This is a genomic window from Limnohabitans sp. (assembly GCF_046052825.1).
Classification (GTDB): Bacteria; Pseudomonadota; Gammaproteobacteria; order Burkholderiales; family Burkholderiaceae_C; genus Limnohabitans.
This window is the reverse complement of record NZ_JAVLFP010000098.1, coordinates 1-54,157: the sequence shown is the minus strand read 5'-3', so window position 1 is coordinate 54,157 and position 54,157 is coordinate 1. Positions and strand designations below refer to the sequence as shown.

Sequence of the window (54,157 nt, the reverse complement as noted above, 5' to 3'; positions counted from 1 at the left end):
CGTCGGCCGCAGCGTCGTCGGCCAGGTTGTGGCCATAGCAACCGGCACCTTGCATGTGTTGGCAGCGCACCTTGGCGGGCTCCATGCCGAGCATCTTGGCAATCGCCACGCTGGTTTCAAACACCGACTGGCTGTGGGTTTGAATCAACATCACCCCGTCTGCACCCAAGGTGGCAATGGCCGCCGAGGTGCCGATGGAGGCGTGCATGTGGTACGGGCGCTGGTAGGTGGCCTGCATGGTTTTCACCACGGGCTCGCCACCGGCACGCACCTGCGTTTTGGTGTCGATGCGTTTGTTGGGCTTGGTTTTGCGCAGCCATTCAAAGATGCCGTCGTGGCCTGGCAACACTTTGTCGACCTGCCACTTGGCCGAAGCAGCCATGGCTTTGGCGGCGGCCAGCGCTTGTTCTTCGCGCTTGGCGACCACACCCAAGAAGCTGCCGTTGCGCACGGCCTTGACCACGCCCGGCATTTTTTGTACGGCGGCCAAATTGACCGACAGCAACTTGGCTTGGTAGGTGGGTGGGCGCACGATGTGGCCAAACAGCATGCCTGCCGGACGGTGCTCTTGCACAAACATGGCTTGGCCCACCATCTTGGGCGTCAGGTCTACCCGGTTCACGGAGTGGCCGATGTAGCGGTGGCGGTGCGCGGGCTTGGGTTTGACTTGGCCCGTGGCTTCGCGGTTGAGCGCCTCGCCCGAGACCAGGTCCCAATAGGCCACTTGATCACCGCTGATGGCGCTGACCATGCCGTCGTGCACGCTCAAGGTGTCAAGGGGTTGCTTGAGTTTTTCTGCCGCCAAGCCGAGCAGGATGGCACGCACCTCTGCCGAGGCGTATTGCACGGCCGTGGCGCAATACGGCATCGAGAACGAGCCGGCGGTCACGCCCTCGTTGGGCACCAAGGCGGTGTCGCCCGAGATGACTTGCACACGCGACAAGTCGATGTCGAGTTCGTCCGCGCAAATTTGCGTGACGGCGGTCAAGATGCCTTGCCCCAACTCCACCTTGCCCACGAGCAGGGTGACGGTCTGGTTGGCGTTGACGCGCAGCCACGCGTTGAGTTTGCGGTGGGTGTTCAAGTCGCCGGGCAAGCGCGGTTTGTCAGTGACAGCTGCCGTCTGCGACAAGGCCGCATCCAACGGAATGCCAAAGGCCAACGAGACATAGCCCGTGGTTTTCAAGAAGCCACGGCGGGTGGCGGTGAGTGTGTGGTTCATGATCAAGCTCCCTTCGCCGCACGCAGGACGGCAAGCACGATGCGGTTGTGGGCGCCGCAGCGGCACAAGTTGCCATCCAGGGCCGAGCGCACTTCGGCGTCGGTGGGCTTGGGGTTGCGGTCGAGCAAGGCTTGGGCTTGCACGATCATGCCGGCGGTGCAGTAGCCGCACTGTGCGGCTTGTTCGTCGATGAAGGCTTGTTGCAGGCGGCTCGGTTGCTTGCCATCTGTCATGCCTTCCAAGGTGATCACCGCGCGACCTGCGACTGACGAAAGGGGCGTCACACAGCTGCGCACCGGGTTGCCGTCGACCATGACGGCGCAAGCGCCGCATTGGGCTTTGCCACAACCGTACTTGCTGCCATTGATTTGAAAATCATTGGCCAGCACGGTCAGCAAAGGCGTGGCCTCTGCCGCCGGGCTGCGCACCGGTTTGCCATTGAGTTTGAAGCTGATCACGGGTGTCTCCTTGTGGGTTATGGATTCAGGGTGGCGCCAAAGCGCCGCGCTTTACTGCTCGTCGATGATCGGGTTGGACAGGGTGCCAATGCCCTCGATCTCGATCTCGCACACATCGCCGGGCGCCATCCACACGGGCGGGTTGCGGGCATAGCCCACACCCGCAGGGGTGCCGGTGATGATGACGTCGCCAGGCTCTAGCGTCATGCACTCGGTGATGATGCGCAGCGACTCGACCACGTCCCACAAAAAGTCTTGGGTGTTGGCGTCTTGCATGACTTTGCCGTTCAAACGCGACTGAATGCGCAGGCCTGCGCCGCCGGGCGGCAGCTCGTCGGGGGTGACCAACCAAGGGCCGAAGGGGCCGCTGTCGTCGAAGTTTTTGCCAATCGTCCACTGGCCCGATTTGCGCTGGTAGTCACGCAAACTGCCATCGTTGAAACACGAGTAACCCGCCACGCAGTCCAGGGCGTTGGCAGCGGTCAGGTGGCGTGCACGCTTGCCGATGATGACGGCCAATTCGGCCTCGTAGTCGAGTTTGGTCGAGGCTTTGGGGCGAACCAAGGGGGCCAAATGGCCGACCATGGAGCTGGGACCACGCAAAAAGAAACTGGGGTACTCAGGCCTGGCGTTGCCACCCTCAGCGGCGTGGTCGGCGTAGTTCAAGCCCATGCACACGATCTTGCTGGGATTGGGCACCACAGGCAACAAACGCACACTGGCCAAAGGCTTGATGGCCGAAGCTGGCGCCTGGAGGGCCGCAGCATGGGCCGCCGCCATGGCGCCCGGTGTGGACAGCAAGGTCAGCATGTCATGGGGCAAATGGGCACCGGTCAGCCCTAAGTCAACAAACTCGGTGGCTTGTGCACTGGCAATCCAGCCGATGCCTGAATGGCCTTGATCTTGAAAACTCAGCAAACGCATGTTCAGTCCTTAAAGGGAGAAAGAGATGGCTGGATAATATCGATAATTCCCCCTCAGACAATTTTTTATCGATGAATCCTGTCGCCTTATGAACACCGCTCCCGCGTCTGAAACGAGTGCATCGCTGACGGCCAGCACCTACGAACGGCTGCGCGCCGATGTGCTCAACGGCCATTGGACCCCCGGCAGCAAATTGGGCATTGAGGCCTTGCGTGCCCACTACGGCACGGGCGCCACGCCGGTGCGCGAGGCACTCAACCGATTGGCGGCCGAAGGCTGGGTGCAACATTTGGAGCAACGCGGGTTTGCCGTGGCTGCGGTGAGCGAGGACGCCTTGCGGGAGTTGGCCAAGACACGGGTGTGGGTGGAAACCTTGGCCCTCACCCAAGGCTTGTTGGCCCGCACACCCGCATGGGAGGAACAACTGGTGTTGGCGCTGCACCGCCTGTCCAAAACACCGCGCTCGTTGTTTGCCGACCGCTATGTGGAGAACCCCGCTTGGGAGGCCTTGCACCGAGAGTTCCACCGCGTGCTGGTGTCGCAATGTGGCTCGCGTTGGTTGATTGGGTTTTGCGAACAGCTCTACGACCAAGCCCACCGCTACCGCCAACTGGCGGTCAAAAAGTCGTACAAGCGGCGCCACGAGTTGGACGAACACAAAGCCATGGTGGACGCCGTGCTGGCGGGTGACACCCAGGCCGCTTGCCAAGCCCTGACAGGCCACTACGAAAAAACCGCTGACATCATTTTGAACAGCGCACTGTCTGCCCCAACCTGACCCCTTTTGAATTTCATAGAAAGAGTTTTCCCGATGAACAACACGTCCCACATCACCCGACTGTCAGACGACTTCCGTTGGCCAGGCGGCCGCCGCGTGGCGGTGATTTTCAACATCGCTTACGAGGCTTGGTCTGACGGCCAAGCCCCTGGCATTGGCCCCATGGGCAATGTGCTCAAGCCTGGTTTTTTTGACACCAACGCCCATTCATGGGCCAGCTTTGGCATGGTGCGCGGCATTCACCGCCTGCTCGACTACGCAGACAAACGCGGTGTCAAAACCAGCATCATGGTCAACGGCGTGTTGGCCGAGCGCGACCCTGACACCGTGCGGTCGCTGCATGCGCGGGGCCACGAAATCGTCAACCACTCGTGGGGCATGGATGTGATTCCGGTCTACTTTGACGAAGCCCAAGAGCGCGAGAACATCCGCAAGAACGATGAGATCTTGACCCGCGTGGCAGGCGTCAAACCCGTCGGCTGGATCAGCCCACGCGGAACCGGCAGCCCCATTTCACCGCGCTTGCTGGCAGAGGCCGGTTACCTGCATCACGGAGACGTCAACGACGACGACCGGCCTTATGTGATGAACTTCGACGGACAACGCATCGTGGCCATTCCGTTGACGATGGACGTGAATGACTTGCCCACCTGCATCCGTTATGGCCAAGGCCCACGCCACATGCTCGACACTTTTGTAGACACCTTCACCGCCATGCGCGAGCGCGAGCAAGTGCCATTGATGCTGGACGTCACCGCGCACACCCACGTGATGGGACGCGCCTCGGGTGCGTGGGTGTACGACGAAATCATGGCCATCGTGGCCCAGCATTCGGATGTGTGGGTGACCACACGCGAAGAGATGGCCAATTACGTGTTGAGCCAAACCCCGGCTTAGGCTTAGGTTCATTTTTCCCCCTCACCATGACAGGACAACCCATGTTGCAACGCCGCACCCTTGTTGGATTGAGCACCGCCCTCTTGCTGGGCATCAGCGCTGGCACACACGCCCAAACCACCTATCCCACCAAGCCTGTGAAGTTTGTGGTGGCCTTCGCGCCGGGTGGGCCCGCAGACATCATTGCGCGCTTGCTGGGTCAACGCTTGAGTGAATCACTGGGCCAACCGGTGGTGGTGGAAAACCGCGCTGGCGCAGGCGGCAACGTGGCCAGCGGCATCGTGTCCAAGGCGGCGCCCGATGGCTACACGCTGATGGTCAACACCAGCTCGCTGGCGGTGAACGTGAGCTTGTCCAAGAACCCGGGCTTTGATGCCGAAAAAGATTTCACCCTGGCCAGTGTGGTGGCGTCCAGCCCCAACCTGTTGGTGGCCTACCCTGGGCTCAAGGCCCAGAACTTGCAAGAGGTCGTGGCCGAGGCCAAATCAGGCAAGCTCAACTACGGCACCGCCGGTGCGGGCACCACGCCGCACCTGACCGCCGAATACCTGTTCAAGGTGTTGGCCAAGGTGGATGTGACGCACATCCCCTTTCAAGGCGCGGGACCGGCACTCAACGCCACCCTGGGTGGGCAAGTGGAAATGGCCAGCGTGGCCCTGCCCGCTGCGGTGGAAATGGTCAAAGGCGGCAAGGTGCGCGGTTTGGCCGTGACCAGCAACAAACGCGTGGCGGCGTTGCCCGATGTGCCCACTGTGGCCGAATCAGGCTTTCCGGGGTTTGAGGACTACACCTGGGTGGGCGTGTTCGCGCCCAGCAAAACACCGGCCGAGGTGGTGCAACACCTCAACAGCGAGATCAACAAGATTTTGCGCAGCGCAGACTTTCAAGCCAAGCTCGCAGGCGTGGGCTTTGAGCCGGTGGGTGGCAGCACCAAAGAGGTGGCAGATTACCTGAAAACAGAACTTGCCAAGTGGGCCAAAGTGGTCAAAGAAACTGGCACCAAGGTGGAATAAATCGCAATGGCACGGGGCGGGTTGGTCTAGGTCTCGCAACCTGCCGAGCCCTTTGGCCCATGAAAAAACCCGCCTCAGCGGGTTTTTTCGTGCATAAGGCAGGGAAGCCTTAGCCCATGTGCAAGCCACCGTTGCACGAGAAGTCTGCGCCGGTGGTGAAGCCTGAATCTTCACCCGCCAACCAAGCCACCACGGAGCCGATTTCTTCGGGGTTGCCCAAGCGCTTGACAGGAATCGTTGCCACGATTTTGTCGAGCACGTCTTGGCGAATGGCCTTGACCATGTCGGTGCCGATGTAACCGGGCGACACGGTGTTGACCGTCACACCTTTGCTGGCCAACTCTTGGGCCAAGGCCATGGTGAAACCGTGCATGCCGGCTTTGGCCGCCGAGTAGTTGGTTTGACCCGATTGGCCTTTTTCACCGTTGACCGATGAGATCTGGATGATGCGACCAAAACCACGCTCGACCATGTCAGAAACCACTTGTTTGGTGACGTTGAACATGGAATTGAGGTTGGTGTCGATGACAGCGTCCCAGTCGTCACGGGTCATCTTCAAGAACATGCGGTCCCGCGTGATGCCAGCGTTGTTGACCAGCACGTCAATCGGGCCATGATCGGCTTTGGCTTTGGCAAAGGCCTCGACCGTCGAGTCCCATGAGCTCACGTTGCCAACCGACGCGTAAAAGGTGAAACCCAGCGCTTTTTGCTCCGCCAGCCACTTGTCAAAGTCACGCGTTGGGCCGCAACCCGCAATCACGGTGAAACCGTCTTTGTGCAGACGATGGCAAATCGCGGTTCCAATGCCCCCCATACCCCCTGTTACGTACGCTACTTTCTTGCTCATCATTTGTCTCCTGTTGTATGAGTTGTTAACTGACTGAAAAACTTCTCGATCACGCTCAGCGCTCAAGCGCCAATGAAACGCCCATGCCGCCGCCGATGCACAGCGCGGCCAACCCTTTTTTGGCGCCACGACGCTGCATTTCGTGCAACAAGGTCACCAAAATACGGCAGCCCGATGCACCGATGGGGTGCCCAATGGCAATCGCGCCACCGTTGACGTTGACCTTAGCAGGATCAATGCCTAATTCTTGGTTGACCGCACAGGCTTGGGCGGCAAAAGCTTCATTGAGCTCGAACAAGTCCACGTCGGCGGCGTTCCAGCCTGCACGTTGCAAAGCTTTGCGCGATGCAGAGACCGGGCCCATGCCCATCAAAGCGGGGTCTAAACCACTGGTGCCAAAAGCAGCAATGCGCGCCAAAGGCGTCAGGCCCAAAGCGGCTGCTTTTTTGGCTGTCATCACCACCACCGCAGCTGCGCCGTCGTTGATGCCCGACGCATTGCCAGCGGTCACCGAACCGGCTTTGTCAAACGCAGGACGCAAGCCCGACAAGGCCTCGGCGCTGGTTTTTTTGTTGATGTACTCGTCGCTGTTGAAAATCAACGCATCACCTTTGCGCTGTGGGATCGAGACGGAGACGATTTCATCGTGGAATTTGCCAGCGTCTTGGGCTGCGGAGGCTTTTTGCTGACTGGCCAAAGCCAAAGCGTCTTGCATGTCGCGGGTGATGCCGTGGGCCTTGGCCACGTTCTCTGCCGTGATGCCCATGTGGTACTGGTTGTACACATCCCACAGGCCATCCACGATCATGGAATCGACCATGTTCCAGTTGCCCATGCGTTGACCATCGCGCGAACCCAACAGCACGTGGGGCGATGCACTCATGTTCTCTTGGCCACCCGCAACGACGATCTCGCTGTCGCCATAGGCTACAGCTTGGGCCGCCAACATCACCGCTTTGAGGCCTGAGCCGCACACCGCGTTGATGGTCAAAGCTGGCACCTCTTTGGGCACGCCCGACTTCATGAGGGCCTGGCGCGCTGGGTTTTGTCCGGCGCCCGCAGCCAACACTTGGCCCATGATGACCTCGCCCACCAAGGCGGGGTCAAGCTTGGCGCGTGCCAAGGCTTCGCGAATCACGATCGACCCCAAATCGGTGGCGGCAATTTTGGCCAGCGAGCCGCCGAACTTGCCCACACCTGTGCGAGCGGCTGAAACAATGACGATGTCTTCCATGAGATCTCCTGAGGATGTTTGAGTGATCGAAAAATTATTTGCCAGCGCGCGCTTTGACATAACGCCCGGGGGCGTTTTCAATCGCTTTGTAGCGGCCTTTGCCATAGGTTTTGGGCGCTGCAATTTGTTTGCCTGCATGGGCCTTGAGCCAATTGGCCCAATCGGGCCACCAACTTCCGGGGTGCTCCTTGGCCTTGCCAATCCATTGGTTCACGTCTTTGGGGAATGAGGTGTCGCTGCCAGTCCAGTAGCAACGCTTCTTGGCCGCGGGTGGGTTGATCACGCCAGCAATGTGCCCAGAAGCGCCCATGACAAAGCGTTTCTTGCCAGGGAAAACTTGGGTCGAGGCATAAGAGCCCCCGATCGGCACGATGTGGTCTTCACGCGAACCGTAGATGTAGAGCGGCAGGTCCACCTTGCGAAAGTCAACCGACTCGCCACACACTTTCGCCTTTCCAGGCTTGACCAAGTTGTTTTCCAAGTAGGTGTTGCGCAAGTACCAGGCATACATAGGTCCTGGCAGGTTGGTGGAGTCACTGTTCCAGTACAGCAGGTCAAACGGAGGTGGTGTTTCACCTTTGAGGTAGTTGCCCACCACATAGTTCCACACCAGGTCGTTGGGCCGCAAAAAGCTGAAGGTCGACGCCATGTCTTTGCCCTTCATCAGCCCGCCCTGGGCAAACTGCCCCTCGCGGTATTTGACAAAGTTCTCATCGATGAACACGTCCAACACACCGGTGTCTTGAAAGTCGATCAAGGTGGTCAAAAAGGTGGCACTGGCGACCGGCTTTTCACCACGCGCCGCCAACACCGCCAAAGCATTGGAAAGGATGGTGCCCCCAACGCAAAACCCCAGCGCATTGATTTGCGGGGTAGGCCCTATTTCTTGCACCACCGAGATGGCCTTGATGGCCACGTCTTGAACGTAGTCGTCCCAGGTGGTGTTTTGCAAGGACTCATCGGGGTTACGCCAGCTGACCACAAAGGTGCGGTGTCCTTGGCTGACGGCATAGCGGATGAGGGAATTTTCTGGCTGCAAGTCCAAGATGTAGAACTTGTTGATGCAAGGTGGGATCAACAAGAAGGGCCGCTCATAGACCTTGGCGGTCAATGGCTTGTATTCAAGCAATTGAAAAAACTCGTTCTCAAACACCACGCGACCTTCGGTGGTGGCCACGTTTTTGCCGACCTCAAACAAACTCTCGTCGGTCATCGAAACGTGCCCTTGCTCCATGTCATGCAGCAAGTTGTGGATGCCTTTGGAAATGCTCTCGCCTTGGGTGTCGATGGCTTTTTGTTGGGCTTCGGCGTTGAAGGCCAAAAAGTTACTTGGCGCCGTGGCCGCAGACCATTGCTCAATCGCGAACTGAATGCGTGCTTTGGTTTTTGCATCGGTCTCGGCTGCATCGGTCAAACCCATCAGGGTGCGGGTGTTGAGCAAATAGACCGCAGCCGCAAATGCCGAGACAGGATTGTGGCGCCAGGCTTCGCCAGAGAATCGACGGTCCTTCACCTCTGGCGTGGCCTGCAAACTCTGGTTCCACAAGGCGGTGGCCTCGGCCAGATACTGCTGCTGCAGCTCTTGAAGTTTTTCTGGTGCAAACGTCAGCTGGGGCATGTCAGGTGCGGTGCCCATGCCTTGAAACGATGCCAATGCTTTGGCCCAGTTGTCTGCAAAACTCTTTTGAAACTCTTCTGCTGCGCCCGTCAAAAACTGGGCAGAATCTTGGGTCATGGGGTCTCCGGAACTGGGGTCTTTTCAATGCTGTCGCAAGTATGACAGCGATTGCCCTTCGGATTTCTGACAGACATCAAAAAAAGTAAGGTTCTTATTTCATGTATTTGGTTTTGATCGCGTGGTTTTATGTGGCCTTGATGATGGCCGTGGCAGAAGCCACCAGCAACGTGGGCAGCCTATTGGGCGCTGTCATGACCTTCTCCCTGTATGGTTTGCTGCCCATGTCGGTGGTGGGCTACATCATGTCCACGCCAGCTCGCAAACGCCGTCGCTTGGCTCAAGAAGCAGCCCAACTCGAGGCCCAACAACAGGCTCTTCAGGCCTCAGCGGCTGATCCAAATGCAAGCCGCGAATCGCCCCGTGATGCCATCGCGCCGGTAAGAGAAAAAGCGTGAACTTTGGTGCACGGTGCACCATGAGACGCCGCCATCATTGCCGCTGATGGCGCTCACGCCAAGGGACGCAAGACGCTGGCGTGCCAAACCTGGTAAGTTGGCAAACCACTTCCCTTGGTGTTGTTCGCGAGGCTTGAAGTGCTCGGTTGCCGATGCGTCATGCGCCAAGAATGCATCGCGCACGTCAGCCCCCACCTCAAACGCTGTCGGGCCAATGCACGGACCTAGCCACACAAGCACCTCAGATGGCGCCACACACGCTTGCCTGCACAACTGAGCCAGCGTGTTGTCCACCACCCCGTGGACCAAGCCGCGCCAGCCCGCATGGGCCGCGGCCACAGCACGCCCGTGACGGTCCGTCAGCAAGATCGGCAAGCAATCGGCCACCATGATGGTGCAAGCCAAGTCCGCATCGACCGCCATGCACGCATCAGCGACCACGCCATCGGGCGTGTCTCGGTCCAATGCCACCATGTCCACGCCATGCACCTGTTGCAAAAACACAGGGCGTGCAGAGCCCAGTTGCATCTTCAAAAGCTGGCGATTGGCCGTCACCGACCGAGGGTCGTCACCGACATGGCTCCCCAAATTGAAACTCTCAAAGGGCGGTGAAGAGGCCCCACCCGCACGGGTAGAGAAAACCGCCCGCACGCCCGGGGGCAAGGTCCAATGGAGTGCTTCGATCAAGGCCATGGTGAACAAGGATACCCGGCGTTAGACTTGGCATGTTTGTTACAACTGTTCTGACCCCACATGAGTTACTTATTCGCCCCCCCTGCCGTTGTCTCCGTGCCTGTCGTGGGCGAAACACAAGCCTTCCCTGTGCACCGCATTTACTGCGTGGGACGCAACTATGAAGAGCACGCCAAAGAGATGGGCTTCACCGGTCGCGAACCGCCGTTTTTCTTTTTAAAACCCGCCGACGCCTTGGTGGTTGTCAAAGACGGTGAAACCGGTTCCATCCCTTACCCGAGCCAAACTAAAAATTTCCACCATGAAATCGAGTTGGTGGTGGCGATTGGCAAAGGCGGAAAAAACATCGCGGCTGCCGATGCCATGCAGCATATTTACGGCTATGCCGTGGGCTTGGACATGACGCGCCGCGATTTGCAAAACGACATGAAGAAACAAGGCCGTCCTTGGTGCATTGGCAAAGCCTTTGACCACAGTGCGCCAATTGGGCCCATCACACCCGCTGCCTTGGCCGGGGATGTCGAAAACGCCGAGATCTATGTGCAAGTGGGTGGCCAGGACCGCCAACGCAGCAACGTCAACAAGTTGATTTGGAACATTGCTGAAACCATTGAGCATTTGTCAGCCGCTTGGGAGCTTCAGCCTGGAGATCTGATTTACACCGGCACACCCGAAGGCGTAGCGGCCGTCGTGTCTGGTGACACCATGGTTGGCGAAGTCGCAGGCTTGGGTCAACTCAAAGTTCACGTGGCCTGATCTCGCAGATGTTGCAACGAACTTTGATTGCGCATTGCAAGGCGTGTGGTGCGTCGGTGCAATACCGCTTGCCCGACGACGGCGACACGCGCGAACGCGGGGTCTGCACGGCGTGTCACACCATCCATTACGAAAACCCACTGAATGTGGTGGGCACCATTCCAATTTGGGAAGGCAAAGTCTTGCTGTGCAAGCGCAACATCGAACCGCGCTTGGGCAAATGGACCTTGCCCGCTGGGTTCATGGAGCTTGGAGAAACAGTGGCCCAAGGAGCCGCACGTGAAACCCAAGAAGAGGCCGGCGCGCAATTCGAACTGCAAGACCTCTTCAGCCTCATGAATGTGGTGCGTGTGGGCCAGGTGCATTTTTTTTACCGCGCCAAACTGCTCAGCGATCAATTCGACCCGGGCCATGAAACCATGGAAGCGCGCCTTTTTGCTGAGGAAGACATTCCTTGGGATGAGTTGGCTTTTCGCACCGTCAAAGAGACGCTGATGCACTACTTTGCCGATGCCAAGCGGCATCAGTTTGGCTTTCACCAAGTCGACATCTCTTAAGGCTTTGTCCACACGGCAGGGGAATTCCCCTAATTAACCGACCGATGGGTCGGATTAGCATGAAGTGTTAACCATATGGAGCTGAAACACATGACCCCCCTCTTCAAACGCATCGCCGTGTCTGCGGCTTTGGCAAGCGTCGGCTTGATCGCTCAGGCCGCCGATCCGATCATCTTGAAAGTCCACCATTTCTTGGGCCCACAGTCCATTCAGCACACCGCCATGTTGAGAACTTGGTGCGACAACATCAGCAAAGATTCCGGCAATCGTTTGCAGTGTCAGATTTACCCAGCCATGCAACTGGGTGGAACGCCACCCCAGCTGTTTGACCAAGCTCGTGATGGCGTGGCTGATGTGGTGTGGACACTGCCTGGATACACCGCAGGTCGATTCCCCAAGATGGAGGTATTTGAACTCCCGTTCATGATGACGAATGCCGAAGCCACCAGTCGCGCGGCATGGGACTACTATGAAAAGAATGCACTGGAGGAGTTCAAAGATGTGAAAGTTTTGGCCATGCACGTGCACGGTCCAGGCAACATCTTCACGTCTAAAAAGCAAATCAAAACCATGGCTGACATCAAGGGCTTGAAGCTGCGCGGCCCCACACGTTTGACCACCAAATTGCTGGCCAGCATGGGCGCAACACCCGTGGGCATGCCCGTGCCTGCCGTACCCGATGCCCTGTCAAAAGGTGTGATTGACGGTGCGGTGATTCCCTACGAGGTGGCACCTGGCATCAAAGTTGACGAATTGGCTCGCTTCACCGCAGAAACCGATCGCAGCTACAACGCGCTGTACACCTCTGTGTTTGTGGTCCCGATGAACAAGGCCAAGTACGAGTCTTTGCCTGCTGATTTGCAAAAAGTGATTGACAAAAACTCTGGCCGAGAACTCTCTGCATTTCTAGGCAAGACGCAAGCCGGCAATGACGTTCCAGGCAAAGAAAAGATGATCGCTGCAGGTCACGTGATCACGGTGATCCCAAAATCTGAGCTGGAGAATTGGAAAAAAGCCTCTGACAGCCTTGACGACGAGTGGATGGCAGACATGAACAAACGCGGCGCTGATGGCAAGGCTTTGCTCAGCGATGCCCAAGCCATGATCAAGAAATACACCAAATAATTGAACCATCCCCCAAACAAAAGGAGGCCCATTGGGCCTCCTTTTTTTTCGACCGCTGTCGGTTGAATGAAGCTTTAAGTCAAGACGCCAACCAGCCACAAGCAGATGCCAGGGAAGAACAGCAACACCAAGGTACGAATTGTGTCGCTGACTAAGAAAGGCATCACACCCCGGTAACTTTCGGCAATGGGTACGCCTTTGGTCATGCCGTTGACGACATACACATTCAAGCCGACAGGAGGCGCCAGCAGACCAAACTCAACAACCATCAGCACCATGATGCCAAACCAAATGGCGACCGATTCTTTGGGCATTCCAAAGTCCAAGCCCATCACGATTGGGAAAAAGATAGGAATGGTGAGCAAGATCATGGACAGTTCGTCCATCACCGCGCCCAAGACGACGTAGAAAACCAAGATACCAGCGACCACCGCCAATGGAGACCAACCTAAACCCGTCACCAAAGCACTGAGCTGGGTGGAGGCTTGTGACAAGGCCAAAGCCCCGTTCATCAAATCGGCCCCAATGAAGATCAAAAAGATCATGGCCGAACTGTCTGCTGTGGCGTAAAAACATTCTTTGAATTTAGGCCAGGTGATTTCACGCTTGATCAGGGCCGCCACAAAGGTGCTGGCAGCGCCAACGGCAGCCCCTTCGGTGGGTGTGAACATACCGGCGTAGATGCCACCAAAAACAATGATGAAAATCACCATGATCGGTGCAATCCCGACGAATGAGGACCAGGTCAAACCAGCCGCGTTTTTGTCCACTTCGGGCGCTTGTCCAGGGACAAGGCGGACATAAATCGCAATGGCGGTCATGTAACCCAGCATGGCAATGATGCCTGGAACCATGGCTGCAGCAAAAAGCTTGGCGATGTTTTGCTCGGTCAAGATGGCATAAATCACCAGAGGTACAGAGGGCGGAATCAATATGCCCAAGGTACCCGCAGCGGCCAGTGTCCCAGTCGCCAGCCGACCAGAATAACCGTGGCGAGTCAGCTCTGGCATGGCAACACCGGTGATGGTGGCGGCTGTTGCAACGGAAGATCCACAGATAGCGCCAAAAGCAGCACAAGCCAAAACTGCGGCCATCGCCAAGCCACCTTTGAAACGCCCAGTGACACCTGCGGCGAAATCAAACAATGCCTTGCTGATCCCCCCTTGCGTCGCAAAATGTCCCATCAAGATGAACAAAGGAATGACCGATAAGTCGTAACTCGCAAAACGTGCAAATGCCTGGTTGTTTAAAAAATTCGCAAACGGCATCCAGCCTGTTTGAAAAATATAGCCAAAAGCGCCCGCCACAAACATAGAGACAGCGATGGGCACACGCACAGCCATCAGAAGCAACATCACACCAAAAATGGCGCCTACCAATTGCAAACTGCTCATGCGGGTTCTCCCAAACTGTCGTCAAAGCCAATAAATGTCTGCATCAAAGCAATCACACTGGTCAAAGCAAAAGCCGGAGACATGACGGCAAAAACGATCCACTCCGGAAAACCCAAAATCATGGTCCCTGAGTTAGAGTTGAAGGCGCTCAAGCCGCCCAAGTAAGTGCGCCAGGACAACAAAGCAAAACAAAGACAAACAAACAGTGCCCCCATGCGATCCATGGCTGCATTGGCTTGGTCAGAACATTTGGCAGTGAAGAAATCCACAATGATGTTGCCGCGCTTGGCTTGACACCATGGCATGAACAACCCAATGGCGGCGCCTGTGGCAGCACCAGATAACTCAAAGTCACCGGTGATGGCCGAACCGAACAACTCTCGGCCCACGATGCTGGTGCAGGTCATCAAGGTAATCACCGTTAGTAAAAGCCCCGCAGCAATTGCACACAGTCGGGCTAACAAAATTAAAAAATGCATACGATTCGACAAAAGTTATCTTGAACGCAAGTGTAGACAAGTCTCAGTTGCCGAACGACAGGGGTTAGTACCGTGAAAGTCCTGTGTCGATTTTCTTTCGATACAAATGGCTCAGGCGCTTTGCGTCGTCCACATCCTTCGCATGCTTTGTAAAAGTCCCAGCCGCGAGAAGTCAGCTGGAGCAGACGACACACGATAATTGCCCGATCAAGAACCATTCCACCTCAAAGAACACCGATGAACACCGAACTCCTACAAAATTTCGCAGCAGGCCGCTGGCAAACCGGCGCCGGAGAAGGCACCACACTGTTTGACCCCGTCCTCGGAACAGCGTTGGTGCGTGTGTCCAACGCCGGCTTGGATTTGAAAGAAGCTTTTGAATTTGCTCGCCTTCAGGGGGGCACGGCATTGCGAGCCCTCACCTACAAGCAGCGCGCCGCCAAGCTGGAAGAAATTGTCAGCGTGTTGTCCGAGAACAAGGCGGCCTACTACGACATTGCCACAGCCAACTCTGGCACCACCACGCGTGATTCGGCCGTGGACATTGATGGCGGAATCTTCACCTTAGCCACCTACGCCAAGATGGGCGCAAAGCTGGGGGACCACACGCTCTTGTTGGACGGTGAGCGCATTCGCATGGGCAAGGACCCCTTGTTTCAAACCCAGCACTTTTTGACATCCACGCCGGGGGTGGCGCTCTTCATCAATGCATTCAACTTCCCAAGTTGGGGCCTTTGGGAGAAAGCCGCTCCTGCGCTGTTGTCTGGCGTGCCCGTGATCATCAAGCCAGCCACGGCCACGGCATGGCTGACCCAACGCATGGTGCAAGACGTGGTCAACGCCAACATCCTGCCCTTGGGCGCACTGTCGGTCATTTGCGGTTCATCCTCAGGCTTGATGGACCAGTTGGAAGCCTTTGATGTGGTGTCATTCACAGGCTCTGCAGACACTGGACGCATCATCCGCTCCCATCCGGCTGTGGCCGAAAAGTCCGTGCGCTGCAACATCGAAGCCGACAGTTTGAACTCTGCTTTGCTAGACCCCAACACACAGGTCGACAGCGACGTGTTTCAACTTCTGGTCGCTGAGGTTGTGCGTGAGATGACCGTCAAGTCAGGTCAAAAGTGCACCGCGATTCGACGGATTTTTGTTCCTGCCACGCTGTACCAAGCGACCGCTGAAGCCATCAGCGCCAAATTGAAAAAAATCACCGTGGGCAACCCCCGAAACGAGGCGGTGCGCATGGGTGCGCTGGTCAGCCAAGAGCAACACCAACATGTGTTGTCTGGCATCGCGACCTTGAAGCAAGAAGCAGAGGTTTTGTTTGACGGCAACAGCGGCGAACTGATAGAGGCAGACAAACAAATTTCAGCATGCGTGGCCCCCGTGTTGCTAGGCACTCAAACACCTGAGTCCGCCCACGTGCTCCACGACATCGAAGTTTTTGGTCCTGTGGCCACCCTCATGGCCTACCAAGATATCCATCAAGCCTATCGATTGATTCAGCGTGGCATGGGCTCGTTGGTGATGTCGGTGTACAGCGATGACCCCAGCTTCATTGCACAAACGTCTGTGGCGCTTGGTGCTCACCATGGACGCGTTCATGCCATCTCCCCCGATGTGGCCAGCCTGCACACCGGCCACGGCAATGTGATGCCGATGTCTCTGCACGGCGGTCCTGCCAGGGCGGGGGGCGGGGAAGAGTTGGGAGGCTTGCGCGCACTCAACTTCTACCACCGCCGTAGTGCTCTGCAAGCCAGCACATCCGCACTGGATGCCTTGGCGCAGACAGCAACGCCCCTGATTTACTGAACTTGAATCACTGAGCGCGAAGCTTGAAGCGCTGGATTTTTCCAGTTGCCGTTTTGGGCAGGTCAGGCACAAACTCGATGAACCGAGGGTACTTGTAAGGGGCCAAACGGTCTTTGACAAACGCTTTGAGTTCATCTTGCGTGGCCTCGTGACCTGGCTTGAGCACCACAAAGGCTTGGGTCTTGGTCAGGCCATCGACATCCTCCTTGCCCACCACAGCAGCTTCTAGCACGCTCGGATGCTGGACCAAAGTGGCCTCGACTTCAAAGGGCGAGACGTAAATTCCGCTGACCTTCAACATGTCGTCCGTGCGCCCACTGTAGGTGTAGCTGCCGTCCGCATTGCGCACGTACTTGTCCCCGCTCTTGGTCCAACCCCCTTGAAAAGTTTCTCGGGTTTTGACCCGGTTGCCCCAATACATCATGGCACTCGAAGGCCCATGGATGTACAAATCTCCTGGCTCGCCGTCTGGCACAGGCTGCCCGTCATCCCCTCTGAGCTCCAGGTCGTAGCCGGGCACGGGCCAGCCGGTGGTGCCATATTGGACTTTGTTGGGCAAGTTGGACAAATAGATGTGGAGCATTTCTGTCGAGCCAATGCCGTCTACGATGTCCACACCGCTGTAGGCTTTGAAACGCTGACCGATCTCTGCGGGCAACGCCTCCCCAGCGGAGGACACCAGGCGCAGCGCAATGTGCTCTTTCTTGGGCAATGCGGGGGAAGCCAGCATGCCCGCAAAACCCGTGGGTGCGCCAAAGAAAACCGTGGGTCGAACCCCGCCCACCTCTCCCACCCAGCGCTTGAATGTGGCATCTGGCGTGGGGCGCTCGGACATCAAAAGCGTGGTGGCGCCTACCCCCATGGGGAATGTCAAGCCGTTGCCGAGGCCGTAAGCGAAGAACAGCTTCGCAGCTGAAAAGCACACATCGCTTTCTTGCAATTGCAAAATCTTCTTGCCATACAACTCGACGGTCCAGTAAGGATTGGCGTGCGAATGCACGGTTCCTTTGGGACGCCCGGTCGAGCCCGAGGAATACAACCAAAAGCCCACATCATCGGCCTGCGTGGCGGCCGCTTTGTCAGCGGGCGTGGCTGCGTTCAAAAAAGTCTCAAATTCAATCTCAGCCGCCTGCAAAGGCGCCACTGGCCGAGACACCACCACCCGTCCCACCTCATGCTCCGCACGGTTCATGGCCGCCGTCAGTGTGGGCAACAAGGCGCCAGAGACCAACACGGCTTGGGCTCTTGAATGCGCCAACATGTAGGCATAGTCATCCGCAGTCAGCAAGGTGTTCACGCAAACTGGCACCAGACCTGCATAGAGGGCGCCCAAAAAGCTCACAGGCCAATCGTTGCCATCCAACATGAGCAGCAACACGCGCTCTTCGCGCCGCAAACCCAATTGCAGCAAGCCCGCCGCCATGCGTTTGACGCGATCGTCTAACTCGCCGTAGCTGAGCGTGCCATGGTCATCAATGAACGCCGCCTTGCCAGGGCGGGTCGTGTTCAAGGCCAGCAGGTGTTGGGCAAAATTAAATCGGTCACCAGGCGCTGGAACCGTCTCGAATGTTGTCATGGAGTCTCCATCGGTCAGACATTGTTTTTGAAATTGGACGCTCTTACCGCTTGATCAAGCCAAAGACTTGCAGTATTGTGCTTAAATCGACTTTATGCCCACAGAAATCGTGCGTCAAGCACTATATTGCATATAACGGGAAATCCCTAATGTCAGCCGCAGACACTCCATTGATCAGCCCGCCCCCCAAAGACCCCTTTCTGGAATCGCTGGGGGAGCGCATTCGCCACCTCAGAGGACGACGCGGAATGACGCGCAAAGCGACGGCCCAAGCCGCCAGCGTGTCCGAGCGTCATTTGGCCAACCTTGAATACGGGACAGGCAATGCCTCTATCTTGGTCCTGCTGCAAGTCTCCAAGGCCTTGCAATGCTCGCTGGCGGAGATATTGGGGGATATCAGCACATCCTCTCCAGAATGGTTGATGATTCGCGAACTCTTGGATGGGCGAGACGAGGCGACCCTCTTTCGGGTGCGCAGCGCCATTGGAGAGCTCATTGGAACGACCACACCTCACAACCAACACGGCCAACGCATCGCGTTGATTGGTTTGCGGGGCGCTGGCAAGTCAACCCTGGGCAAGATGCTGGCACAAGAGCTCAATTTTGCATTTGTCGAATTGAGCGCCGAAATCGAAAAGTTTGCGGGCTGCACGGTGGCTGAGATTCAAGCTTTGTATGGTCAAAACGCCTACCGCCGCTACGAACGACGTGCTCTGGAAGAAGCCATTCAAATCTACCCAGAAGCCATCATCGCCACCCCAGGCGGACTGGTCTCAGACCCTTCGAGCTTCAACGAACTCCTCACCCACTGCACCACCATTTGGCTCAAAGCCAGCCCAGAAGACCACATGCGGCGCGTGATCGACCAAGGCGACAACCGCCCCATGGCAGCCAGCAAAGAAGCCATGGAAGATCTCAAATCCATCCTCGCTGCGCGACAAGCTTTTTATTCCAAAGCGAACTTCACGCTGGATACCAGCCAACAAGCCTTGAACGAAACCTTTTTGATTCTGTTGGAGATGGCCAGCAATGCTTTGCGGAGGACCTGAACGCCCGCCACGCAAAATAATGCTTGACACCAGAAAATAATGCACTATCATGCACATCACACGGTATGAACTTTAATGCGTGATGCACAAACCTTTGGAGACACAGATGACATCCCCTCGCGTCGATTACCAAACCAATCCCTCTCAGTACAAGCACTGGAAACTGAGTTTTGATGGCGCCATTGCCACCTTGGCGGCCGACTTTGATGAAAACGCAGGCCTGCGTCCTGGCTACAAACTCAAACTCAACAGCTATGACTTGGGCGTTGACATTGAACTCAACGACGCCATTCAACGCATCCGCTTTGAGCACCCCGAAGTTCGCACCGTGGTCATGACAAGCCTGAAAGACAAGGTGTTTTGCTCAGGCGCCAACATCTTCATGCTGGGCGTTTCCAGCCATGCATGGAAAGTCAACTTCTGCAAATTCACCAACGAAACACGCAATGGTTTAGAAGACTCGTCCACGCACAGCGGCCTCAAGTTCTTGGCGGCGGTCAACGGAGCCTGTGCGGGTGGCGGCTACGAGCTGGCCTTGGCGTGCGACGAAATCATCTTGATCGATGACCGCTCCAGCGCCGTCAGCCTGCCCGAAGTGCCGCTGTTGGGTGTGTTGCCAGGCACGGGTGGTTTGACCCGCGTGACAGACAAACGCCATGTGCGGCATGATTTGGCTGATATTTTCTGCACCACCACCGAAGGCGTTCGCGGACAAAAAGCCAAAGACTGGCGTTTGGTCGATGACATTGCCAAACCTGCCGTCTTTGCAGAAAAAGTCAAAGCCCGTGCGTTGGAACTGGCCGCACAAAGTGACCGTCCGACCCAAGGCAAAGGCGTGGTCTTCAACCCACTTCAGCGCGTGATCGAAACCGATCGCTTGACCTATACCCATGTCAGCGTCGACATTGACCGCAGCAAGCGCACAGCGACCTTCACCGTCAAGGCCCCCAGCGCTGGATCACCTCAGGACATCGCCAGCATTGAAGCAGCAGGAGAGCATTGGTACCCCTTGGCCATGGCGCGGGACCTGGAAGATGCCATTTTGTCCATGCGCACCAATGAGTTGGACATTGGCACTTGGCTGATCAAAACCACGGGCAATGCTTCAGCCGTGCTGGAGATGGATGCCAGCTTGTTGGCACACAAAGACCACTGGTTGGTTCGTGAGACTTTGGGGCTGATGCGTCGCACCTTCAGCCGTATCGACGTGTCATCGCGGAGTTTGTTTGCCCTGATCGAAGAAGGCTCATGCTTTGTCGGCACGTTCTTAGAGTTGGCCTTGGCATGCGACCGCATTTACATGTTGGCGCTGCCAGACGCCCCCGAGCTGGCCCCCAAGCTGTCGGTCAACGAACTCAACTTTGGGTTTTATCCCATGGTCACCGAACAAAGCCGTTTGCAGCGGCGTTTTTACGATGAGCAACCCGCACTCGACCAAGTGCGAGCTCAGGTTGGTCACCCCTTGGATGCCCAACACGCCTTTGAACTCGGCCTGGTCACCAGCGCACCGGACGACATCGACTGGGCCGATGAAGTTCGCATCGCCATCGAAGAACGCGTGTCCATGTCTCCCGATGCCTTGACAGGCATGGAAGCCAACCTGCGCTTCAATGGTCCTGAAAACATGTTCACCCGCGTGTTTGGTCGCTTGACGGCATGGCAAAACTGGATTTTCCAGCGCCCCAATGCCGTTGGCGAAAAAGGCGCTTTGAAGGTCTACGGCAAAGGCGAAAAAGTCGCCTTTGACTGGAACCGCGTTTAACCCCCCTCACCCCCACAACCCAGGAGATTCACATGTCTAGCATCAATTACAGCGACAAAATCCCAAACAACGTCAACCTCTCCGAAGACCGCACCTTGCAACGTGCGCTAGAGCAGTGGCAACCCAACTACCTGCAATGGTGGAATGACATGGGTCCCGACGGCTCGCAAAATTTCGACGTCTATCTGCGTACAGCGGTGAGCGTGGACCCACAGGGATGGGCACAATTTGGTCACGTCAAAATGCCCGACTACCGCTGGGGCATCTTTTTGAATCCAGCCGAGCAAGATCGCAAAATTCACTTTGGCGATCACATGGGCGAAAACGCTTGGCAAGACATTCCTGGCGAATACCGTGCCAACTTGCGTCGCATCATCGTGACACAAGGCGACACCGAACCCGCCTCGGTCGAGCAGCAACGCCACCTGGGCCTGACCGCCCCCAGCCAATACGATTTGCGTAACCTCTTTCAAGTCAACGTGGAAGAAGGTCGCCATCTGTGGGCGATGGTTTATTTGTTGCACAAGTACTTTGGCCGGGATGGTCGCGAAGAAGGCGAAGCCCTGCTGGAGCGCAACAGCGGCAACCAAGACAACCCGCGCATCTTGCAAGCCTTCAACGAACAAACACCCGACTGGCTGAGCTTTTTCATGTTCACCTATTTCACAGACCGTGACGGCAAGTTTCAGTTGTGCGCCTTGGCCGAATCTGCATTCGATCCGCTGGCACGCACCACCAAGTTCATGCTGACCGAGGAAGCGCACCATATGTTTGTGGGCGAGTCAGGTGTGTCACGCGTGATTCAACGCACCTGCCAAATGATGAACGAACTCAAAACCGATGACGCAGCCAAATTGCGTGCCGCAGGCGTGATCGATTTGCCCACCTTGCAGCGCTATTTGAACTTCCACTTCAGCGTGACGATTGACTTGTTTGGCGCGGACGAATCAAGCAATGCCGCCACCTTCTACTCCACAGGCTTGAAGGGCCGCTACGAAGAAGGCAAACGCACGGACGACCACATCCTCAAGAGCCAAACCTACCGCGTGCTGCACATCGTCAATGGCCAGTTGGTAGAAAAAGAAGTGCCCATGCTCAACGCACTCAATGAAGTGCTGCGCGATGACTACATCAAAGACAGTTTGGCCGGCGTTGAACGCTGGAACAAAGTCATCGAAAAGTCCGGCATTCCCTTCCGCCTGAAAGCCCCGCACAAGGCCTTCAACCGCAACATTGGCTCGTTGGCTGGCGTGAAGGTTTCCCCAGAAGGTCGCGTGGTGAGCGCGGCCGAGTGGCAAGCCAAAGTCGACGAATGGCTGCCCACTGGCAACGACCGCGCGTTTGTGGCCAGCCTGATGGGGCGCGTCGTGGAACCCGGTAAATTTGCCAACTGGATCGCGCCTCCTGCCATGGGCGTGAACCGCCAACCTGTTGATTTTGACTACGTGCGCTTCGCTTAAGCTAGCGTACCAGCCCACAAGTAGCCTCTTCGGAGGCTACTTTAATTTCTGCCAGAGGAGATAACCCATGCCAACAGCACCACAGAGTGTCATCAACCAGCATTTGATCGATCCAGAGATTTGCATTCGATGCAACACCTGTGAGGCCATCTGCCCGGTCGGAGCCATCACACACGACAGCATGAACTATGTCGTGAAGGCCGATGTGTGCAACCTTTGCATGGCCTGCGTCCCCCCCTGCCCCACGGGCTCGATTGACAATTGGCGCACCGTGCCGATCAGCAAAGCGTATTCCATCGAAGCGCAATTGGGCTGGGACAGTTTGCCGCCCCCCTTGACAGACGCTGAGCTCCAAGCCGATGGCATCGAGGCGGTGCCCGAGATCAGCCCTTCGGCTGCAACCGTGAGCTCCACATCCTCCGCGGCCACCACAGCCAGCCAAGAGCCCACCCAACTCTCCAGCCACTGGGGCGCCACGATTCCTCCTTGGTCAGCGGCTCATCCTTACATCAATTTGTATGGTCCGAAATCTGCCGCCACGGCCACAGTCGTTGGCAACGTGCAGGTCAACGATGCAGGGACGCAAAACGAAACCCACCATGTGGTGCTGGACTTGGGACACATGCCGTTTCCTGTGTTGGAGGGCCAATCGATTGGCATCATCCCACCCGGCCTGGATGCCAAAGGTAAACCCCACCATGCGCGTCAGTACTCCATTGCCAGCCCACGCAACGGCGAGCGCCCCGGCTACAACAACTTGTCGTTGACCGTCAAGCGCGTGACCCAAGACCACGAAGACAAGCCTGTCCTGGGTCTGTGCTCTAACTACATTTGCGACCTCAAGCCTGGTGACAAGGTCGACGTGATTGGCCCCTTTGGTTCCTCGTTCTTGATGCCCAACCATCCCAAATCCAACATCGTGATGATTTGCACCGGAACTGGCAGCGCGCCCATGCGTGCGATGACCGAGTGGCGCCGACGTTTGCGCCAAAGCGGCAAATTTGAGGGTGGAAAGTTGATGCTCTTTTTTGGCGCGCGCTCTCCAGAAGAACTGCCCTACTTTGGTCCTTTGCAAAAGCTACCCAAAGACTTCATCGACATTGAATTTGCGTTCTCTCGCGCACCCAACCAGCCCAAACGCTACGTACAAGACCTCATGCGCGAACGCAGTCAAGATTTGCTTGAAATGCTCAAAGACGGCAACACCTATTTCTATGTCTGTGGATTGAAAAGCATGGAGGAAGGTGTTGTTCAAGCTTTGCGCGACATCTCACAAGGTGCCAACCTGTCATGGGACACCCTTGGCGCAAGCCTGAAACAAGAAGGTCGCTTGCACTTGGAAACCTATTGAGATGCAACAGGTCAAGCTTGGGCTCAAGCCACTCTGAGCAAATCAGGGATTCACCTGTCACTTCGACAGGTTGGCAAAGCAATACGCAACGATTGCGTTGGCATGACCATGACCGAGGCCGTACTCGCTTTTTAGCCAATGAACGACCTCCATGTGCGTCATGCCTTTTTCGTGGTCCTTTTGCACAGCTCTGCCAACAGCCCATGGTCGACGCTTAAAAAATCTGCTATGAGTTTATGGCCAGCACATGAAAAAACCCCTGCTATTGCTAACAGGGGTTCATGGTTGGTGGGCCCACCTGGACTTGAACCAGGGACCAAAGGATTATGAGTCCTCTGCTCTAACCAACTGAGCTATAGGCCCGAGGTTTTGATTGTACTTTGCTGGTTTCTCAGCATCAAAAAATTGAAGCGTGCGCCAAGCTGTCCATGTGTCACCTCAAATCCAAGGGTCGCCGCGTATCATCGCCCGATGAAATTTTCGCCCCGCTCTGTGGGTCTCATGGCAGCTATCACGACGGTGCTGATTTGGACCTCATTCATCGTGATCGCCAGAGCATCTGCTTCACACAACTTGTTGCCTTTGGACATTGGCTTTCTTCGCATCCTCGGCGCCAGCTCAGTGCTCTTGCCGTGGGGCTGGTGGCTCATGCGTGAACCCAGAAAGACGGGGACAGCCAAGGGTTCATTTTTCGGTTTGTCCCCCCTGCCCTGGCGCATGACAGCTGCGGCAGGTTTATTTGGCGGACTGCTCTACGCGGTTCTGGCTTATTCGGGTTTCTTTTACGCCCCTGCCCTGCACGCTTCGGTGCTGCTGCCAGGCAGCTTGCCACTGTGGACAGCTTTGCTGGCCATGTGGTTGCTGAAAGACCCCATCTCGCAAAACCGAGGCATCGGCTTGGTCTGCATCTTGTTGGGAGATGTGCTGGTGGGAGGCGCCAGTCTGCTCAAAGCCTTTGACGGCACCGAGGTGTGGAAAGGCGACGTGCTGTTCATGTGTGCCGCCGTCTGCTGGGGCATGTACAGCGTGTTGGTGCGCCGAGATTCCCTGAATGCCATTCGAGCCACGATGGCGATCACAGCTTTTGCATGCGTCACTTTTGTTCCGACTTATGGGGCTGCAGCTTGGATGGGTTGGGTTCCAAGCCATTTGGCCACGGCCCCCCTGAAAGAACTTTGGTTCCAGGCCTTGTTTCAGGGCGTGGGGTCGGTGGCGATTTCGGGCATCACATTCAACATGATGATTCGCCACTATGGGGCGGTGCGTTCCACCATGATCACCGCCCTCGTGCCAGGCTTGTCGGCCTTGGGCGCGGTGGCGGTACTGGATGAGCCTATGCACCTGAACGTGCTCGCAGGTCTCGCACTGGTGACCTGCGGCATATTGTTCGGGGTGCGAAAGACTTAAAACTCCAGGGTTTGACCTTCTGTCATGGGCACGACCTTGATGGGGCTGCCCTTCATGGCGTCTTGAAACTCGGCCAAGGTGCCTTTGGTCAAAGGATTGGAGTTGTAGTGCATGGGCATGACCATCTTGGGTTGAATCCAAGTGCGGGCTGCAAAGGCTGCATCTTCGGGATCCATGGTGAAGTTACCGCCAATGGGCATGAGCACGAGATCGGGTTTGTAGCGCTCGCTGATGAATTTCATGTCGCCAAACAAACCTGTATCGCCCATGTGCCAAATCTTGAAACCGTTTTCGAGCTCAATGATGTAGCCCACCGCTTCGCCCGCAGGATGCGATTCGTTTTTACCGGTCGCAGGATTGTTCCAAACGATCAAGGATGAATGTTCAGCCGCCACTGCAGTGACCTTGATCCCTGGCAACGGCTTGACGCTGCCAGTTTTGTTGAAACGGTGACCCAAATTGGCAGGAAGCACGCCCAAGGTGATGAGAGGGGTCACCATGTCTGCGGGGCCGTACAACACCGTGTTGTTGAGTTTGGCCAATTCAGGCGCGTCCCCCAAGTGATCCACGTGCGCATGGGTCACCAGCAGCAAATCGATTTTTCCGAGTGCTGAAAAATCGTTCTTGATGTTGGCTGGGGTTTTAGGCCCACCTTTGAGCCAAGGGTCAATCACAATGATTTTTCCACCGGGTGACTTGATGCGAAAACCTGCCTGGCCCAGCCACAGCATTTCGGTTTTTCCAGCAGGGGCAGTCTGTGCTTGCGCGCTAGCGCCTAAAAAAGCGACAGCAGTCAGCGCTGCAGCGCAGTTCAACTTGAGCCAACGGGTCAGTGTCATGAAGAATTCCTTCCAAGTGCGGATTAAAACAAGCGAATCTTTGAACAAATTCAAAATTATTGAAAGAGGGTTTCCCGCAAAGGTGCGCCCCATCAGTAGCCACTGTGACAGCCTTATTTATGGCTGAGGGCGTTGCTGACCAACTTAGACGTGATGTCGACAATTTGAATCATGCGGTCATAGGCCATGCGGGTGGGGCCAATGACGCCTAAGGTGCCCACCACTTGTCCATCAACCTCATAAGGCGCACTGACCACAGAGAGCTCCTCCATAGGAACAATTTGGCTCTCGCCACCAATGTAAATGCGCACACCTTCTGCTTGGGCTGAAATGTCGAGCAAGCGCACCAACTGGGCTTTTTGCTCAAACAGGTCAAAGGCCCGCCGCAAATTACCCATGTCACTGGAAAAGTCACTGACCGCCAACAGGTTACGTTCACCACTGATCACCACATCGTCTTGCACCTGCGTCAAGGCTTCGGTACTGACTTGAACGGCTGCTTGCATGAGGCTTGCGATTTCGCCCCGCAGCGACTCCACCTCGGCCAACAGCTTTTCACGCACTTGCTCAATGGCCATGCCTGAGAAATGCTGATTGAGGTAATTGGAGGCCTCAATCAACTGCGATTGAGAGTAGTCGGTTTCTGTGAACAAAACCCGGTTTTGTACATCGCCCTCGGGGGAGACGATGATGACCAAGAAGCGCTTCTCAGACAACCGTAAAAACTCAATGTGGCGAAATACCGAACTGCGTCTGGGGGCAATCACCACACCCACAAAATGCGACAAGTCAGACAGCAAATGCGCTGCGTTGGCAATCACCTTCTGGGGTTGGTCAGCCGCCAGTTGAGGGGTCAGCAGTTGCCCGCGCTCGCTGGTGAGCATGGTGTCAACAAACAAGCGGTAGCCGCGTGCGGTGGGGATTCGGCCCGCAGAGGTGTGCGGGCTCACGATCAAACCCAAGGACTCCAAGTCAGACATCACATTGCGAATGGTCGCTGGCGACAGTTCAATCCCTGTTGCGCGAGAAAGCGTGCGCGATCCAACGGGTTGTCCGTCCGCGATGTAGCGCTCTACCAGCGCTTTGAGTAATAACTTGGCGCGATCGTCTAGCATGGTCATGTGTTCGTCGAATTTTAGTGATGTAATTTAGCCATGAAATCGAAGTTTCGCCACATCGCTCTGCTCGGAAAATACCAGCTGCCCACTGCGGGCGGGGCCAAACCGTCGACTCGGCTGACTTTAGAGACCATTGCTCAGTTTCTTCATGCACAGCATTGCGAAGTCATATTGGAGCACGACACGGCAGCCAACACCGGATTGAGCGGCTACCCGGTGATGGATGTCCCTGGCATTGGCAAGAACTGTGATTTGGCGCTGGTGGTCGGAGGAGACGGCACCATGCTGGGATACAGCCGGCAACTGGCCCAGTACCAAGTGCCGCTGATTGGCATCAACCAAGGTCGACTGGGTTTCATCACCGACATCCCGCTCAATGCTTTTGCCGACACACTCAAAGACATGCTGCGGGGCGAGTACGAGCAAGACAAACGAGCCATGATGCACGCCAAAGTTTGGCGCGATGGCCATTGTGTGTTCGATGCCTTGGCCCTCAACGACGTGGTGGTCAACCGGGGGGCCACTTCGGGCATGGTGGAAATGCGGGTTGAAGTTGACGGTCACTTTGTGGCCAACCAGCGCGCGGACGGTTTGATCATTGCCACGCCCACCGGATCAACCGCCTACGCCTTGTCTGCCGGGGGGCCCCTGTTGCACCCCTCGCTGCCCGCGTGGGTGATGGTGCCCATTGCGCCTCACACGCTCTCGAACCGGCCCATCGTGCTGTCTGACCCTGGAGAGATCGTGATCGACTTGGTGGCTGGACGCGACGCCAGTGCCAACTTTGACATGCAATCCTTGGCGTCGTTGTTGATTGGGGACCGCATCACCGTGCGCCGCTCAGAACACAGCGCCTGCTTCTTGCATCCCAAAGGTTGGAGCTACTTTGACACGCTGCGCAAAAAACTCCATTGGAACGAGGGTGTCGCATGAGCTTGCAGCACATGGTGTTGCGCGACTTTGTGATCGTGCGCGAACTAGACCTCCATTTGTCCAAAGGCTTCACTGCCTTGACAGGTGAAACCGGGGCTGGCAAATCCATTTTGATCGATGCCCTGCAATTGGTGTTGGGCGCGCGGGCCGAAGCCAGCGTGGTGCGTGAAGGTGCCACGCGGGCAGAGATTTGTGCCGAGTTCGACCTCAGCCCTGACCTCCATCACTGGCTGCATGAAGAAGGTTTTGACAGCGCACAAGAGCTGCCCGAGAGCCTGTTGCTCAAAAGAACCATCGATGTCCACGGCAAAAGCCGCGCCTGGGTCAACGGCAGCCCGGCCACCGCCACCCAACTGCGTGCTTTGGGCGATCGGGTGCTGGATATTCACGGACAACATGCGTGGCAAAGCCTCACTCGGCCTGAGGCCGTGCGGGGTTTGCTTGACGCCTATGCGGGTGTGAACTTGACGCAACTCGGCAGTCGGTGGGGCACCTGGCGTCAAGCCATGCAGGCCTTGCAAGACGCTCGCAAGGCACAAGACACGCTGCAAGAAGAACGTGACCGTCTGCTGTGGCAAATGGCTGAGGTCGACAAACTCTCGCCGACCCCTGAGGCTTGGGATGAACTCAACACCCAACACACACGCTTGTCCAACGCCCAAGCGTTGATGGACGCGGCACATGCGGCGATGGCAGCGTTGCAAGACGAAGACAACGGCGCCCTGCGACAACTCGCACGCGCCCAAGATGCGCTGCAAGACCAAGCGCAGGTTGAAGCTGAATTTGCCAACTGGGTCGATGTGTTGGCTTCTAGCTTGGCTCAAGCTGCCGATGTGGCGCACTCGCTGCACGGCTACTTGGGGCACACCGAATTAGACCCTCAAGGGTTACAGGCCCTCGACGAACGCATGGCATTGTGGATGTCACTGTCCCGGCGCTTCAAACGCACGCCTCAAGAGCTGCCCGCGCTTTATCAAGAGTGGCGTACGCGACTGTCTCAGTTGGATGCCGCCACCGACCTTGGCGCACTGGAATCTGCGCAATCGCAAGCCGAGACGGCCTACCAAACCGAAGCGCGCCAGGTCTCTCTTGCCCGAGCCAAAGCTGCGCCCAAGTTGTCCAAAGCCATCACGCAAGCCATGCAGGGCTTGGGCATGCAAGGTGGGCGCTTTGAAGTGGCCTTGGAAAAAGCTGAGCAGCCCACGTCCAGTGGTCTAGAAAATGTCCAGTTTTTGGTGGCAGGTCACCCAGGCACCACCCCTCGTCCTGTGGGCAAGGTGGCGTCAGGGGGTGAGCTATCTCGGATCGCCTTGGCCATTGCGGTCACCACCAGCCAATTGGGAAGCGCACAAACTTTGATCTTTGACGAGGTGGACTCGGGGGTGGGTGGCGCAGTGGCCGAAACCGTGGGGCGCTTGATGCAACAACTCGGGCGTGATCGTCAAGTGATGGCCGTCACCCACTTGCCCCAGGTGGCCGCCTGCGCGGATCACCATCTGGTGGTCTCCAAACGCAGCGATGCCCAAGGCACCGCCAGCGAAGTCACTCCACTGCAAGACGCAGCGCGGGTGCGCGAGATTGCCCGCATGCTGGGTGGGGAAAAAGTCTCTGACACCACGCTGGCTCATGCCCGTGAGATGCTGCAACGCCCCGAGGCTCAACAGGCGCCAGCGCCATGAAGCAAGAAATCATTCTGATCACCGGCATGTCTGGCTCCGGCAAGTCTGTGGCCCTTCATGCCCTAGAAGACGCGGGCTATTACTGCGTAGACAACCTACCGCCCGAGTTGCTGCTGCCTTTTGTGAAACTCGAACAGCAGCAACGCGCCAACAAAGTCGCCATTGCCATGGATGTGCGCAGCGCCAGTTCTTTGCCATTGGTCATGCCCCAGTTGGCACATTTGCGCGCTCTAGACGTCAACATTCGCCCCCTCTTTCTGGATGCCAGCACCGAGGTGTTGGTCCATCGCTTTTCAGAAAGTCGTCGTCGCCATCCGCTCTCAAGGCAGGAGGCGACTGACATGGCGCTCGACCAGCAGCGTGACTTGATTGAAGCCATTGAACTTGAGCGCCAATTGCTGGCCGATTTGCGGGAAACGTCTCACATCATCGACACCAGTCTGTTGCGCAGCTCTAAGTTGCTGGCTTACATCAAGTCGCTCATCTCGGCACCTGCCACTCAACTGACCTTGATGTTTGAATCGTTTGCCTTCAAGCGTGGCATTCCACTTCATGCCGACTATGTGTTTGATGTGCGCATGCTGCCCAACCCGCACTACGAGTCTGATTTACGTCCACTCACGGGACGCGATGCGCCAGTGGCCGAGTGGCTGGCACAGCATCCCAGTGTTGACAAAATGGCTGCCCATATCGCCGAGTTCTTGACCACTTGGTTACCAGACTTGAACCAAGACCACCGCAGCTATGTCACCGTGGCTATCGGCTGCACAGGCGGGCAACATCGCTCGGTCTATTTGGTAGAGCGCTTGAGTGCGCTGTTCTCGCCCGATTGGGTCACCCTCAAACGCCACCGCGAACTCGACCTCATGGGGTCGTGAGCAACTTGCGCACTGGGGCGGGCAACCCCAACGTGGGCCAGACATCGCCCGCCAACCATTGGCCTAGGCCCATTTTGGACGTCGTGGTCAAAGTCAATCGCACCGGATGCAGGTGCAAATCTTTGTGGGTCAGCACATGTTTGAAGACGCCCTCCTCCTGCAAAGCCCCACGCCAACGCGCTGGCACTGCTTGATGCAACTGATCCAAACTGCCAAACATCGGCAAGGCGAACAAGCCGGCCCAAATTCCCGACGAGGGTCGCTGCTCTAACAACACCTCCCCCTGAGGGGTGTGCGCCAGCAAAACCCACCATGATTCAGCGCTGCGCTTGAGCTTGCGTGTCTTGACCGGATAATTTTGAGGCGCACCTTCGGCCGCAGCCACACATTGGATTTGCAACGGGCATTGCGCGCAACGTGGCTGCTTGGGCGTGCACAAGGTGGCACCCAAGTCCATCACACCCTGGGTGTAACGCGGCATGGCCTGGGCCACCTGGCGCTGAGGCAGCATGTCTTGAGCCAATCCCCACAAGGTCCGTTCATGGCGTGTGGAGGCCAAGTCTTCTTTGAAACCCAAGAAGCGCGTCAACACCCGTTTGACGTTGCCATCCAAAATGGCAATGGGTTCGCCAAAGCACAAGGACGCCACGGCCGCCGCAGTCGAGCGACCAATGCCTGGCAGGGTTTGCAAGGTTTCAGCACTGCGAGGAAACACACCGCCGTGCAATGCCACCACCGCTTGCGCGGCTTTGTGCATATTGCGCGCGCGGCTGTAATAGCCCAAACCGCTCCACAAACCCAGCACATCATCCAACTCAGCCGCGGCCAAATCGGCCACGGTTGGAAACCGTTGCATGAAGCGCATGAAATACGAGCGCACCGTGCTGACTTGGGTTTGCTGCAACATGATTTCTGACAACCAGACCGCGTAGGGGTCTTGGGTGTTTTGCCACGGAAGGTCATGGCGGCCGTGCGCTAGTTGCCAAGCCACCACGGCATCGGCGAAAGTCATCTGGGGTTTGGGCATCAGATCAAGCTTTCTGGCAAGTCGGGCAGTAATAAGTGGATCGCTGACCTTGGCGCAACCAACGAATCAAGGCGCCACACACACGGCAGGGCTGCCCAGCGCGGTCGTACACGTTGGCTTCAAGCTGAAAGTAACCCTGCTGTCCATCGGCACTGGAAAAGTCACGCAAGGTGCTGCCACCTTGTTGGACTGCGCGGGCCAGCACATCCACGATGGCGGTGCGTAATTTTTCCGCGCGTGGACGGCTCACGCGATCCGCCCGCAGCGTGGGTCGAATGCCAGCAAGAAACAAGGCTTCAGACGCATAGATATTGCCCACGCCCACCACCACATCGCCAGACAACAACACTTGCTTGATGGCAGAGCGTCTATGCTTTAAGCCGTGGTGGAAGGCCTTCAGATCAAAGTCGCGACCCAAAGGCTCTACCCCTAAATGCCCCAAAAGCTTGAGGGCTTGCGGGCTGGTTTCGCTTGCCGCGTAAACCACTGCGCCAAAGCGTCGCGGGTCATTCAAGCGCAACAAGCCTTGGTCGGTGTCCAAATCAAAGTGGTCGTGGGCTGTTGGCGCACTGCGCTCGTCCCCAAACCGCAAACTGCCGGACATGCCCAAGTGCCACAGCAACAGGCCTTGGTCCAAATCCACGAGCAAATATTTGCCACGACGCCTCACGCCAAGCACTCGCCGTCCGATCAACAACTGGGGTTCATAACCCAACGGCCAGCGCAAGGCTTTGCCGACACGCACGCCGGTGACGCGCGCCTGCGCGATGCGGTCGGCAAAACTCAAACGGGTAACTTCAACCTCGGGCAATTCGGGCATGGTGCAAGCGATAAAAAGCAGTCAGCGATTATGATGCCGCTATGAAACTCCCCTTCTTAATCGGCCTGCACAAAGCATGCGGCTGGGTCTTGCTTGTGAGCATGGCCGGGTGCTGGCCAGTCTTAGGTCATGCTCAAACACAAGAAACCACTGAGCAGGTTGCAAACTCGGCGCTCACGGGCGAGTTGCTGTATGAGATCTTGTTGGGCGAACTCAATCTGAGGCAAGGTGAACCAGGTGCAGGGTTTTCATTGCTCTTGGACGCGGCAAGACGCTCCAACGACATCGCGTTGTTCAACCGAGCCGTGGATATTGCGCTGCAAGCGCGATCTGGCGATGGGGCGCTGATGGCAGCACGTGCTTGGTCGCAGGCCTACCCCCAAGACCGCAAAGCCAATCTTCAGGTGTTGCAAATTTTGTTGGCGCTCAACCAAACCACGGAAAGTTTGGAGCCTCTGAAAAAAGAAATCGCCCTGGCACCTTTGCCTGAGCGCTCAGTGGCCATCAGTCTGATCCCTCGCTATTACAACCGTGTCTCCGATAAAAAATCAGCGCTGGACGTGGTGCAAAAGGCCTTGACGCCCTATTTGCAAGCCAGCGCCACAGCTGCGGCAGCTTGGACCGCTTTGGGTCGCATGCGAGGTTTCACCGATGATTTGGCTGGCACCCTGGAAGCGGCTCAAAAGGGGCGGTCGGCAGATCCCTCGGCCATAGGCCCCGCCTTATTGGCCGTGGAGTTGATGACAAGAAAAGTAAATGGCGCAGAAGCCCTCGTCGTTCAAGCCGTGCGTCAACAAGGCTCGCCAGAACTCTCCATGAGCTACGCGCAGGCCTTGATCGAGTTAGGTCGTTTGCCAGACGCCAACACCCAACTGCAAGACACCACCACACGTTTTCCGCTGCATGCGCCTGCTTGGTTGGTTTTGGGCTCTTTGCAGTTTGAACAAGGACAGGATGCTCTTTCAGAAGTGTCCTTGAAACGCTACGTCGACCTCGCGAACCAAGACACAAGCCAAGACGCTTCTCGCAGCATCCTGCAAGCCCAAACTCGACGGGCTGCCCTGTTGGCGCGTCAGGGCAAACTCAAAGAAGCGCGAGAACTCATCGCGCAACTGCCGGCAAAGGACGAACAAGAGCAGCGCGGACGCTTGATGGCCGAGGTGCAACTGCTGCGCGAGCAGCGCCAATGGCAGGCAGCCTTTGATGTGCTGGCCAGCGCGCGATCGGATGAACCTGACCTCGTGTACGAGCAAGCCATGCTGGCTGAAAAGCTCAACCGTTTGGACGAGATGGAGCATTTGCTGCGTCAAGTCATCGCCAAAGACCCGGCCTATCACAACGCCTACAACGCCTTGGGTTTCTCACTGGCCGATCGCAACCTGCGGTTGCCAGAGGCCAAAGCTCTGATTCTCAAAGCTTTGACGTTCGTGCCTGATGACCCCTTCATCACCGACAGCTTGGGATGGGTGGAGTTCAGACTGGGCGATTTACCCAGCGCACTCACGCACTTGCAAAAAGCCTACGCCAATCGCGCCGATGCTGAAATTGCAGCCCATCTTGGCGAAGTGCTTTGGCAACTCAACCGCCGCGAGGACGCGCGCAAAATTTGGCGCGAGGGCATGCGCACCGCGCCTGACAACGAGACCTTGCAAGAAACACTGCAGCGCCTCAAACCAGAGCTTTGACCGCGATGCGCTCACGCACTCAGCGCAGTTTCTTAATCCTTGCGGCATCAGCCGTATGTTTGTTTTTGCTGGCCTGCGCAGGTCCTCAAAGCTTGCCCCCACGTGATCCGCTCGTTCCCATTCACTTGGCCGAGCCTGAATGGCAAGGCCGGCTCAGCGTGGTGGTCTACAACACCCCCAGCCAAGCCATGGGGGCTAATTTTTTATTGCGAGGCAGCGCTGCCAATGGCGCTCTAGACCTTTATTCTCCATTGGGCACCACCTTGGCTGCCGTGCGTTGGTCGCCAGGCTCGGTAGTGTGGCTGCAAGGCAGCAGCGAGCAAAGGTTCGACACTTTGGCGGCCTTGACTCGGCACGCGACGGGCGCCGCTTTGCCTGTGACCACCCTGTTTGATTGGCTCCAAGGCTTGCCAACGTCCACCCCGGGATGGCAAGCCGATTTGTCGGCCTTGCACAATGGCTTGCTGATCGCCAAACGCACATCACCACTTCCCGAAGTGGTGCTGCGCCTCAAACTCGACTGACTGCCGTTGCCCCATGCCGACCTTGAACCATGTTTTAGCGCCCGCCAAACTGAACCTGTTCTTGCACATCACAGGACAGCGTCCTGATGGCTATCACCTGCTGCAATCGGCCTTCATGCTCATCGACTGGTGTGACACCCTGCACTTTGAGCGCTTGGACCGTCCGAGCATTGAGCGTGAAGATCTGACCATTGCATTGCCAGCGGATGACTTGATCACGCGCGCTGCGCGAAGCTTGCAAGCCGCCAGTCACACCCCGTTTGGCGCTCACATTGCCATTGAAAAATCCATTCCGTCACAAGCTGGAATGGGGGGTGGGTCCTCTGACGCTGCCAGCACCTTGCTGGCCTTGAACCGCCTGTGGGACTTGAACTGGCCACTCTCTAAGTTATTGCCGCTGGGGCTTGCACTGGGTGCCGATGTCCCCTTTTTCTTACACGGACACAATGCCTGGGTGGAGGGCATTGGCGAGCAAATTACACCGATTGAATTACCTTCAAGCCAATTTGTGGTGATCAAGCCCGATGCGGGTTTGGAAACCGCAAGAATTTTTCGTGACCCACACTTGGAAAGGGCCACGCAAGCTGCTACAATGACAGGCTTCGCTGCTCACCCTTTTGACTTCGGTCGAAACGACTTGCAGCCAGTGGCCCAAGCGCTGTGCCCAGAAATAAGCCAAGTTCTTCAATGGATGGCCTCTTTTGGATTAAGCCCGCGCATGACCGGATCTGGCAGTGCAGTTTTTGCGCAGTTGCCCGATGGTGTGGTGCTCGACGAGCCACCCACCTCATGGCAAATGCGGGTGTGCAGCAACATGGCAGTTCATCCATTGGCTGGATGGGTTGTCAGCGACAATTAACGGTTGAAAGCTGCAAAGTTGTCGACCTGTGTAGGGGAGTCGCCAAGTTGGTTAAGGCACCGGATTTTGATTCCGGCATGCGAAGGTTCGAGTCCTTCTTCCCCTGCCAAAATTTTCAAGCACCCAAGTGCTTGGTTTGCATGTGACGGCAGATTGGCGTCATTGGTCCAGAAGCGAAAGTCACCGTCATCATGTCGACCCCTACTCCTGACTTCATGGTTTTCACTGGCAATGCCAATCCAACGATGGCTGCCGAAATTGCCAAGCACCTTGGCATCGAGTTGGGTGCAGCCAACGTCGGACGCTTCTCTGACGGTGAAGTCACCGTAGAAATCAACCAAAACGTTCGGGCCCGCGACGTCTTCGTGGTGCAAAGCACATGCGCTCCCACCAACGAAAGTTTGATGGAATTGCTCATCATGGTGGACGCCTTGAAGCGCGCCTCGGCAGAGCGCATCAGCGCCGTCATTCCCTACTTCGGCTACGCCCGTCAAGACCGTCGCCCACGCTCCAGTCGTGTGCCGATTTCCGCCAAGATGGTGGCTGACTTGCTGCAAACCGTGGGCGTGGCCAGCGTTTTGACCATGGACTTGCATGCTGACCAAATTCAAGGCTTCTTCAACATCCCGGTCGACAACATCTATGCCTCCCCTGTGCTCTTGGGTGACTTGCGCCTCAAAAATTACGACGATCTGATCGTCGTTTCGCCTGATGTGGGTGGCGTGGTACGTGCCCGCGCATTGGCAAAGCAGTTGGGCTGCGACTTGGCCATCATCGACAAGCGTCGTCCCAAAGCCAACGTGTCCGAGGTGATGAACGTGATTGGTGACATCGAGGGCCGCAACTGCGTCATCATGGACGACATGATCGACACCGCAGGCACCTTGGTCAAAGCCGCCGAGGTTCTGAAAGAGCGCGGCGCAAAAAAGGTCTACGCCTACTGCACACACCCTATTTTTTCTGGGCCTGCCATCGAACGCATTGCCAAAGGCAATGCCTTGGACGAAGTGGTGGTCACCAATACCATCCCGCTCAGCGAAGCTGGGCGTGCCTGCAAAAAAATTCGCCAACTCTCGGTGGCACCGCTGATCGCAGAAACGATCCAGCGCATTGCCAAAGGTGAGTCGGTCATGAGTTTGTTCTCGGACCAAGACCAGCTGTTCTGAACAGCGGGGTTGCAAGTCGCTGAACATTGTCCTGGGCTGCTCGTCAGCCCTTTTTGAAACTGGAGCCACACTGGTCGCGGTGGGCTCTTACTGGAGTGAAACTATGAAATTCGTCGCTTTTGAGCGCAGCAAGCAGGGAACGGGTGCGAGCCGCCGTCTGCGTATCACCGGTCGTACACCTGGCATCGTCTACGGTGGCACGGTTGAACCTTTGTTGATCGAGTTGGACCACAACGCTTTGTGGCACGCTCTCAAGAAAGAAGCCTTCCACGCTTCTGTCTTGCAAATGGAACTCAACGGCAAAGACACTGAGGTGCTGTTGCGCGATGTGCAATACCACCCGTTCAAGCAACTCGTGTTGCACATCGATTTCCAACGCATCGATGCCAACACCAAAATGAACAAGAAAGTGCCTTTGCACTACAGCGGTGAAGAGAACTCGCCCGCCGCCAAGGTGGACCAGTGCTTGATCAACCACGTCGCCACCGAACTCGAAGTCTCTTGCTTGCCCAAAGACTTGCCTGAGTTCATCGCTGTTGACCTTAGCCATTTGACCAAGGGTCATTCCTTGCACCTCAACGACATCAAACTGCCTGCTGGCGTGACTGCCGTGACCAAAGGCAAAGTCAACCCCGTGTTGGTCGCAGTTGTGGCCACCAAGGCTGACGAACCAACCCCCGCTCAAGCGGCGGCGGCAGCGGCTGGCAAGAAGTAATCTTCTGAGCCTCTCTGCGAACGGCCCACTTCGGTGGGCCGTTTTCGTTGGAATGCACACCGGATAATCAGCCCTCATGATCAAGCTCTTAGTTGGCCTTGGAAACCCAGGCACCGAATACGAAGCAACTCGCCATAACGCAGGTTTTTGGTGGATTGACACGGTCGCACGCGATCTCAAAGTGCACTTGCAACCCGACCGCGCTTACCACGGCCTGGTCGCACGCACCAGCTTGCATGGGCACCACATTTGGCTGCTTGAACCCCAAACATTCATGAACGTGTCGGGCAAGTCGGTGGCGGCACTGGCTCGATTTTTCAAAATTCAGCCCGATGAAATTTTGGTCGCACACGACGAGTTGGACATTCAACCTGGCGAAGCCAAACTCAAACTCGGCGGCAGCCATGCTGGGCACAATGGTCTGCGCGATATCCATGCGCAGCTCGGCACAGACCAGTACTGGCGACTGCGCATCGGCATCGGTCATCCGGGCGTGAAGTCTGAGGTTGCCAACTGGGTGCTGAAAAAGCCAGCCCCCGACCAACGCAGTGCCATTGAAGACTGCGTGACACGCACCTCCTTGGCTTTGCCGCATTTGCTCTCGGGTGACATGGTCAAAGCCACGCAAATGGTCCACACCGCCAAGCCGCCCCGGCCCAAACCTCCAAGGCCGGCCACGCTGGCTAAGTCAGAGGAGTCAGGGCATGTCACAGCGTCACCCCAGCCGTCACTCAAGGGCTCAGAGTAACCACACAAGCACCCTTGGTGGCCTGGTTGCGCTGCTGCTGTGGCTCACCCCGTTTGGGGCAAGGGCTCAAACGGTGTACCGATGTGGCGACCAATACAGCCCCACAGCATCGTGCCAAAACAGCACAACCCCCACGGTGCAAGACACACGCAATGCGGAGCAAACCAAAGCGCAAGAACGTTTGACACTGCAGACTCAGCGCGATGCGCAAGCCTTAGAGAAAAATCGACTCCAATCCGAACGCCGAGCATCTGTGCATTCGCCAACTGTCACGCCCGCTTGGCCACAAGACCGGGCCGTCACGCAATCTTCAGGCGCAGCCCCAGACACTTTGGCAGCACCGCATCACGCACGCAGCCAGAAGGCCAACCCTTACTTCACCGCAAAAGATGGCAGCGCCCAATCAAGCAGCCGTGAGGCAAAGCAAGCCACCAAGAAAAAAACCAGCTCAGACACGGCACAAAAACCGTGAGGCAATTCAGGCTTTGGGCGCCCCCTCTGGCAGAGACAGGATGGGCGCAGCAGACGGTGAAACGGCTGTCATCAACACACGAAACTTGGCCATCAGTGCATCGCGTCCTTCCACCCGCTGCGGGTTGACAGGGATACAGGCCACGGGGCACACCTGAACGCACTGAGGCTCGTCAAAGTGCCCTACGCATTCGGTGCATTTGTCGGGGTTGATTTCATAAATCTCGGGCCCTAAAAAAATGGCTTCATTAGGGCACTCAGGCTCACACACATCACAGTTGATGCATTCGTCGGTGATCATCAAGGCCATGGCAGCATCCAAGTAGGGTCGTGAACTAAAACCCGATTATCCCAGCCCCACTCACACCTTGAGGGATGCAGGGCGATACACCGGCTGTGGCGGCATACCATGCAAATGCGCAGTGTCAGCCCAAGCATGAATATGCAAACCGCCCGACCAAGCCACCTGGTTCCAGCCAGCATTGGGGATGTCACACACGCGCGGACCATGCAAGGACAGCGCTTGCGCGTTGCGCCACACCATGTCCAGCACCCCACCGTGTGTCACCACCACCAAGTGCTCACCAGCGTACTGTTGGGCCAAACGCTGCAAGGCCGAGACCACCCGGTCATGGAACACCTGCGTGCTTTCAGCCCCCGTCACCGCGTAATTGGCATCGAAGTCCAGCCAGCGTTGCCAAGCCTGCGGGTGCTGCACCTTGATTTCTGGCACACGCAAGCCTTCAAAGCTGCCAAAGCACTGCTCGCGCAAGCCTGTCTCAAGCAAAAACTCACAACCCAAGACCTCTGCCACCGGTTGCGCCGTTTGTTGCGCCCGCAGCAAATCGCTGCTGATGACACGCGTCGGCACATGTCCCTGCGCAGCCCAAGCGGCGAGCGACTGCTGCACACGCTCTTGCAAACGCTGCGCCTGGGCCTGGCCTATGGCATTGAGCGGCACATCCACCTGCCCCTGGAACCGAAGCTCTTTGTTCCAGTCGGTCTCACCATGACGGATGAGCAAAAAATCGGTCATGCGTCACCGAGCAGCATCATGCGGCTGCCGCTTTCTTGGCCATCAAGCGGGTGTAGACCGCTGGGGACACCAAATCGCTGGCATCGCCCTCACCGCCCAATTGAGAAATCTCGCGCACGAAAGTACTGGAGATGAATTGGTATTGCGCACTCGGCGTGAGGAACACCGTCTCCACATCCGGCATGAGTTGGCGGTTCATGCCCGCGAGTTGAAACTCGTAATCAAAGTCGGTCACGGCACGCACACCGCGCACCATCACTTGTGCACCGTGGGTTCGCACAAAATCGCGCACCAAGCCGCTGAACGGCTCCACCGTCACTTGAGGAAAGGCCGCCATCACCTCACGCGCCATGGCCATGCGTTCTTCCAAATTGAACAAGGTTTTTTTGTGGTGCCCTGCGGCCACCGCCAAGATCACTCGGTCAAACATGCGGGTGGCTCGCACGAGCAGGTCTTCATGGCCCAAGGTGATGGGATCAAAGGTGCCTGGGTACACGGCAATCACGGGCTTCTTGTCCATGGACACTCCTGAAAATTCAAAGCTTTGCAGATTATGCAATTCGCTGCAGCAGGTGGGCATGCACCGTGCCCGCTTTGAGGTGACGGTAGACCGCCAAACCAAACACGGCCAAAGCTTCATCACCCCATCGCACGGGCGCCTCCAAATACACAAAGCCGTCGGCTTTCACCGCCTGCGCCGCTGCTTGCAACGCGGCATCAAACAAACCGCTGTCAAACGGAGGGTCGATGAACACCAAGTCGACACTGGACGCACTCTGTTGTTTGAGGCAAGCCACGCCGTCACCACGTTGCACTTGGACTGCACTGGCTTTGAGGCGCACCACCTGGGTGGTGAGTTGTGACACCAAGCCCGCATCGCTTTCACACAGATGCACATGCGCGGCGCCGCGCGAAGCAGCTTCTAGCCCCAAGGCCCCCGTGCCAGCAAACGCATCCACGCAGCGCCAGCCCAACAGGGATTGACCGAGCCAGTTGAACAAGGTTTCACGCACGCGGTCCGGGGTGGGTCGTAACCCTGGCTTCAAAGCCACAGGCAGCTTGGTACGACGCCATTGCCCGCCGATGATGCGAACCTCGCCAGCGCCTTTGGGTAATTTAGGGGAAGGGGTGGTGGGTTTCATAGAATGGCTTGATTCTAGAAACACCCACCCATGTTTAGCTTTTTCAAGAAAAAAATCAGTCCTCCTCCTGTCGCGGATGTGCCCTTGGCGCTCACCGCAGACAAAGCACCTTCAGACACACACACCACGGCAGAGCGACCGCGTCAAAGTTGGATGGCACGTTTGGGACAAGGCCTGCGCCGCACGGGGCAAAGCATCAGCACGGTGTTCACCGGCACACAAATTGATGATGCGCTGTACGAAGAACTGGAAGCGGCCTTGTTGATGGCCGATGCAGGCGTCCAAGCCACCCAGTATCTGCTGACCGACTTGAAGCAACGCGTCAAAGACAGTCGCACCACCGAGCCTTCGCAAGTCAAAGCCCTCTTGGCCACCTCCATTGCTCAGTTGCTCAAACCGTTGGAGAAATCCTTGGAGATTGGGGCACACCAACCCACCGTGATCATGGTCGCGGGTGTCAACGGTGCAGGCAAAACCACCTCCATTGGCAAACTCACCCGCCATTTGAGCGACAGTGGTGCCTCCGTGCTGCTGGCCGCGGCCGACACCTTCCGCGCTGCCGCCAAAGAACAACTCGGGGTGTGGGCCGACCGCAACCAAGTGGAAATCGTCAGCCAAGCTGGCGGCGACCCCGCTGCGGTGAGCTTTGACGCCGTCACGGCAGGCAAAGCACGTGGCAGAGATGTGGTGCTGGTCGACACGGCCGGGCGCTTGCCCACGCAACTGCACCTGATGCAAGAGCTCAGCAAAATCAAACGCGTGGTGCAAAAAGCAGATGCCACAGCCCCCCACGAAGTGTTGCTGGTGATTGACGGCAACACGGGGCAAAACGCGTTGGCCCAAGTCAAAGCCTTCGACGAAGCCTTGGGACTGACAGGGCTGATCGTCACCAAACTCGACGGCACAGCCAAAGGGGGCGTTCTAGCAGCCATCGCCCTGTGGGGACAAACGCGTGTGGCCGCAGGCGGCGCGCAAGTTCCGGTCTACTTCATCGGTGTGGGTGAGGCTGTCGAGGACCTGGAGACCTTCAATGCCCAAGAGTTTGCGGACGCCTTGCTTGGCTAACGCACAACACCGGGCGTGCAGGTCTCACCGTTCAAATGGTCAAGCCAATTTGAGAACGGCCAGCGATTGGCCCATGAAATTGAAACGCTCGACCCACACGTCACGACGCTCGTAATGGCTGGGAGCTGTGCAAAAGCCAAGAGAGAAAGCGTTTTGGGTATGCGTCACGGCGGAGTCGTCCAACTGCGCTTGTAAAACGGACAAATCATCTGGCGTGAAGGCCATGGGCCAATTCTCGACCGGATCGTGAATCGAAAAGTAGGTGGCCAACCTGTAAAACAAAAGCTTGATCTTGAAGTCCTCGGTGCCGAATTTGATCAGAATGATTTTGTCGAAATCGGTCAACAGCTCTTCCAAAATAGCCCAGGCCTCGCCTGTTTTTTTGGCGTAATAAATACGGTCGTTTTCTCTGTGCAGTGAAATTTTGTGCCGCGACTCCATGACTTTGAGCAACAACTCACGCGCATACACCGAACGCCGCAACGACTCCATGAACGCAACAGCGACCAGTGTCACCAGTGCGAAATTCATCGAGGTGATCAAATCTTTGGTGGAGATCACATCAAACGTACCATAAGGCTCTACAAAAAAGTAATTGCCTAGGACAGTGCTGACCACGATGGCAGAAACGGAGAACTTGTAGCCGAATAAATATTGCGTCAGCAGGCATCCGACAATGAAAAAGTGAAATACTGCAAAGGGTTCAATGTAGGGATGCAAAAAGTAGCGCAGAAAAAAAGCAAGCAACGTGATCAAGCACGACCCCATCAGCGCTTGCTCCTGAGAATACCTGACCCAATTTTTTGAATTTTTGATTTCCATGAACCCATCCCTGACCTGTCACAGCGGCATTCACCTCGAAGCAGGTCCGCATTGTGTGTTGATGTTACATGGCCTGGCTGCCAACTCTGTCGAACTGTCGCGTATGGCCAAAGAGCTCCATCAGCAAGGCTTTTCTGTGTGTGTGCCAGACATTGACGGCTATTGCTTTGGCACACCTGCTCAGCCATGGACCGCGTGGGTCGAGCAAGTGCAACACCATGTGTGGGAATTGCGCAAGCATCACGCCAGTGTCAGTGTGGTGGGGGTCTCGATGGGGGCCACACTGGCCATGGTGTTGGCACAAAGAGAAAGCCTTGACGCCTTGGTCCTGCTTTCAACTGCCCTGTCTTATGACGGGTGGGCCATGCCGTGGTACCGATTTTTGTTGAACTGGGCCTCTTGGCTGCCATTTGCCAGCCGTTACACCTACCAAGAAGCCGAACCCTATGGAGTCAAAAACGAAGAGATGCGAGCCATGGTCAAGCGGGCCATGAAAACAGCGCACATCTCAGAAAGCGGCTCCGAAATATTGACCATGCACTACATCACGCAAGGGCGACAACTGATCAAGCAGGCCATCAAACATGTGCCCGATGTCGATGCCCCGGTTTTGTTTGTGCATGCAATCGATGACGAGACCGTCCACATCCGAAACGCCGAGTGGGCGTATCGGCGCGTGTCGTCGAGCCAGAAAGATTTCATCTATTTGGGCGACAGCTACCACATGATCACCGTCGACAACGAACGTGAAATGGTCAGTTCAGAAACCGCGCGATTTTTGAAAAAAGCCATCAACAGCAACTTGGACACGCCAGCCTTTGAGGTACCGACAGTGTTGTCGCCTGAGTTGCGCCGCGCCCTCAGAAAACGCACCTGATGGCGCACAGGTCGCGGCTCTATTTGAAAGAGCGCGTCAAGGCCAAAAATCCACTGTCTTGTCGCTGCGTGAACACCAAGGGACTTTGGGTGATGGCGCGGTCCAACCAACGGCGGCGCCATTGCACATTGACATGCCACGCCTCATCCACTGGCCACTCAAAGGCCATGGCAAGCACAGGCGTGTCAGAAGCCGTCGCGCTGTATGCCCCTAGGCCACTGGCGAGCGCCTCTTGGCTGGACACACCGTAGAGATGCTGCACGTACTTTTGTGTGCGATGCTCTATCCCCAGCTGCGGATAAACGGTCACCGCGCCCACTTGAAACTCAGCGGCATAAGTCAGCTCATGCAACATGCCACCCGAAGTTTTGTCGTAAAAACTGTACGCAAATATTGCGCCCCAAGGGGTCTCTTGGTAGGTCCCCACCCCCAGGGGCAGGGGATTGGCCCTGGCTGCAATGCCATGCAAAGCTGGCGCATCGGTTGCGAAACCTTCCAAACTGATGCGTCCTGCCAACTCCAAGTAGCCATCGCCTAAACGCAAGGTCTTGACACCCAAGGTATCGACCCGTGTGTAAAAACGCCCGTAGTCAAAGTAGGCATACGGCAAGGTCAAGCTCTGTGAGCCCGTGCTGTGGACGATTTTTTGGGTGCTGTAGACAGCGCCACCCACATCGCCTGTCAAACGCTCTTGCGCGGGGGCACTCAGAGCCATGCAGCTCAACAGCACCAGACCCAATTTAAAGTTCATCAAAGTCCTGTTCATGGTGCGACCGAAGCACCATCGATGCGATGTCGCAACAAGGCTTGCGCCACAAAGCCGCTGGATTTCATCTCTTGCACAAACGTGTTCAACACCGCGCTGGCGGATGGTCCGCGACCTTGGGGCATGCCCATGGCTTGGTCAATCACCATGAAACGCCCTGGCAACAAGCGCACGTTGGGCACACGCCCAGCATCCGCCTCAAGTTGCTGCTTCACACCCGCGGCCACTTCCATCTGTTGCGCCAAGAAAAAATCCACCACCTGCGGTGAGGTCGGTGCACGCACGATCTGAGCCTGCTTCAAATGACGCGTCAAAAACAAGTCGTACGCACTGCCTTTGCCCACCACCACGCGGTGCGCTGCAACATCCACCTCGTCGTTGTGCTGCAAGGGTGAGTCTTGCCTCACCAAGTAGCTGCCCTCAATTTGCACATAGGCCGGCGTGAACACCACGCCTTGCGCCCGCTGTGGGTCAAGGGCAAAAAAACCGATGTCCGCCCGGTCTTGGGTGACCGCTTCCACCGCTTTGCCGGCGGCATCCACCACCACCAACTGCAAGGGCACGCCCAAGCGTTGGGCCAAGAGCTGGGCCAGATCGACCGACACACCCACCGGCAAACCCGTGCGGTCATCCCGCCGAGCCAAGATGGGGTTGCCTAAGTTGATGACTGCACGCAACACACCGTTGGGCGCCAATCCAGCCGTCTGTGCACCTGACGTTTGGGCATGAACAGCGCCTGTCATCCACAAACAAAAGGCGATCAAGCCGCCGACCACACACCGCACAGAAGGAAAGTAGAAAGTGAGTTTCATGGCGAGAGGTTAGCACTCCGGTACAGTTCGTCCCCATGACATACAGCGTGAAAGAAATGTTTTACACCTTGCAAGGTGAAGGCGCCAACGCAGGACGGCCCGCCGTGTTCTGCCGCTTCGCAGGTTGCAACTTGTGGAGCGGACGAGAAGAAGACCGCAGCAGCGCCATCTGCCAGTTTTGTGACACCGACTTTGTGGGCACTGACGGAGACGGGGGCGGCAAATTTGCCACGGCCCAAGACTTGGCCCTCTCCATTGCCGCGTTTTGGCCCAAGGACCAAGCACATCGTTTGGTGGTGCTCACCGGTGGAGAGCCCTTGTTGCAAGTCGACTCGGCACTGGTTCAAGCCTTGCACGCCCAAGACTTCACCATCGCCGTGGAAACCAACGGCACGGTGCTGCCGCCTGAGGGCATTGACTGGTTGTGCGTCAGCCCCAAAGCCGGCAGCGCCTTGGTGGTGCGCAGCGGTCAAGAGCTCAAGCTGGTCTACCCACAAGCGGGCAACCACCCCGAGGAGTTTGAACAACTCCACTTTGAATACCACTACCTGCAGCCGATGGACGGCCCCCATGCCACGGCCAACACCGCAGCCGCCATCGCCTATTGCCAGTCCCACCCGCAGTGGCGACTGAGTGTGCAAACCCATAAATTGATTGGTATCCGATGACGTTTGAATTGAGCCAACGCTTCTACTTTGAAGCCGCACACACCTTGCGCCGAACCATTGACGCCCAAGGCAGCCTGCGCATCCACGGCCACACCTACCACGCCGAAGTCACCCTGTCTGGCGAACCCGATCCAGCCACCGGCATGATGATGGATTTGGCCTACTTGCGCCAAGAAGTCGAGAAAGTGCGCACCCAACTCGACCACCACTTTTTAGACGAGGTGGCGGGTTTAGGACCTGCCACCTTGGAGAACCTGTGTTTGTTTTTACACACGCACCTCAAAGCGGCCTTACCCACCTTGGTTCGCGTGGTGGTCGAGCGCCCTGCCAGTGGCGACAAGTGCTGCCTTCGACTCGACACCTGATCCCAGCGTGCTTGGCGCGCTCAGTGCGGTGGCTTGAGAGCGGTTCAAGGTGCCGCAAAGTTGATCTTGGTCGCCAAGCGTTTGTTGGCCTCGATTTCGTCGGCAATCACCTTGGCAAACTCAGCGGGTGTGGAGCCCACCGTCACATAGCCCTGCTCGGCAAATGAGCGCTTGACCTCCGGGTCATCCAAGGCTTTGACCACTTCTTGGCGCATGCGCGTCACGTACTCGGTGGGCGTGCCTGCCGGGTACCACAAGCCATACCAAGGCGTGTAAACAAACCCTCTCACGCCCGCCTCATCCACCGTGGGCACGTCGGGCATCATGGCCCAACGTGTTTTGCCAGTGATGGCCAGCGCCCGCAGCTTGCCCGACTTGACCAAGGGCAACAAAGCCGTGGCCGAGCCAATGCACACATCGATGCGCCCGGCCATCAAATCGGTGATCGCCTCGCCCACGCCCTTGTAGGGCACATGGTTGATCTTGGTGCCCGCACTGGTGTTGAAAAACTCAGCGGCAAACTGCATCACGTTGCCCACACCGCCCGAGCCATAGTTGAGTTTTTCTGGGCGCGCTTTGGCGTCGGCAATGAACTCTTGCAAGGTGCTGGCCTTCACACTCGGCCCCACCGCCACGACAAAGCCCACGCTGTTGGCCACCAAGGTGATCGGCGTGAAGTCTTTGATGGGGTCATAGCTCAAGCCGGGCGAGACCACCGGCAAGCTGGCATGGCTCGACGAGGTGTTGAGCAGCGTGTAGCCATCGGGTGCCGACTTGGCCACCACCCCAGTGCCAATGGCACCGCCGGCTCCCGCGCGGTTGTCGATCACAAAGTTCTGCCCCAAAGACGGCGCCATTTTTTGGTTGAGGGCTCGGCCAATGAAATCCATGGGCCCCCCCGCCACATACGGCACCACCATGCGGATCGGGTGGTTGGGGTAGTCCTTGTGCGCGGTTTGAGTTTGCGCTTGGGCCCAAGAGGTGCACAGCATCACGCTGCAGAGCAGCCAGGGGGTCATCTTCATGGGAAGTCCTTCAAAAATAATTCATTGCATGCGGTCACGGTTTGCCAGTTGGGGGAACAGGCGCAACCAAAGAACCGCCACCACGATGGTGCCCAAGCCGCCCACCACCACCGACGCCACAGGCCCCAACCAAGCCGCCGTGGCGCCCGACTCAAACTCACCGAGTTGGTTAGAGGCCCCAATGAAAATACCGTTGACCGCAGCCACGCGGCCCCGCATGTCCTCGGGGGTTTCCATTTGCATCAAGGTCAAGCGTGTCACCACACTGATGTTGTCTGCTGCACCCGTCACGGCGAGCGCCAACATCGACAGCCAGAAGGACTCTGACACACCAAAAGCCACGGTGGCCAAACCAAAGACGCCCACGGCCCACAGCAGTCGATGTCCCACGTGGCGCTCCATGGGCCAGCGCGCCAAGATCAAAGACACCACCAGGGCGCCGATCGCAGGGGCGCCCCGCAGCAGCCCCAAGCCCTCGGGCCCCACATGCAAAATATCGCGCGCATAAATCGGCAACAACGCCGTGGCACCGCCCAGCAGCACGGCAAACAAATCCAGCGCCATGGCGCCCAACAACACTTGTCGTTCACACACAAACACCACCCCTGCCATCACGGTGCGCCAACTGGCGGCCGTGTGCGCGGGTGGGGTATGCGGCAACACCACCCACCAGGTCAAGACAAAGGCCAGCGTCAACAGCACAGCGCAACTCATGTACACGGTGGTTGGGCCCAACACATACAGCAAGCCACCCAAAGCAGGGCCACCAATGACGGCCACTTGCACCCCACTGGAGCTCAAGGCAATGGCAGGTTGGAGCAAACTGTTGGGCACCAGCATCGGTGTGATGGCTTGTTGCGCCGGCATTTGAAAAGCGCGCGCCACACCCAGCACCACCGACAGCGCAAACATCAACTCTCGGGTGGCAAAGTCACCCTGCACACCCCAAACCAGCAGCACGCCCACCACCGCATCGGCCAACATGCACACAGCAAACAACCGCCCCCGGTGCACCCGGTCGGCCACATGGCCCGCAGGCAAGGTCATCAACAAGGCGGGAATGAATTGAAACAAACCCACCAGCCCCAAGTCCCAAGCGCTGGAGGTCATGTCGTACACATGCCACGCCAGCGCCACCATGAGCATTTGATTGGCCAAGATGCCTACCAAACGGGCAAACCAAAAACGAAGGAACTGAGGCTGCTTGAGCAGTGCGGAGAAAGAATTGGAGTTCATTGAATTTTCAAATAGATCACACCATGATGCCGTAGCTCATGATCAGCAAAGTGCCCGTCAGCAAGGCCGGCACCAAGCGACGCTGTGGGTGCGACATCATCACCCCCACGCTCACCGCACACACCGCCACACGCACCACCATGGGCACCTGGGCCAAGACGCCAATGGGCATCAAGATCATGCGCACCGTCAGGGCCGCCACCATGGCATAGGTCACAGCGGATAGCCAGCGGAAAATCTCGCTCTCTTGGTTGATTTGGTCAGACAACAGAACGCCAACGGCGCGGCAAAAATACGTGCCCACACTGGCACCCACCAACGCCAGCCAAGGTGTCCAATCGGTCAATGGTGTGCTCATGGACGCACCTCTTGGGGTGCAGGGCGTAGCCACCGTCGATCGACCCAATAGGCGAGGGTTCCGCCCACCAAACCCGTGGTCAACAAACTGGTGTCACGGTCCCACAGGTAAAAACCTGGGCCCAACAAACAGCCCAGCAGAATCGCCAAACGGTTGGCCCAAGGCTTGACCTCGGTGAAGGTCAACAAAAAGAACAAGGGGTTCAAAAACACCAGCGCCAAGATCACGGGCGGCGACACCCAACCCGCCACTTGGTAGCCCAAATACGTGCCGGGCACCGACACCAACCAACATGGCACGGCCAGTCCTAAAAAGTAAGCCAAGCGGTGCTTGGCAGGCATGGCTTGAAACTCCCGCATCGACACCGCCCAGGCGGTCATGGCCAGCACGTGCACCGCCGCGTACAAGCGGGTGTTGCGGTCGCGGCGGTGGAACTGTGGAAACAAGGTCACGGTCATGGTGATGAAGCGCGACGATGACAAGGTCACCGCCAACACCATGGCAAACAAGGACGAACCGGTGATCAGCATTTCAAACAACACCACCTGCCCGGGCAAAGCGAACATCAGCAAACTGCTGGCCGTCATCAGCCACACGTCAAAGCCATTGCTGCGGCCCATGGCGCCAAAGCCCACCATGCCGGCAAACAGCACCACCATGGGCGCGCCCAGGGCCGCACGCACACCGGCGACCCAAGCGTGTCGTCGGTTGGCAAACCGGGGGGCTGTCATCTCCATCTCCGGCGTCAGTCGGGCTGAACGCCGGCCTTGATCAACAAGGGGTTGAGCGTTTCAATTTCGTGTTTCAAATGGGCACGCAAAAATTCAGGACGCGCCTTCTCTGCTGTCACCGGCAAGGCCCCCAACGAGCCCAAGCGCGATTTCACATCCGGGTCTTTGATGGCCGCTTGCAGCGCCGTGGTGAGCTTGTCGATCACCGCCTTGGGCGTGCCCTTGGGCGCGTACAAACCAAACATGATGCTGATGTCAAAGCCCGACGTACCCAACTCAGGCAAAGCCGGCAACTCGGGCAGCGAGGCCAAACGGGTTTTACCCGCCACCAAATAGGCCTTGACGCGACCACTGGTGGTGGCTGGTGTGGTGCTGGTGGTTTGGTCGCACATCACATCGAGCTGCCCACCCATCACATCGTTCAAGGCAGGGGCTGCGCCCTTGTAGGGCACGGAAGTCAGTTGCACATTGAGCGCGTTCATGAACATCAAGCTGCACAAATGAGAGGCCGAGCCCACCCCAGCGTGGCCCATGCTCAACTTGGCCGCGTTGTCGCGGACATAAGCCACAAATTCTTTGGCATCTTTGGCCGGAAAGTCACGCCGCGCCACCACCACCATCGGGCCTTCGGTCGCCAGACCAATCGGCTCAAAGTCATCCACGGGGTTGTAGGAGAGGTTTTTGAACATCGCCAAATTGGTGGCGTGGCTGACGTGGATCATCAACAGGGTGTAGCCATCGGGCTTGCTGCGCGCCACCTTGGCCGTGCCAATCGTGCCCGAGGCACCGGCGGTGTTGTCCACCACAATTTGCTGGCCCAAGGCCTTTTGCATCGCTGCGGCATAAATGCGCGTGATCACGTCGCCAGGACCACCCGGGGCATAGGGCATCACCATCGTGATGGGGCGCGCTGGGTATTCTTGGGCCCACAGCGGTGCACTCAGCACCAGTCCCAGCCATAGAAACCGCTTGAAAATGCAAAATCGTGTCATGGCATGCAGCGTATCACGCCCCCCGAAATCAAGGCCGCATTGGGGCGAGTACCCGAGTCGTTTGCGGGACCTAGCCCAGAGTGACCGACTCAAGTTGTGCGGTGTCGAGCCGATACAGACAGCATGCGAAGAAAGGAATAGGCCATGGGCTTGAGTGTCAACAACATCAACAGCAACCGCCCCTCGGCCAAGGTCTACCCACCCGTGGCCAAAGTCTCGCGCGTCACCAAGGGTGCTACGCCCATTGAAGAGGTCGATGGCCCCTTCAGTGCCAGCGCATCTGACAGCCTGTCAATGGCAGGTGGCAACGCAGCGTCAGGCCACCCGAGTGCAGCGGCCCTGTTTGAGGGCAAAGGCAACGAAGTCGACGTCTACGCGTGAAGCCACTCAGGCGCTGAGCACCGTCAGCACCTGGCGCAACTGACCCATTTGCCCCGCGTCGTCGATCCAGCGCAACCACAGCTCACCCGACCGCGTGGCACGCAAATAAAACTCAAACAAGGGATTGGCCGAAATGCCCGACGACGGCTCGACCCGAAACACCTCTTGCGGTGGCGCACCCTCGCCCACCCATTGGCAGCTCAAGGTTTGGATCACATTGCGCGGCACGGTGCGCCCCTCGTTGTCTTGCAAGTAGCCCGTCTCCATGGGGTGTTGCACCAAGAGTCGAATCTTGAACACATCCCCCACCACCACACGGTCGGGCCACGACATGCGCGCCAAATTCAAAGCCATGGCGTCACGACCCGTCCACGCAGGCAGACTCGGTGGCGATCACATCCGCCAAGTCGTAGCACCAACGACCGTCTGACAGGCGCGCCAGCGCCAACACCGTTTGCGAGCCTGCCAGGCGCACCCGGGTGCTGATTTCGGCCCGGCCTGACCACGGCCCCACATGGAACGTGGCCATGCGCTCGACAGGGTTGCGTTGCGAGACCAGCACGATTTCTTGCACATGGTCAGCCTCGGTCATCGGGCTGTCCACCCGCACGGTCAGAGGCACCAAATGGCCGTTGTCGGCCAACAAGGGCAGTTGCAAATGCACCGCTTGGCGCACCGGGGCTGATGCCCCCTGGCTCCAAGGCGCCAACATTTCAGACAAAGAACGCAAGCGCCCAGACACCATGCCCTGGGCCCAAGCGCTGGTCTGCCCACCTGACAGACCCAGCGCGCCACACCCCAGCGCCGCACTGGCGTGCAGCCACTGCCTGCGCTGCATCATCCGCGGGCCAAGCTCAAGCCGTGGTTCTTGAGTGGCAACGAGCGCAAACGCTTGCCGGTGGCCGCAAAGATGGCGTTGGCCAAAGCCGGTGCCAGCGGTGCTTGGGCCGGCTCACCCACACCGCCCCAGAAGCCGCCGGTGGGCGCAATCACGGCCTGCACCTTGGGCATCTCGTTGAAACGCATCATGCGGTAGTCATGGAAGTTCGATTGCTCGATGCGGCCATCTTTGACCGTCATCTCGCCCCAGAAAATCGCTGTCAAACCGTGCACCACGCTGCCTTGGATTTGCGCCTCAATGTTGTTGGGGTTGACGGCGTGGCCGCAGTCAATGCCCATCACCACGCGGTGGATCTTGACCTCCGACTTGGCGTTCACCGACACCTCGCACACACAGGCGGTGTAGCTGCCATAGCCCTCGGTTTCGGCAATGCCGCGGAAGACGCCCTTGGGCAAAGGCTTGCCCCAATCGGCGGCCTTGGCCACGGCTTCCAAAATCGCACGGTCTTTGACGAACTTCTCGCCCAACAACGACTGGCGAAACGCCAGCGGGTCTTTGCCTGCGGCATGGGCCAACTCGTCGATGAACGACTCGCGCACAAACGGGTTTTGTGAGTGGCCCACCGTGCGCCAAAAGCCCACGGGCACGTTGGTGTTGCGCTGGGCGTAATCGACCAAGCTGTTGGGGATGTTGTAGGGGTGGTCGTTGAAACTCGCCACCGCTTGGCCGTCGATGCCGTTGGGCAAAGGCAGCTTGAGCAAGGTCGCCAAGATGGAGGGCGCGCTGACGCGGATGTGCAGGGCTTGCACCTTGCCTGCCTCGTCCATCGACGCTTTCATGCGCACCAAGCTGGCGGGGCGGTACAGGTCATGCTGGGTGTCTTCCTCGCGGGTCCACACCATCTTCACGGGCTTGCCTGCCATGGCCTTGGCAATCAACACGCCTTGACGCGTGAAGTCCTGCGCGCCCTTGCGGCCCAATCCACCACCGAGTTGCATGGGGTGCACCAACACTTGGTCTTGGGGCACACCCGCAGCCGCAGCCGCCGTGGCCAACACACCCTCTGGGTTTTGGGTAGAGGTCCACACCTCCACTTTGCCGTCGTGCAACCAAGCGGTACACACCAAAGGTTCCATGGTGGCGTGGGCCAAATAAGGCGTGAAGTACTCGGCCTCGTGCACCTTGCTGGCTTTGGACAACACCTCAGGTGCATTGCCGTCGTTGCGGGCCACCGCCAGTTGAGGTTGGTCCAAGCCTTCTTTGAAGCTGGCCATGATGGAGGCGCTGGAGAGCTTGGCGTTGTCGCCCGTGTCCCACTCAATCGCCACATCTTTCAAGGCCTCTTTGGCGCGCCACCAGTTGTCAGCCACCACGGCCACAAAGGTGCCTTGGTTGAGCACCTTCACAATGCCGCGACGGTTGTCCACCTTGGACGAGTCCAGCGACTTGACCGTGCCATTGAACACCGGGCAGGCTGCCACAGCGGCGTACAACATGCCAGGCAGTTGCGCGTCAATGCCGTAGCGCACCCGGCCCGTCACGATGTCGGGAATGTCCACCCGCTTGATGGGCTTGCCAATGATCTTCCAGTCTTTCGGGTCTTTGAGCTTGACTTCTTTCGGTGGCTCCAGCTTGGCAGCTTCAGCGGCCAACTTGCCATAGCTGAGTTTGCGTTTGCTTGGGGTGTGGGTCACCACGCCCAAAGCCGCCACGCATTCGCTGGCGGGCACGCCCCACTGCTGGGCAGCGGCGGCAATCAGCATTTCACGCGCAGTGGCACCAGCTTTGCGCAAATACTCTTGCGAGTTGCGGATGGTGCGGCTGCCCACGGCGGCCATGTCGCCATAAACACGTTTTTGGCGCAGGTTCTCGTGCGCGGTGGCGTACTCCACGCGCACCTGCTTCCAGTCGGCTTCGAGCTCGTCAGCCACCAACTGGGGGGCCGAGGTGCGGCTGCCCTGGCCCATTTCGGTCCGGGCATAGCGAATGATGATGGTCTCGTCGGCTTGAATCTCGATCCAAGCATTGACGCGTTCAGCCGTGGCTGCCATGCCTTTTTCGGGCAAGAAAAAACCCAGCGACAAGGCCGCAGCGGCGGTGCTGGAAACTTTCAAAAAGCCACGGCGGTCCACGCCAGCGGTGAGGTGTGAGGTGGTCATGCGCGTGCTCCTTTGTTGGCCACCGCGTGGATGGCTTGGCGCATGCGCGCATAGGTGCCGCAACGGCAGATGTTGCTCATGGCCGCATCAATGTCTTCGTCGGTCGGCTTGGGCTTTTTCTTGAGCAAGGCCACGGCCGTCAAAATTTGGCCGCCTTGGCAATAACCGCACTGCGGCACTTCGTGGTCGATCCAAGCTTGCTGCACCGCATGCAAGGTGCCGTTCTTGTTGGCCAAGCCTTCGATGGTGACTACTTTTTGGGACGCCGCAGCAGACACAGGGTAAGAGCAGGAACGCACGGGTTCGCCATTCAAAAGCACCGTGCAAGCGCCGCACTGGGCCACGCCACAACCAAATTTGGGACCTTTGATGTCGAGTTCATCACGCAGGGCCCACAAGAGGGGCATGTCGGGCTCGACGTCGGCCTCGTGCACACGTCCGTTGATGTTGAGTTTCATGTTGTCTGCCACCTAGGTTGAAAGAAGCGCATAG

Annotated in this window: 59 protein-coding genes and 2 tRNA genes (1 of these 61 cut by a window edge); 29 read left to right on the top strand and 32 right to left on the bottom strand. The window is 57.5% G+C overall.

Annotation, left to right across the window (positions count from 1 at the left end):
• The 3 genes in view from ACKWJN_RS15695 to ACKWJN_RS15685 are tightly spaced (at most 51 nt apart) and all read right to left on the bottom strand, a layout consistent with a single transcriptional unit that may run on beyond the window.
• On the bottom strand, positions 1-1,222 hold the 5' portion of the coding sequence (locus tag ACKWJN_RS15695; RefSeq protein ID WP_408598456.1) for a molybdopterin cofactor-binding domain-containing protein. The gene continues 1,019 nt to the left of window position 1, outside the view; only the first 1,222 of its 2,241 coding nucleotides appear in the window; it begins with the start codon at positions 1,220-1,222; the stop codon falls past the left edge of the window.
• Between the two features lie 2 nt (positions 1,223-1,224).
• Positions 1,225-1,680 (bottom strand): (2Fe-2S)-binding protein, encoded by a 456-nt coding sequence (locus ACKWJN_RS15690; protein ID WP_408598454.1) that lies wholly within the window; start codon positions 1,678-1,680, stop codon positions 1,225-1,227.
• A 51-nt stretch (positions 1,681-1,731) separates the two neighbouring features.
• Entirely contained in the window at positions 1,732-2,604 is an 873-nt protein-coding gene (locus ACKWJN_RS15685; RefSeq protein WP_408598452.1) for a fumarylacetoacetate hydrolase family protein, read from the bottom strand.
• Between the two features lie 88 nt (positions 2,605-2,692).
• Here ACKWJN_RS15685 and ACKWJN_RS15680 point away from each other — a divergent pair, with 88 nt between their 5' ends.
• From ACKWJN_RS15680 to ACKWJN_RS15670, 3 genes are read left to right on the top strand one after another with little or no spacing between them, the layout of a single operon-like run.
• A complete protein-coding gene (locus ACKWJN_RS15680) occupies positions 2,693-3,382 on the top strand; it encodes a GntR family transcriptional regulator (protein ID WP_408598450.1) in 690 nt (229 codons plus the stop codon).
• Between the two features lie 33 nt (positions 3,383-3,415).
• On the top strand, positions 3,416-4,279 hold the full coding sequence (locus ACKWJN_RS15675) for a polysaccharide deacetylase family protein (protein WP_408598448.1): 864 nt from the start codon (positions 3,416-3,418) through the stop codon (positions 4,277-4,279).
• A 26-nt stretch (positions 4,280-4,305) separates the two neighbouring features.
• Entirely contained in the window at positions 4,306-5,292 is a 987-nt protein-coding gene (locus ACKWJN_RS15670) for a Bug family tripartite tricarboxylate transporter substrate binding protein (protein WP_408598446.1), read from the top strand.
• Between the two features lie 109 nt (positions 5,293-5,401).
• Here ACKWJN_RS15670 and phbB read toward each other — a convergent pair whose 3' ends face one another.
• The 3 genes from phbB to ACKWJN_RS15655 are packed head-to-tail and all read right to left on the bottom strand — an operon-like array spanning position 5,402 to position 9,108.
• Positions 5,402-6,139: an acetoacetyl-CoA reductase gene (phbB, locus tag ACKWJN_RS15665; RefSeq protein ID WP_408598444.1), complete on the bottom strand. Its 738-nt coding sequence runs from the start codon at positions 6,137-6,139 to the stop codon at positions 5,402-5,404.
• A 55-nt stretch (positions 6,140-6,194) separates the two neighbouring features.
• The gene (locus ACKWJN_RS15660) at positions 6,195-7,373 is read right to left on the bottom strand and encodes an acetyl-CoA C-acetyltransferase (protein ID WP_408598442.1); all 1,179 of its coding nucleotides are present in this window, start codon (positions 7,371-7,373) and stop codon (positions 6,195-6,197) included.
• Between the two features lie 34 nt (positions 7,374-7,407).
• Complete coding sequence (locus tag ACKWJN_RS15655; protein ID WP_408598440.1) at positions 7,408-9,108, bottom strand: PHA/PHB synthase family protein; 1,701 nt, start codon at positions 9,106-9,108, stop codon at positions 7,408-7,410.
• Positions 9,109-9,209: 101 nt separating this feature from the next.
• On the opposite strand from ACKWJN_RS15655, the gene ACKWJN_RS15650 reads away from it, so the two are divergent.
• The gene (locus ACKWJN_RS15650) at positions 9,210-9,506 is read left to right on the top strand and encodes a hypothetical protein (protein WP_408598438.1); all 297 of its coding nucleotides are present in this window, start codon (positions 9,210-9,212) and stop codon (positions 9,504-9,506) included.
• On the opposite strand, the gene pgeF is transcribed toward ACKWJN_RS15650, so the two are convergent.
• Positions 9,435-10,199, bottom strand: a complete 765-nt coding sequence (pgeF, locus tag ACKWJN_RS15645; protein WP_408598436.1) for a peptidoglycan editing factor PgeF — start codon at positions 10,197-10,199, stop codon at positions 9,435-9,437. The genes ACKWJN_RS15650 and pgeF overlap by 72 nt on opposite strands.
• Positions 10,200-10,259: 60 nt before the next feature.
• Between pgeF and ACKWJN_RS15640 the strand changes: the two genes are divergently transcribed.
• The 3 genes from ACKWJN_RS15640 to ACKWJN_RS15630 all read left to right on the top strand — a co-directional run bounded on the left by ACKWJN_RS15640 (position 10,260) and on the right by ACKWJN_RS15630 (position 12,637).
• Positions 10,260-10,955 (top strand): fumarylacetoacetate hydrolase family protein, encoded by a 696-nt coding sequence (locus ACKWJN_RS15640; protein ID WP_408598434.1) that lies wholly within the window; start codon positions 10,260-10,262, stop codon positions 10,953-10,955.
• 8 nt (positions 10,956-10,963) lie between these two features.
• Positions 10,964-11,512 carry an NUDIX hydrolase gene (locus tag ACKWJN_RS15635; RefSeq protein ID WP_408598432.1) on the top strand — a complete coding sequence of 183 codons (549 nt, stop codon included), beginning with the start codon at positions 10,964-10,966 and terminating at the stop codon, positions 11,510-11,512.
• 90 nt (positions 11,513-11,602) lie between these two features.
• Entirely contained in the window at positions 11,603-12,637 is a 1,035-nt protein-coding gene (locus ACKWJN_RS15630; RefSeq protein WP_408598430.1) for a TRAP transporter substrate-binding protein, read from the top strand.
• Positions 12,638-12,711: 74 nt separating this feature from the next.
• Here ACKWJN_RS15630 and ACKWJN_RS15625 read toward each other — a convergent pair whose 3' ends face one another.
• Together ACKWJN_RS15625 and ACKWJN_RS15620 are read right to left on the bottom strand one after the other, a co-directional pair.
• A complete protein-coding gene (locus tag ACKWJN_RS15625) occupies positions 12,712-14,031 on the bottom strand; it encodes a TRAP transporter large permease (protein WP_408598428.1) in 1,320 nt (439 codons plus the stop codon).
• Positions 14,028-14,438 (bottom strand): TRAP transporter small permease, encoded by a 411-nt coding sequence (locus ACKWJN_RS15620; protein WP_408598426.1) that lies wholly within the window; start codon positions 14,436-14,438, stop codon positions 14,028-14,030. Before ACKWJN_RS15620 ends, ACKWJN_RS15625 begins: the two co-directional genes overlap by 4 nt.
• 309 nt (positions 14,439-14,747) lie before the next feature.
• On the opposite strand from ACKWJN_RS15620, the gene ACKWJN_RS15615 reads away from it, so the two are divergent.
• Positions 14,748-16,322 (top strand): 3,4-dehydroadipyl-CoA semialdehyde dehydrogenase, encoded by a 1,575-nt coding sequence (locus tag ACKWJN_RS15615; protein ID WP_408598424.1) that lies wholly within the window; start codon positions 14,748-14,750, stop codon positions 16,320-16,322.
• A 7-nt stretch (positions 16,323-16,329) separates the two neighbouring features.
• Here the strand turns inward: ACKWJN_RS15615 and ACKWJN_RS15610 are convergent, their stop codons facing one another.
• Positions 16,330-17,898 (bottom strand): benzoate-CoA ligase family protein, encoded by a 1,569-nt coding sequence (locus tag ACKWJN_RS15610; RefSeq protein ID WP_408598422.1) that lies wholly within the window; start codon positions 17,896-17,898, stop codon positions 16,330-16,332.
• A 149-nt stretch (positions 17,899-18,047) separates the two neighbouring features.
• Between ACKWJN_RS15610 and ACKWJN_RS15605 the strand changes: the two genes are divergently transcribed.
• The 4 genes from ACKWJN_RS15605 to boxA all read left to right on the top strand — a co-directional run bounded on the left by ACKWJN_RS15605 (position 18,048) and on the right by boxA (position 23,520).
• Positions 18,048-18,947 (top strand): helix-turn-helix transcriptional regulator, encoded by a 900-nt coding sequence (locus tag ACKWJN_RS15605; protein ID WP_408598420.1) that lies wholly within the window; start codon positions 18,048-18,050, stop codon positions 18,945-18,947.
• Between the two features lie 106 nt (positions 18,948-19,053).
• Positions 19,054-20,709, top strand: a complete 1,656-nt coding sequence (boxC, locus tag ACKWJN_RS15600) for a 2,3-epoxybenzoyl-CoA dihydrolase (protein ID WP_408598418.1) — start codon at positions 19,054-19,056, stop codon at positions 20,707-20,709.
• 32 nt (positions 20,710-20,741) lie between these two features.
• Complete coding sequence (gene boxB / locus ACKWJN_RS15595) at positions 20,742-22,169, top strand: benzoyl-CoA 2,3-epoxidase subunit BoxB (protein WP_408598416.1); 1,428 nt, start codon at positions 20,742-20,744, stop codon at positions 22,167-22,169.
• Between the two features lie 67 nt (positions 22,170-22,236).
• Positions 22,237-23,520, top strand: a complete 1,284-nt coding sequence (boxA, locus tag ACKWJN_RS15590; RefSeq protein ID WP_408598414.1) for a benzoyl-CoA 2,3-epoxidase subunit BoxA — start codon at positions 22,237-22,239, stop codon at positions 23,518-23,520.
• A 57-nt stretch (positions 23,521-23,577) separates the two neighbouring features.
• On the opposite strand, the gene ACKWJN_RS15585 is transcribed toward boxA, so the two are convergent.
• Positions 23,578-23,682: a DUF4287 domain-containing protein gene (locus tag ACKWJN_RS15585; protein WP_408598412.1), complete on the bottom strand. Its 105-nt coding sequence runs from the start codon at positions 23,680-23,682 to the stop codon at positions 23,578-23,580.
• A gap of 124 nt (positions 23,683-23,806) precedes the next feature.
• Positions 23,807-23,883: transfer RNA gene (locus tag ACKWJN_RS15580), tRNA-Ile, on the bottom strand.
• 138 nt (positions 23,884-24,021) lie between these two features.
• On the opposite strand from ACKWJN_RS15580, the gene ACKWJN_RS15575 reads away from it, so the two are divergent.
• Entirely contained in the window at positions 24,022-24,927 is a 906-nt protein-coding gene (locus ACKWJN_RS15575) for a DMT family transporter (RefSeq protein ID WP_408598410.1), read from the top strand.
• Here the strand turns inward: ACKWJN_RS15575 and ACKWJN_RS15570 are convergent.
• Both ACKWJN_RS15570 and hrcA read right to left on the bottom strand, forming a co-directional pair.
• Positions 24,924-25,766 carry a metal-dependent hydrolase gene (locus ACKWJN_RS15570; RefSeq protein ID WP_408598408.1) on the bottom strand — a complete coding sequence of 281 codons (843 nt, stop codon included), beginning with the start codon at positions 25,764-25,766 and terminating at the stop codon, positions 24,924-24,926. The genes ACKWJN_RS15575 and ACKWJN_RS15570 overlap by 4 nt on opposite strands.
• 113 nt (positions 25,767-25,879) lie before the next feature.
• Complete coding sequence (gene hrcA / locus ACKWJN_RS15565) at positions 25,880-26,881, bottom strand: heat-inducible transcriptional repressor HrcA (protein WP_408598406.1); 1,002 nt, start codon at positions 26,879-26,881, stop codon at positions 25,880-25,882.
• A gap of 39 nt (positions 26,882-26,920) precedes the next feature.
• Between hrcA and ACKWJN_RS15560 the strand changes: the two genes are divergently transcribed.
• The 3 genes from ACKWJN_RS15560 to rapZ are packed head-to-tail and all read left to right on the top strand — an operon-like array spanning position 26,921 to position 30,374.
• Positions 26,921-27,817, top strand: coding sequence for an NAD kinase (locus tag ACKWJN_RS15560; RefSeq protein WP_408598404.1), 897 nt, complete (start codon positions 26,921-26,923; stop codon positions 27,815-27,817).
• Positions 27,814-29,496: a DNA repair protein RecN gene (recN, locus tag ACKWJN_RS15555; protein WP_408598402.1), complete on the top strand. Its 1,683-nt coding sequence runs from the start codon at positions 27,814-27,816 to the stop codon at positions 29,494-29,496. The genes ACKWJN_RS15560 and recN overlap by 4 nt, the downstream gene beginning before the upstream one ends.
• A complete protein-coding gene (gene rapZ, locus ACKWJN_RS15550) occupies positions 29,493-30,374 on the top strand; it encodes an RNase adapter RapZ (protein ID WP_408598400.1) in 882 nt (293 codons plus the stop codon). The genes recN and rapZ overlap by 4 nt, the downstream gene beginning before the upstream one ends.
• Here rapZ and mutY read toward each other — a convergent pair.
• Both mutY and mutM read right to left on the bottom strand, forming a co-directional pair.
• Positions 30,361-31,386, bottom strand: a complete 1,026-nt coding sequence (gene mutY / locus ACKWJN_RS15545; RefSeq protein WP_408598472.1) for an A/G-specific adenine glycosylase — start codon at positions 31,384-31,386, stop codon at positions 30,361-30,363. The two genes, rapZ and mutY, sit on opposite strands and share 14 nt — an antisense overlap.
• 19 nt (positions 31,387-31,405) lie before the next feature.
• The gene (mutM, locus tag ACKWJN_RS15540; RefSeq protein ID WP_408598398.1) at positions 31,406-32,221 is read right to left on the bottom strand and encodes a bifunctional DNA-formamidopyrimidine glycosylase/DNA-(apurinic or apyrimidinic site) lyase; all 816 of its coding nucleotides are present in this window, start codon (positions 32,219-32,221) and stop codon (positions 31,406-31,408) included.
• A gap of 41 nt (positions 32,222-32,262) precedes the next feature.
• Here mutM and ACKWJN_RS15535 point away from each other — a divergent pair, with 41 nt between their 5' ends.
• From ACKWJN_RS15535 to ACKWJN_RS15500, 8 genes are all read left to right on the top strand, one after another.
• Positions 32,263-33,906 (top strand): tetratricopeptide repeat protein, encoded by a 1,644-nt coding sequence (locus tag ACKWJN_RS15535; RefSeq protein ID WP_408598396.1) that lies wholly within the window; start codon positions 32,263-32,265, stop codon positions 33,904-33,906.
• Between the two features lie 5 nt (positions 33,907-33,911).
• A complete protein-coding gene (locus tag ACKWJN_RS15530; protein WP_408598394.1) occupies positions 33,912-34,430 on the top strand; it encodes a lipoprotein insertase outer membrane protein LolB in 519 nt (172 codons plus the stop codon).
• 13 nt (positions 34,431-34,443) lie between these two features.
• The gene (gene ispE, locus ACKWJN_RS15525; protein WP_408598392.1) at positions 34,444-35,289 is read left to right on the top strand and encodes a 4-(cytidine 5'-diphospho)-2-C-methyl-D-erythritol kinase; all 846 of its coding nucleotides are present in this window, start codon (positions 34,444-34,446) and stop codon (positions 35,287-35,289) included.
• A 32-nt stretch (positions 35,290-35,321) separates the two neighbouring features.
• A tRNA-Gln gene (locus ACKWJN_RS15520) sits at positions 35,322-35,398 on the top strand.
• 82 nt (positions 35,399-35,480) lie between these two features.
• Entirely contained in the window at positions 35,481-36,455 is a 975-nt protein-coding gene (locus ACKWJN_RS15515) for a ribose-phosphate pyrophosphokinase (protein WP_408598390.1), read from the top strand.
• A gap of 103 nt (positions 36,456-36,558) precedes the next feature.
• Positions 36,559-37,170: a 50S ribosomal protein L25/general stress protein Ctc gene (locus ACKWJN_RS15510; RefSeq protein WP_408598388.1), complete on the top strand. Its 612-nt coding sequence runs from the start codon at positions 36,559-36,561 to the stop codon at positions 37,168-37,170.
• A 76-nt stretch (positions 37,171-37,246) separates the two neighbouring features.
• The gene (gene pth / locus ACKWJN_RS15505; RefSeq protein ID WP_408598386.1) at positions 37,247-37,918 is read left to right on the top strand and encodes an aminoacyl-tRNA hydrolase; all 672 of its coding nucleotides are present in this window, start codon (positions 37,247-37,249) and stop codon (positions 37,916-37,918) included.
• On the top strand, positions 37,875-38,390 hold the full coding sequence (locus ACKWJN_RS15500; protein WP_408598474.1) for a hypothetical protein: 516 nt from the start codon (positions 37,875-37,877) through the stop codon (positions 38,388-38,390). The genes pth and ACKWJN_RS15500 overlap by 44 nt, the downstream gene beginning before the upstream one ends.
• 6 nt (positions 38,391-38,396) lie before the next feature.
• Here the strand turns inward: ACKWJN_RS15500 and ACKWJN_RS15495 are convergent, their stop codons facing one another.
• From ACKWJN_RS15495 to rsmD, 4 genes are read right to left on the bottom strand one after another with little or no spacing between them, the layout of a single operon-like run.
• Positions 38,397-38,699, bottom strand: a complete 303-nt coding sequence (locus ACKWJN_RS15495; RefSeq protein WP_408598384.1) for a YfhL family 4Fe-4S dicluster ferredoxin — start codon at positions 38,697-38,699, stop codon at positions 38,397-38,399.
• A gap of 51 nt (positions 38,700-38,750) precedes the next feature.
• On the bottom strand, positions 38,751-39,425 hold the full coding sequence (locus ACKWJN_RS15490; RefSeq protein WP_408598382.1) for a histidine phosphatase family protein: 675 nt from the start codon (positions 39,423-39,425) through the stop codon (positions 38,751-38,753).
• A gap of 16 nt (positions 39,426-39,441) precedes the next feature.
• A complete protein-coding gene (gene coaD, locus ACKWJN_RS15485) occupies positions 39,442-39,945 on the bottom strand; it encodes a pantetheine-phosphate adenylyltransferase (RefSeq protein ID WP_408598380.1) in 504 nt (167 codons plus the stop codon).
• Between the two features lie 31 nt (positions 39,946-39,976).
• Positions 39,977-40,567: a 16S rRNA (guanine(966)-N(2))-methyltransferase RsmD gene (rsmD, locus tag ACKWJN_RS15480; protein WP_408598378.1), complete on the bottom strand. Its 591-nt coding sequence runs from the start codon at positions 40,565-40,567 to the stop codon at positions 39,977-39,979.
• A 30-nt stretch (positions 40,568-40,597) separates the two neighbouring features.
• On the opposite strand from rsmD, the gene ftsY reads away from it, so the two are divergent.
• Positions 40,598-41,632 (top strand): signal recognition particle-docking protein FtsY, encoded by a 1,035-nt coding sequence (ftsY, locus tag ACKWJN_RS15475; RefSeq protein WP_408598376.1) that lies wholly within the window; start codon positions 40,598-40,600, stop codon positions 41,630-41,632.
• Positions 41,633-41,671: 39 nt separating this feature from the next.
• Here the strand turns inward: ftsY and ACKWJN_RS15470 are convergent, their stop codons facing one another.
• Positions 41,672-42,388: a DUF4118 domain-containing protein gene (locus ACKWJN_RS15470; protein WP_408598374.1), complete on the bottom strand. Its 717-nt coding sequence runs from the start codon at positions 42,386-42,388 to the stop codon at positions 41,672-41,674.
• 64 nt (positions 42,389-42,452) lie between these two features.
• Here ACKWJN_RS15470 and ACKWJN_RS15465 point away from each other — a divergent pair, with 64 nt between their 5' ends.
• Positions 42,453-43,331 (top strand): alpha/beta hydrolase, encoded by an 879-nt coding sequence (locus tag ACKWJN_RS15465; RefSeq protein ID WP_408598372.1) that lies wholly within the window; start codon positions 42,453-42,455, stop codon positions 43,329-43,331.
• A 19-nt stretch (positions 43,332-43,350) separates the two neighbouring features.
• Here ACKWJN_RS15465 and ACKWJN_RS15460 read toward each other — a convergent pair whose 3' ends face one another.
• Together ACKWJN_RS15460 and ACKWJN_RS15455 are read right to left on the bottom strand one after the other, a co-directional pair.
• On the bottom strand, positions 43,351-44,082 hold the full coding sequence (locus tag ACKWJN_RS15460) for a MipA/OmpV family protein (protein WP_408598370.1): 732 nt from the start codon (positions 44,080-44,082) through the stop codon (positions 43,351-43,353).
• An 11-nt stretch (positions 44,083-44,093) separates the two neighbouring features.
• Positions 44,094-44,840, bottom strand: coding sequence for an ABC transporter substrate-binding protein (locus tag ACKWJN_RS15455; protein ID WP_408598470.1), 747 nt, complete (start codon positions 44,838-44,840; stop codon positions 44,094-44,096).
• Between the two features lie 104 nt (positions 44,841-44,944).
• Here ACKWJN_RS15455 and queE point away from each other — a divergent pair, with 104 nt between their 5' ends.
• Positions 44,945-45,577, top strand: coding sequence for a 7-carboxy-7-deazaguanine synthase (queE, locus tag ACKWJN_RS15450; protein WP_408598368.1), 633 nt, complete (start codon positions 44,945-44,947; stop codon positions 45,575-45,577).
• A complete protein-coding gene (locus tag ACKWJN_RS15445; RefSeq protein WP_408598366.1) occupies positions 45,574-45,942 on the top strand; it encodes a 6-pyruvoyl trahydropterin synthase family protein in 369 nt (122 codons plus the stop codon). Before queE ends, ACKWJN_RS15445 begins: the two co-directional genes overlap by 4 nt.
• Positions 45,943-45,986: 44 nt before the next feature.
• Here ACKWJN_RS15445 and ACKWJN_RS15440 read toward each other — a convergent pair whose 3' ends face one another.
• The 5 genes from ACKWJN_RS15440 to ACKWJN_RS15420 are packed head-to-tail and all read right to left on the bottom strand — an operon-like array spanning position 45,987 to position 50,284.
• Positions 45,987-46,967: a tripartite tricarboxylate transporter substrate binding protein gene (locus ACKWJN_RS15440; RefSeq protein ID WP_408598364.1), complete on the bottom strand. Its 981-nt coding sequence runs from the start codon at positions 46,965-46,967 to the stop codon at positions 45,987-45,989.
• Between the two features lie 21 nt (positions 46,968-46,988).
• Positions 46,989-48,203 (bottom strand): MFS transporter, encoded by a 1,215-nt coding sequence (locus ACKWJN_RS15435; RefSeq protein WP_408598362.1) that lies wholly within the window; start codon positions 48,201-48,203, stop codon positions 46,989-46,991.
• A gap of 16 nt (positions 48,204-48,219) precedes the next feature.
• Complete coding sequence (locus tag ACKWJN_RS15430) at positions 48,220-48,561, bottom strand: AzlD domain-containing protein (RefSeq protein WP_408598360.1); 342 nt, start codon at positions 48,559-48,561, stop codon at positions 48,220-48,222.
• The gene (locus ACKWJN_RS15425; RefSeq protein ID WP_408598358.1) at positions 48,558-49,292 is read right to left on the bottom strand and encodes an AzlC family ABC transporter permease; all 735 of its coding nucleotides are present in this window, start codon (positions 49,290-49,292) and stop codon (positions 48,558-48,560) included. Before ACKWJN_RS15425 ends, ACKWJN_RS15430 begins: the two co-directional genes overlap by 4 nt.
• A gap of 14 nt (positions 49,293-49,306) precedes the next feature.
• Entirely contained in the window at positions 49,307-50,284 is a 978-nt protein-coding gene (locus ACKWJN_RS15420) for a tripartite tricarboxylate transporter substrate-binding protein (protein WP_408598356.1), read from the bottom strand.
• A 144-nt stretch (positions 50,285-50,428) separates the two neighbouring features.
• On the opposite strand from ACKWJN_RS15420, the gene ACKWJN_RS15415 reads away from it, so the two are divergent.
• Complete coding sequence (locus ACKWJN_RS15415) at positions 50,429-50,665, top strand: hypothetical protein (protein WP_408598354.1); 237 nt, start codon at positions 50,429-50,431, stop codon at positions 50,663-50,665.
• 6 nt (positions 50,666-50,671) lie between these two features.
• Here ACKWJN_RS15415 and ACKWJN_RS15410 read toward each other — a convergent pair whose 3' ends face one another.
• The 4 genes from ACKWJN_RS15410 to ACKWJN_RS15395 are packed head-to-tail and all read right to left on the bottom strand — an operon-like array spanning position 50,672 to position 54,123.
• Entirely contained in the window at positions 50,672-51,019 is a 348-nt protein-coding gene (locus tag ACKWJN_RS15410) for a thiosulfate oxidation carrier complex protein SoxZ (protein ID WP_408598352.1), read from the bottom strand.
• Positions 51,020-51,023: 4 nt separating this feature from the next.
• Entirely contained in the window at positions 51,024-51,503 is a 480-nt protein-coding gene (locus tag ACKWJN_RS15405; protein WP_408598350.1) for a thiosulfate oxidation carrier protein SoxY, read from the bottom strand.
• Positions 51,503-53,665 carry a molybdopterin cofactor-binding domain-containing protein gene (locus tag ACKWJN_RS15400; RefSeq protein ID WP_408598348.1) on the bottom strand — a complete coding sequence of 721 codons (2,163 nt, stop codon included), beginning with the start codon at positions 53,663-53,665 and terminating at the stop codon, positions 51,503-51,505. Before ACKWJN_RS15400 ends, ACKWJN_RS15405 begins: the two co-directional genes overlap by 1 nt.
• A complete protein-coding gene (locus tag ACKWJN_RS15395) occupies positions 53,662-54,123 on the bottom strand; it encodes a (2Fe-2S)-binding protein (protein ID WP_100143775.1) in 462 nt (153 codons plus the stop codon). Before ACKWJN_RS15395 ends, ACKWJN_RS15400 begins: the two co-directional genes overlap by 4 nt.
• Positions 54,124-54,157 lie beyond the last annotated feature (34 nt).

Excerpts from the sequence above, each read along its gene's own strand:
- ACKWJN_RS15685 (WP_408598452.1), bottom strand. The coding sequence starts at position 2,604 with ATGCGTTTGCTGAGTTTTCAAGATCAAGGCCATTCAGGCATCGGCTGG.
- ACKWJN_RS15680 (WP_408598450.1), top strand. The coding sequence starts at position 2,693 with ATGAACACCGCTCCCGCGTCTGAAACGAGTGCATCGCTGACGGCCAGC.
- ACKWJN_RS15675 (WP_408598448.1), top strand. The coding sequence starts at position 3,416 with ATGAACAACACGTCCCACATCACCCGACTGTCAGACGACTTCCGTTGG.
- ACKWJN_RS15670 (WP_408598446.1), top strand. The coding sequence starts at position 4,306 with ATGACAGGACAACCCATGTTGCAACGCCGCACCCTTGTTGGATTGAGC.
- phbB (WP_408598444.1), bottom strand. The coding sequence starts at position 6,139 with ATGAGCAAGAAAGTAGCGTACGTAACAGGGGGTATGGGGGGCATTGGA.
- ACKWJN_RS15660 (WP_408598442.1), bottom strand. The coding sequence starts at position 7,373 with ATGGAAGACATCGTCATTGTTTCAGCCGCTCGCACAGGTGTGGGCAAG.
- ACKWJN_RS15655 (WP_408598440.1), bottom strand. The coding sequence starts at position 9,108 with ATGACCCAAGATTCTGCCCAGTTTTTGACGGGCGCAGCAGAAGAGTTT.
- ACKWJN_RS15650 (WP_408598438.1), top strand. The coding sequence starts at position 9,210 with ATGTATTTGGTTTTGATCGCGTGGTTTTATGTGGCCTTGATGATGGCC.
- pgeF (WP_408598436.1), bottom strand. The coding sequence starts at position 10,199 with ATGGCCTTGATCGAAGCACTCCATTGGACCTTGCCCCCGGGCGTGCGG.
- ACKWJN_RS15640 (WP_408598434.1), top strand. The coding sequence starts at position 10,260 with ATGAGTTACTTATTCGCCCCCCCTGCCGTTGTCTCCGTGCCTGTCGTG.
- ACKWJN_RS15635 (WP_408598432.1), top strand. The coding sequence starts at position 10,964 with ATGTTGCAACGAACTTTGATTGCGCATTGCAAGGCGTGTGGTGCGTCG.
- ACKWJN_RS15630 (WP_408598430.1), top strand. The coding sequence starts at position 11,603 with ATGACCCCCCTCTTCAAACGCATCGCCGTGTCTGCGGCTTTGGCAAGC.
- ACKWJN_RS15625 (WP_408598428.1), bottom strand. The coding sequence starts at position 14,031 with ATGAGCAGTTTGCAATTGGTAGGCGCCATTTTTGGTGTGATGTTGCTT.
- ACKWJN_RS15620 (WP_408598426.1), bottom strand. The coding sequence starts at position 14,438 with ATGACCTGCACCAGCATCGTGGGCCGAGAGTTGTTCGGTTCGGCCATC.
- ACKWJN_RS15615 (WP_408598424.1), top strand. The coding sequence starts at position 14,748 with ATGAACACCGAACTCCTACAAAATTTCGCAGCAGGCCGCTGGCAAACC.
- ACKWJN_RS15610 (WP_408598422.1), bottom strand. The coding sequence starts at position 17,898 with ATGACAACATTCGAGACGGTTCCAGCGCCTGGTGACCGATTTAATTTT.
- ACKWJN_RS15605 (WP_408598420.1), top strand. The coding sequence starts at position 18,048 with ATGTCAGCCGCAGACACTCCATTGATCAGCCCGCCCCCCAAAGACCCC.
- boxC (WP_408598418.1), top strand. The coding sequence starts at position 19,054 with ATGACATCCCCTCGCGTCGATTACCAAACCAATCCCTCTCAGTACAAG.
- boxB (WP_408598416.1), top strand. The coding sequence starts at position 20,742 with ATGTCTAGCATCAATTACAGCGACAAAATCCCAAACAACGTCAACCTC.
- boxA (WP_408598414.1), top strand. The coding sequence starts at position 22,237 with ATGCCAACAGCACCACAGAGTGTCATCAACCAGCATTTGATCGATCCA.
- ACKWJN_RS15585 (WP_408598412.1), bottom strand. The coding sequence starts at position 23,682 with ATGACGCACATGGAGGTCGTTCATTGGCTAAAAAGCGAGTACGGCCTC.
- ACKWJN_RS15575 (WP_408598410.1), top strand. The coding sequence starts at position 24,022 with ATGGCAGCTATCACGACGGTGCTGATTTGGACCTCATTCATCGTGATC.
- ACKWJN_RS15570 (WP_408598408.1), bottom strand. The coding sequence starts at position 25,766 with ATGACACTGACCCGTTGGCTCAAGTTGAACTGCGCTGCAGCGCTGACT.
- hrcA (WP_408598406.1), bottom strand. The coding sequence starts at position 26,881 with ATGCTAGACGATCGCGCCAAGTTATTACTCAAAGCGCTGGTAGAGCGC.
- ACKWJN_RS15560 (WP_408598404.1), top strand. The coding sequence starts at position 26,921 with ATGAAATCGAAGTTTCGCCACATCGCTCTGCTCGGAAAATACCAGCTG.
- recN (WP_408598402.1), top strand. The coding sequence starts at position 27,814 with ATGAGCTTGCAGCACATGGTGTTGCGCGACTTTGTGATCGTGCGCGAA.
- rapZ (WP_408598400.1), top strand. The coding sequence starts at position 29,493 with ATGAAGCAAGAAATCATTCTGATCACCGGCATGTCTGGCTCCGGCAAG.
- mutY (WP_408598472.1), bottom strand. The coding sequence starts at position 31,386 with ATGACTTTCGCCGATGCCGTGGTGGCTTGGCAACTAGCGCACGGCCGC.
- mutM (WP_408598398.1), bottom strand. The coding sequence starts at position 32,221 with ATGCCCGAATTGCCCGAGGTTGAAGTTACCCGTTTGAGTTTTGCCGAC.
- ACKWJN_RS15535 (WP_408598396.1), top strand. The coding sequence starts at position 32,263 with ATGAAACTCCCCTTCTTAATCGGCCTGCACAAAGCATGCGGCTGGGTC.
- ACKWJN_RS15530 (WP_408598394.1), top strand. The coding sequence starts at position 33,912 with ATGCGCTCACGCACTCAGCGCAGTTTCTTAATCCTTGCGGCATCAGCC.
- ispE (WP_408598392.1), top strand. The coding sequence starts at position 34,444 with ATGCCGACCTTGAACCATGTTTTAGCGCCCGCCAAACTGAACCTGTTC.
- ACKWJN_RS15515 (WP_408598390.1), top strand. The coding sequence starts at position 35,481 with ATGTCGACCCCTACTCCTGACTTCATGGTTTTCACTGGCAATGCCAAT.
- ACKWJN_RS15510 (WP_408598388.1), top strand. The coding sequence starts at position 36,559 with ATGAAATTCGTCGCTTTTGAGCGCAGCAAGCAGGGAACGGGTGCGAGC.
- pth (WP_408598386.1), top strand. The coding sequence starts at position 37,247 with ATGATCAAGCTCTTAGTTGGCCTTGGAAACCCAGGCACCGAATACGAA.
- ACKWJN_RS15500 (WP_408598474.1), top strand. The coding sequence starts at position 37,875 with ATGTCACAGCGTCACCCCAGCCGTCACTCAAGGGCTCAGAGTAACCAC.
- ACKWJN_RS15495 (WP_408598384.1), bottom strand. The coding sequence starts at position 38,699 with ATGGCCTTGATGATCACCGACGAATGCATCAACTGTGATGTGTGTGAG.
- ACKWJN_RS15490 (WP_408598382.1), bottom strand. The coding sequence starts at position 39,425 with ATGACCGATTTTTTGCTCATCCGTCATGGTGAGACCGACTGGAACAAA.
- coaD (WP_408598380.1), bottom strand. The coding sequence starts at position 39,945 with ATGGACAAGAAGCCCGTGATTGCCGTGTACCCAGGCACCTTTGATCCC.
- rsmD (WP_408598378.1), bottom strand. The coding sequence starts at position 40,567 with ATGAAACCCACCACCCCTTCCCCTAAATTACCCAAAGGCGCTGGCGAG.
- ftsY (WP_408598376.1), top strand. The coding sequence starts at position 40,598 with ATGTTTAGCTTTTTCAAGAAAAAAATCAGTCCTCCTCCTGTCGCGGAT.
- ACKWJN_RS15465 (WP_408598372.1), top strand. The coding sequence starts at position 42,453 with ATGAACCCATCCCTGACCTGTCACAGCGGCATTCACCTCGAAGCAGGT.
- ACKWJN_RS15460 (WP_408598370.1), bottom strand. The coding sequence starts at position 44,082 with ATGAACTTTAAATTGGGTCTGGTGCTGTTGAGCTGCATGGCTCTGAGT.
- ACKWJN_RS15455 (WP_408598470.1), bottom strand. The coding sequence starts at position 44,840 with ATGACAGGCGCTGTTCATGCCCAAACGTCAGGTGCACAGACGGCTGGA.
- queE (WP_408598368.1), top strand. The coding sequence starts at position 44,945 with ATGACATACAGCGTGAAAGAAATGTTTTACACCTTGCAAGGTGAAGGC.
- ACKWJN_RS15445 (WP_408598366.1), top strand. The coding sequence starts at position 45,574 with ATGACGTTTGAATTGAGCCAACGCTTCTACTTTGAAGCCGCACACACC.
- ACKWJN_RS15440 (WP_408598364.1), bottom strand. The coding sequence starts at position 46,967 with ATGAAGATGACCCCCTGGCTGCTCTGCAGCGTGATGCTGTGCACCTCT.
- ACKWJN_RS15435 (WP_408598362.1), bottom strand. The coding sequence starts at position 48,203 with ATGAACTCCAATTCTTTCTCCGCACTGCTCAAGCAGCCTCAGTTCCTT.
- ACKWJN_RS15430 (WP_408598360.1), bottom strand. The coding sequence starts at position 48,561 with ATGAGCACACCATTGACCGATTGGACACCTTGGCTGGCGTTGGTGGGT.
- ACKWJN_RS15425 (WP_408598358.1), bottom strand. The coding sequence starts at position 49,292 with ATGACAGCCCCCCGGTTTGCCAACCGACGACACGCTTGGGTCGCCGGT.
- ACKWJN_RS15420 (WP_408598356.1), bottom strand. The coding sequence starts at position 50,284 with ATGACACGATTTTGCATTTTCAAGCGGTTTCTATGGCTGGGACTGGTG.
- ACKWJN_RS15415 (WP_408598354.1), top strand. The coding sequence starts at position 50,429 with ATGGGCTTGAGTGTCAACAACATCAACAGCAACCGCCCCTCGGCCAAG.
- ACKWJN_RS15410 (WP_408598352.1), bottom strand. The coding sequence starts at position 51,019 with ATGGCTTTGAATTTGGCGCGCATGTCGTGGCCCGACCGTGTGGTGGTG.
- ACKWJN_RS15405 (WP_408598350.1), bottom strand. The coding sequence starts at position 51,503 with ATGCAGCGCAGGCAGTGGCTGCACGCCAGTGCGGCGCTGGGGTGTGGC.
- ACKWJN_RS15400 (WP_408598348.1), bottom strand. The coding sequence starts at position 53,665 with ATGACCACCTCACACCTCACCGCTGGCGTGGACCGCCGTGGCTTTTTG.
- ACKWJN_RS15395 (WP_100143775.1), bottom strand. The coding sequence starts at position 54,123 with ATGAAACTCAACATCAACGGACGTGTGCACGAGGCCGACGTCGAGCCC.